This is a genomic window from Alteraurantiacibacter palmitatis, from assembly GCF_037154115.1.
Classification (GTDB): domain Bacteria; phylum Pseudomonadota; class Alphaproteobacteria; order Sphingomonadales; family Sphingomonadaceae; genus Alteraurantiacibacter; species Alteraurantiacibacter palmitatis.
Map to the genome: position 1 here is coordinate 342045 of NZ_JBANRO010000001.1, position 57671 is coordinate 399715.

Genomic DNA, 57671 nt, shown 5'->3' on the forward strand with positions numbered 1-57671 from the left:
TGCGGAAGGTGCCGCTGCCCGCCTTGAACCCGCGCATCCGGCGGCGGAAATCATCGGGCAGATCAGCGGGGGCCATCAGCCGGTCATAGAGCAGTTTCGGCCCGACATTGGCGGCAACAATGGTCCCAGCAATTTCCTCGCCGCTCGCCAGCTTGACGCCCACGGCCTTTTTGCCATCGACCAGCACCTGCGCCACCGGGCTTTCCAGGCTGATATCCACGCCCAGCTTTGCGCAAGCCTTGGCCATGGCCTGCGTGATCGCGCCCATGCCGCCCACCGCGTGGCCCCATGCGCCCTTCTTGCCGTTCACCTCGCCAAAGACGTGGTGCAGCAGGACATAGGCGCTGCCCGGCGTATCGGGGCTGGCGTAATTGCCGACCACCGCGTCAAAGCCGAAAGCGGCTTTCACCGCTTCGCTTTCAAACCACTGGTCGAGCATCCCGCGCGCCGATTTGGCGAACATATCGAGCAGGTCGCGCTTGGCTTCCAGCGGCAGGCTGGCGAGCGGGCGGCCTTGTGCCGCGGCGGCAATCAGCGTGCGCAGGCCTTCGCCCGCATTGGGCGGCGCCTTGAGTGCAAGGCTGCGCAGAATGTCGGCAATGCGATCCAGCGCGTCGTAATAGGCGGGCAGCGCTTCGGCATCGGCAGCGGAGAATTTCCGGAATTCCTCCTGCGTTTTCAGCAAACCTCCACCTAGCTTGAGGTAGCGCCCGTCCTCCTGCGGCAGGAAATTGCTGATCGGGCGTTCGATAACGCGGTAGCCGTAATCGGCCAGCCGCATATCCGCGATGACCTTGGGTTGCAGCAGGCTGACCGTGTAGCTTGCGGTGGAATTGCGGAAGCCGGGTGCGAACTCCTCGGTCACCGCCGCGCCGCCGACCACGCTGCGCGCCTCCAGCACGCGCACTGACAAACCGGCGCGGGCAAGGTAGAAGGCGCAAGTGAGGCCGTTATGGCCGCCGCCGATAATCAGGGCATCGTAAGTCTTGGTCATAATCGGCGGCGATCCTTGCTTGTTTTACACTCGTAAGACAGTAGGCTGCGGCAAGCAAGGCTGTGCATCAAGGAGATCGGGCGATGAAGCGGATTTTGGCGGCGGTTGCGGCTTTTGCCGGTCTGCTGGGTGCTCCGCTAGTGCAGGCCCAGACCATCTATGTCCATGCCGGGCGGTTGGTCGATGTGCAGAAAGGGCGCGTGCTGGCCGATCAGCGCGTCACGATCGAGGGGGAGCGGATCGCGGCGGTGGAGCCGTGGCGCGTGCCGCCGGAAGGCGCCACCGTGATCGACTGGTCTCGGCTCACCGTTCTGCCCGGCCTGATTGACGCGCATACGCATCTGGCCGATTGGGGGCAGACCGACAATGTGGCCGAACCGCTGCTGCACAGCCCGCAGGAAATCGCGCTGATCGGCGCACATCACGCGCGTCTCACGCTGGAGGCGGGCTTTACCAGCGTGCGCGATGTCGGCACCTTCCGCGCCTTTGGCGATGTGGCCTTGCGCGATGCGATTGCGCGCGGCTGGGTGCCGGGGCCGCGGATGTGGGTGGCCAGCGCCTATCTCACCGTGCCGGGCGGCGGGGGCGAAGTGACCGGCTTTGCCCATGGCGTCACCGTGCCCGAAGATATGCGCGTGGGCGTGGTGCGCAATGCCGATGAGATGCGCGTGGCGGCGCGGTATCTGTTCCAGCAGCGCGTCGATTTCCTCAAACTGATCGCCACCGGCGCCGTGCTGGCCGAAGGGACGGAACCCGGCGCGATGGAGCTGACCGAGGCCGAAATGCGCGCCGCGGTGGAGGTGGCGCGCGGCTATGGCAGCTATGCCACCGCGCACGCCCACGGGGCCGAAGGGATCAAGGCCGCTATCCGCGCGGGTGTGCGCAGTATCGAACACGCCAGCCTGATCGACGACGAAGGCATCCGCATGGCGCGCGATGCGGGCGTATGGCTGGTGATGGATGTCTATAACGGCGATTTCATCGACGAGGTGGGCACGCGCGACGGCTGGCCTGCCGATATGCTGCGCAAGAACCGCGAGACGACCGACGAACAGCGCGCCGGGTTTCGCCGCGCCGTGGCGGCGGGCGTGCGCATTGCCTTTGGCACCGATGCAGGCGTGTTCCCGCACGGAGAGAACGCCCGCCAGTTCGCCTATATGGTGGCCCACGGGATGACGCCGATGCAGGCGATCCAGAGCGCCACCATCAGCGTCGCCGACATGATGATGACGCAGGAAGTGGGCGCAATCGCGCCGGGCCGTTTTGCTGACATGGTCGCCGTGGCCGAAGATCCGCTGGCCGATATCACCGCGCTGGAACGCATCACCCATGTGATGAGGGGCGGCGCCCTGGTGCGCTGAGTCGCTGCACCTGCTTGCGGCGAAAATGCGGCGGCCGAAGATCGGTTCACCGCAGCGAAGCCTCCTGCCGACCTCGCTTTCGGCTGATGTATCCAAAGTGTTCATCTGCCAGACAGGTTGATGGCGAAAAGTCGGCTCAACCGACACAATTGGATACATTTCGATCCTTGTGAGTTGAGATCACCTGCATGGCAGGTTTTGCTTTGTCCCCCAGGCTATGGTGCTTGCGGGATTGGGATATTTGTTGCTTGGGCGGGATTGAATTGGAAGGATTTCTTTATGAATAGTCGATCTGGCATCAAGTATGCGGGCTTTCTTGTTTCAGTGACTGCATTTGCCCTGTCGGGCACGGCATTGGCGCAGCAGGCCGGCGCGGGTTGGGATGAAAACAGCATTACCGTGCAGGGCAGCGCGCCCGCCGATCTGGAAGGGCTGGCCGCAGGGCCGGAGATCGAAGGGCTGATTTCCGCGCGCGGGTTTGAAACGCTGCAGGTTACCGGCACCGATGGCACCGCCACCACGGTGTATATCAGCGATGCAACGCAGGTGCGCGGACGCGGCGGGTTTCTGGGCCTTGGCCGAACCGAGGCGAGCGCTGCGGCGCTGATGAACGGCCTGCCGGTAACGGTTCAGACGGTGCAATGGAATGGCGGCCTTGTCGCCAGCCGCATCCGTTACCGCGATGCCGATAGGCAGACCGCGGCGATGATCCAGACGGGCACCGCGCAGCGTTTTGGCGAGAACGAGATGGCGATCCAGCAGAACGCCGCCGCGACAGAAGCTCTGCGCGGGCGTGTGGGAAGTATCGACCAGTATAATATCAAGGACACCACCAATGTTTATTTCGACACCGGCCGCTGGCAGATCAGCCCGGCCGCGCAGGCGCAATTGTGCGGGGCCGCGCGGCAGGCCGAGGCGATGGACAACGCGCTGCTGCTGGTGGTCGGCTATACCGATGCAGTGGGCGATGCGGAGTTCAACCAGCAATTGAGCGAGCGGCGCGCAGGCCGTGTGGTCAACCATTTGCAGCAGCAATGCGGCTGGGCGCCGTGGCGGATGCTGACGCCCACCGGGATGGCCGAGTCTGATCCGCTGGCGGATAATTCCACCCCTGCGGGCCGTGCGCAGAACCGGCGTGTGGCGGTCAACATCCTCGTCAGCAAGGCGGTAGACGGGATTTAAGCATTCAGGCCGGGGTGACAGCGGACAGCCACACCCCGGCTTGCCCCTTACTCTGCGCCGATGCCGCGCAGATAGCGGTCATACCAGCCAAGGCTGCGTTCGATCCGGTCTTTCAGGTAACTGGGCACGGTCAGCCCGTGGTTCTGCCCCGGATAGACGACCAGCGCGGTGGGCACCTCGTTCGTCAGCAACGCCTGATACATGGCCAGCGATCCTTCGCACGGCACGTTCCAGTCTTGCTCCGCACACATATACAGCGTGGGCGCGGTGATCTGGCCGGCGCGGAAGAAGGGGTAGGATATTTCCAGCCAGCGCTCCACATTCTCCCACGGCTTGCCCAGTTCGAGCACATAATCGCGGCCATATTGGTCAACGCCGAAGCCGCCGATGAAATTGGCCATGCCTGCGCCCGATACCGCGGCGGATACGCGCGGATCGCTGGCGATCATGTAATTGGACAGAATGCCGCCATAGCTCCACCCGCCAACGCCAATGCGCGACGGGTCAGCGATGCCGTTGTCGATCGCCCAGCTGATCCCGGCGCTGATATCGGCGGCATCCGGGCCGCCCCAGCGGGCCATCTGCGCCTGCGCGAAACCCGCGCCGCGCCCCGATGATCCGCGCGGATTGATGCCCAGCACGGCGTATCCACGCGCCGCGAACACCTGCCAATCGGCCATGAATTCGTGGCTGAACTGGTAGACCGGCCCCCCGTGCAACCGCACAATCAGGGGCAGATTGCGTGCGTTCTCCTGCCCCGGCGGCAGGAGGAGCATCGCATGGATTTCGACCCCGTCGCTGATGAAGCTGACATCGCGCGTTGCCGCCAGTTGCCGCGTGGCGACCCAGCCATTGTGCGGCGACAGGGTGCGCGGGGCGGCCTCCACCGTGTGCAGCGCCGTGGGGGTCATCACATCGCCATCCAGCACCGCGATGCGCGATCCATCCGGGCTTTGCGCAAAGCCATAGGCGAAACGCTGGCCATGGGTGAGATAGTCCACGCTGTCGCTGGCGGGATCGATGCGGGCCAGCCAGGTATCGCGGTCGCCTTCCACCAGCGCCAGAATGTGCCGCCCATCGGCGGTGAAGCGCGGGAAATAGAACCAGCGGTCAATCTGCGCCGGCAGGGTTTCGCGGCCCGTGGCAAGATCGGCCACCACCAATTGCAGCGGGTTATACCACGTCTCCTCCGGCGGGCCGCTGCGCAGCCAGACCAGCCGCGTGCCATCGGGCGACCATTGCGGGCCGCCGCCTTCATTGCCTGGATCGGCATCCTCGCCCTCAAAGGTGCTGATGCGCCGCGAGGCACCGCCATGTGCAGGCATCACATATACGTCCGAACAGCGCAGGCGGCCCACCGGATCGCATTGGCGGCTGACATAGGCGATCTGCGCGCCATCGGGCGAGAAGGCGGGCAGATCGACATCGAAATCGCCGCTGGTGATCTGTGTGGCTACACCGCTGGCAATGTCGATGCGGAACAAGTGCGTGCGCCGGTCGTCCACCCAGCCGCGGTAATCCTCGCGCGCGGCGAAGCGGGTGATGACGATGGGCGCGGGAATCGCGGGCGGGGTGGCGGAGATGTTTGCGCCCACTTCGGACACGGCAATCGCGCTGCGCCCATCGGGGGCGAGGGTGTAGCGGCTGACGCCTGCCGGCAGGTCGCTCACCTTGCGCGGCGGTGCGCCGCCTTCGCTCACCCACAATTGCGTCGCCTCGCCTGCTGCACCGCTGCGCAGGAAGGCGAGCACGCTTCCATCCGCGCTCCAGGCGGGGCTCGATTCATCGCGGTCGAGCGTGGGGAACAGCGGGGCCGCGCCGCTGCCATCCCAGCGCGCCTGCCACAGATCGGACTGGAAGGCATCGCCATCGCCGGGGCCGGTGAGGACATAGGTGATGGCGCTGCCATCGGCGGTAAAGACCGGTTGCGACAATTCCTCGATCCGCAGCATATCGTCGCTGGTAAACGGCGTCTGCGCGGCCAGCGGGCTCGCCATCAGCCCAACACCCAGCGCCAGAACGGATATAAAGGCGGCCTTCCTCATAGAGTCCCCGGATTTGCGATTTGTGGTGGACTTGGCTGCGCCATTCGGCAGATTGTTGCAAGTGTGACGAGTGAAAGCTGCGCCATTTTTGGCAGCCGCCGGGGGAGTTTGCCGATGAGAATCCGCCTTTGTGCATCGCTTGGGGCGCTTTGTGTCGCCTTGGGTGCCATGCCGCTTCCGGCCCAGGCCGCGCCCGATCAGGCGCTGGCGCGGCAGCTTCTGGATGACCTCATCGCCAGCAATACCGCGCCCAGCGGCGGGCCGGACACGCGCCACGCGGTGGGCCTGCTGGTCGATGCCCTGCGCGCCGAAGGCTTCCCCGAAAGCGACATCCATGTGGTTGGCATTTCCGAAGAATTGCCCAGCCTCGTCGTCCGCTACCGTTCGCCCGATCCCAAGGCGGGCGCGGTGCTGATGATGGCGCATATCGACGTGGTGGAGGGGCTGGAAAGCGACTGGTCCTATCCCCCCTATCAGGCGACCGAGGAGGACGGCTGGATTTACGGGCGCGGCTCCACCGACAACAAGGCAGGTGTTGCCATGCTGGTCGCCAATTTCATTGCGCTTCACCGCGAAGGCTTCGCGCCTGACCGCGACCTGATCCTGATGCTGACGGCGGACGAGGAAACGAACGGCCTTTCCGCCAATATGCTCGGCACCACGCACCGCGATCTAATTGCGGCCGATTTTGCGCTCAACACCGATGGCGGCGGGGTGATTGCGGGCGAGGATGGCGCGCCGCTCGCCTTCGTGATGCAGACGGCGGAGAAGGTCTATGTCACCTATGCCTTCACCGCCAGCGATCCGGGCGGCCATTCCAGCCTGCCCAAGCCGGACAGCCCGATTTCCGCCGTGTCGCGCGCGTTGGTGGCGCTGGAGGATTACCACTTTCCCATCAATCTCAACGAAATATCGCGCGGCTTTTTCAGCAATTGGAGCGTGGTCGCCCCGCCCGAAGACCGCGCGCTGCTTGGCGCAATGGCGGCATACCAGCCGGGCGATACGGAGCCGGAGGGGCTGGCGGCCAACCCTTATTACAACTCGCTGGCGCGCACCACCTGCGTCGCCACGCAGATCGCCGGGGGCCATGCCGAAAACGCCCTGCCGCAAACCGCGCGCGCGGTGGTGAATTGCCGCGTGCTGCCGCAGGAAAGCGCCGAAAGCGTGGAGCAGCGCCTTGCCGCGCTGGCCGCGCCGCACGGGGTGCAGGTGGAAACGGTTTTCCCCTATATGGCCAGCCCGCCCAGCCTGCCGCGCGAGGATGTCACTGGCCCTGTCACCGCGCTGGCACAACGGCATTTCGGCAATATTCCGGTCATCCCGGAACTCAGCACCGGGGCCACGGACGGGGCGTTTATCCGCAATGCCGGCATACCGGTTTACGGGATCAGCGCCATTCTGGAAGACCCGGCCGATATCCGCGCGCACGGCATGGACGAACGGATTGCGATCAGCGCCTATCAGCGGTCGGTCGCCTATTGGTATGATCTGGCAAAGGCGGTTTCGACCCTCGATTGAAAGCCTGTTTTACATCTGTTAAACAAGCCGCCGGTCACATAGGGAAAGGCTTTGGCATCTGCCGCGCATTACGATGCCGTCGTGATCGGCGGCGGGCATAACGGCCTGACCTGCGCCTTTTATCTGGCGCGGGCGGGCAAGCGCGTCTGTGTGCTGGAGCGGCGCCACATCGTGGGCGGCGCAGCGGTGACCGAGGAATTTCACCCCGGCTTCCGCAATTCCACCGCCAGCTATTCGGTCAGCCTGCTCAGCCCCCAGGTGATTGCCGACATGGATCTGGCCCGCCACGGCCTGACGGTGAAATTGCGCGAGGCGGGCTATTTCGTGCCGTTGGGGGATAGCGATTATCTCCTGCTGCCCAAGGAGCCTGCGGAAAAGCTCGCCGCCATTGCCGCGCGATCGCCGCGCGATGCCGCCGCATGGCCTGAATACAACCGCAGGCTGGATGCACTGGCGGCCTTGCTGCGCGCAAGCCTGCACGAAACGCCGCCCAATCTGGGCGGTGGTCTCTCGCAGCTTCCGCCCGCGCTGACATTGGGCAACCGGCTGCGGAAACTGGGGCTGGAAGGGCAGGGCGATCTGATCGACCTGTTTGGCAAGAGTGCGGGCGAAATCCTTGATTCCTGGTTTGAAGATGGCGCGCTGAAAGGGATACTGGCTTTCGACGCGCTGACGGGCAATCACGCCAGCCCCTATACCCCCGGCACGGCCTATGTTCTGCTGCACCATGTGTTCGGGCAGGTGAACGGAGTGGACGGTGCCTGGGGCCACGCCATGGGCGGCATGGGCGCGATCACGCAGGCCATGGCGCGGGCGTGCGAAGAAGCGGGCGTCACCATCCGCACCGATGTGCCGGTGGCACAGGTTTTGCGCGAAGAGGGCGCGGCGGCAGGCGTAAGGCTGGAAAGCGGTGAGGAAATCGTCGCTCCGGTGGTTGCGGCCAATGTGAACCCCAAGCTGCTGTTCGGCCAGATGCTGCCTGATGCGGCCGTGCCGCCCGCCTTCGCCCGGCGGATGCGTGATTGGCGCTGCGCCAGCGGCACCTTGCGCATGAATGTGGCGCTGTCTGAATTGCCGCGCTTCACCTGCCTGCCTTCGCAAGGCGAGGGGCGGCACCACCGCGCCAGCATTCTTATCACGCCCTCGCTCGGCTATCTGGAACGCGCCTTTGACGATGCCCGCCAGTTGGGCTGGGCGCGCGAACCGGCGATCGAGATGCATATCCCCAGCACGATCGACCCCTCGCTCGCCCCGCCGGGGTGCCATGTCGCCAGCTTGTTCTGTCAGGGCTTTTCTCCTGTTTTGCCCGACGGGCGAAGCTGGACTGACCAAGGCGAGGCAGCGGCCGATACGGTGATTGACACGATCACGCGCTACGCCCCCAATTTCCGCGCCAGCGTGCTTGGGCGCATGGTGCTGACCCCGCTGGATCTGGAACAGAAGCTGGGCCTTGTCGGCGGCGATATCTTCCACGGTTCGCTGCGGCTTGATCAATTGTTCAGCGCGCGGCCCGCAGTGGGCCATGCCGATTACCGTATGCCGGTGCCGGGCCTCTATCTGTGCGGATCGGGCGCGCATCCCGGTGGCGGCGTGACGGGTATTCCCGGCCACAACGCCGCGCGCGAAATCCTGAAAGACATGAAATCCCGCGCCCCTTTGCGTTTGGGGCGGCGCAAGCAATTGACCGGAGCACACCCATGAATCTGATGACCACGCCGCCGCGCCCGTTCAGCGCTGACCAGTCCGGCTGGAGCCTGCCCGCATGGACATATTATGACGAGGATTTCCAGAAGCTGGAGAGGAAGCATATCTTCATGCCCGCCTGGCATCTGGTCTGCCATGTGTCCGATCTGCCGCGTGCCGGCGATTACCGCACTTTCTCCATGATGGGCGAGCGCGCACTGGTCCTGCGAGGGCGTGACGGGCAGTTGCGCGCCTTCCACAATGTCTGCCCGCACCGCGCGGCGCGGCTGGTGGATGGCGACGCGTTTGGCGATGGCGGCGGGAATTGCGGCGGGCGGATGACCTGCCCCTATCACGCGTGGAGCTTTGCGCTGGACGGCAAGCTGCTGGCCGTGCCGTTCATCGAGGAATACGAGAATTTCGACAAGGCCGATTTCGGCCTGTTCCCGCTGGAACACGGGGTAAGCCACGGTTTCGTCTATGTCCGCTTCGGCTCCGGAACGCAGACGCTGGAGGAATATCTTGGCCCCATTGCCGAGGAAATGGGCCTCTACCGATTTGCCGAAATGGAGCCGATCGGCCCCATCCGCAGCCGCATTCGAGAGGTGAACTGGAAGAATGCCTGCGACAATTATGTCGATGCGCTCCATGTGCGCGTGGCGCATCCGGGGCTCAGCAGCCTGGTGCGCGATACCTACCGCCTCTCCGTCGATCGCGGGGTGGACAAGATCTTCGCCGATGCAGGCGCGGGCAAAAGCGCCCATGCCAGCGTTACGGCTTACCGTGCCATGCTGCCGCGCGTCGATTACTTGCCGGAAGAACGGCAGAATATGTGGACATACTTCCGCCTGTTTCCCGGCCTGATGTTCGATGTCTATCCCGATCAGATCGACTTCATGCAGTTCATCCCCATCAGCCCCACGCGCTGCATCCTGCGCGACGGGGCCTATGCCTTGCCGGACAGCCGGCGTGAAATGCGTGCGGCGCGCTATCTCAACCAGCGCATCAACCGCGATGTGAATGCCGAGGACAAGACGCTGATCGAGCGGGTGCAGGACGGGATGGGCACGACGCCTTTCAAGACGGGGCCGCTGGGCAAGAACGAGATCTGCCTGCGCGCCTTTGCCCAGCGGATGCGCGCCACCATCCCGATCGCGGCGGAGGTGGAACATCCGGGGCGTGAAGCCTTGCAGGCGGCGCTGGACGCGGCATAATGAGGCAATGAGCCACCGCATCTATGCCATGACTTTCGCCCGTATCCATGCGGCACTGCTGGCAAAGGTGGAGCGCAAAGGGCGCAACCGGGCCGAACTGGACGCGGTGATCGGCTGGCTGACCGGCTATGACGCCACCGGAATTGCGCAGGCGGTGGAGGACGGTCGCGATATGGGGGCCTTCTTTGCCAGCGCGCCCGCGCCCAACCCTGCCCGCATGGATGTGACCGGCGTGGTTTGCGGGGTGCGGGTGGAAAATGTCGAAGAACCGCTGATGCGCGACATCCGCGTGCTCGACAAGCTGGTGGATGAGCTGGCAAAGGGCCGCCCGCTGGCCAAGATTCTGCGCCAGCAATGACCGCATCGGACACGATCGCCCGCCTCGAAGCGCAGGTCGCGCGCGATCCGCAATCGGCCGATGGGTGGCGCGCGCTGGGCGATGCGTGGACGGCGCGCGGAAACATGGCCGCTGCCGATGCCGCCTATGCGCAAAGCATCCGCGCCGCCACCCGCGACCCTGAACTGCTGCAAGCGGCCAATGCGCTGGTGGCGGGCGAGCTGGCGGTGGCCGAGCCCATCCTGCGCGCGCGGTTGAAACGTGCCCCCACCGATGTGGCGGCGATCCGGATGCTGGCCGAACTTGCCAGCCGCCTTGGCCGCTATGGCGATGCGGAAAAGCTGCTCGCCCGCGTGCTGCAACTGGCACCCGGTTTCCGCGCCGCGCGGCATAATTATGCGCTGGTGCTCCACCGGCAGAACCGCGCGGGCGATGCGCTGGCGCAGATCGACATTCTGGCGGCGGAAGAGCCGGACAATCCAGCGCTCGCCAATCTGAAAGCCGCGGTGCTGGGCCGGATCGGCGAGTATGAGGACGCGCTGGATCTGTATGCCCGCGTGCTGGAACGCCAGCCGGCGCAGCCCAAGGTGTGGATGAGTTACGGCCATGCACTCAAAACCGTGGGGCGGCAGGGCGATGCGGTGGAGGCCTATCGCCGCGCCATCGCGCTGGAACCCGGCATGGGGGAGGTGTGGTGGAGCCTCGCCAATCTGAAGCGCGTGACCTTCGATGCCGCCGATATCGCGGCCATGCAGGGCGCGCTGGAACAGGACGACCTGTCAGCCGACGACCGCTTCCACCTGCATTTCGCGCTGGGAAAGGCGCTGGAAGATGCGGGCGACTACGCCGCATCCTTCGCCCATTACGCCCAAGGCAATGCGCAGCGCCGCGCAATGGTGCGGTATGATCCAGACGAGATTGCCACCCATGTCACCCGCAGCGCCGCGCTGTTCACACCCGCCTTCTTCGCCGCGCGGCAGGGTTACGGCTGCCCCACGCCCGATCCGATCTTCATCCTGGGGATGCCGCGCGCCGGCTCCACGCTGATCGAGCAGATCCTTGCCAGCCATTCGCTTGTCGAAGGCACGATGGAACTGCCCGACCTGCCGCAGATCGCCGCGCGGCTGGGCGGGCGCAAATTGCGCAGCCAGGACAGCGCCTATCCCGAAATCCTCGCTGATCTGTCGGCGCAGGAATGTGCGGCATTGGGCGAGGAATATCTGGAACGCACCCGCATCCAGCGCAAGACCGATGCGCCCTTTTTCATCGACAAGATGCCCAACAATTTCCTGCATATCGGCCTCATTCGGCTGATCCTGCCCAAGGCGAAGATCATCGATGCGCGGCGGCACCCGCTGGCCTGCTGCTTTTCCAATTTCAAACAGCATTTCGCGCGCGGGCAGGCGTTCAGTTACGATCTGGCCGAACTGGGCGGCTATTGCCTTGGCTACACGCAGGCGATGGCCCATTTCGACGCCGTCCAGCCCGGCGCGGTGCACCGCGTGTTTTACGAGGCGGTGGTGGATGATCTGGAAGGCGAAGTGCGCCGCCTGCTCGGCTTTCTGGGCCTGCCGTTCGAGGAAGCCTGCCTCAACTATCACGCCAGCGAGCGGGCGGTGCGCACCGCCAGTTCCGAACAGGTGCGCCAGCCGATCTTCCGCGAAGGGCTGAACCAGTGGCGACATTACCAGGAATGGCTGGGGCCGCTCAAAGCCGCGCTGGGTCCGGCGCTGGTGGATTACCCGTTTGCCACCTGATCGCTGCGGCGCAGTGTGATGCAATTGCCATAGCAGGCCGGCATTGCGAACCGGTTTCGCCCGGAACTTGACAGCCCGCTGAATTACAGTTCTCTTACAGTTGTTCAACAAGCGAAGCCTGCCGCAAGGCAGGGACTTCCGCGCCATTCCAGGGGGGAATGCGTTACGACGACCAACCGACATTCGCGGGCAGCCTGCAAGGCACAGAAGTGGCCTCGGCCCCGCGCATTCGGCAATGAGGGATCACGACATGGGTAGCAAGTTTTCCGCACATCGCTGCATTCGCGCCCGCCGCTTGGCTACGGCTGTTCTGCTGGGCTCCACCATATTGGCAAGCGGAAGCGCCGCCGCGCAGGAGGAGGTGTCCGAAACGGCGTCGGTTGACCCCAATGTCATCCTCGTCACATCGCAACGGCGCGTCGAAAACCTCCAGGATGTGCCGCTCAGCGTGCAGGTGCTGGGGCAGGAGCAGCTCGACAATCTGTAGGTCACCAGCCTGGAAGATTACGTCAAGTTCCTCCCCTCGGTCACCACGCAGAACCTGGGCGGGCCGTTCAGCCAGCTGGTATATATGCGCGGTGTGGCGAGCGGCGGGGACGGCAACCATTCCGGCCCACTGCCGTCGGTGGGCACCTATCTGGACGAACAGCCGATCACCACGGCGCAGGGCAATCTCAACGTCCACCTTTATGACATCGCCCGCGTCGAGGCGCTGGCCGGGCCGCAGGGCACCTTGTTCGGCGCATCGAGCCAGGCGGGCACGATCCGCCTGATCACCAACCGTCCCGATGCATCCGGTTTTGCGATGAGCGCGGATGCCGAGGTGAACTGGATCGACGGCGGGGAGCCGGGCGGTTCGCTGGAAGGCATGGTCAACCTGCCGCTGTCCGACCGGGCAGCGCTGCGCGTGGTGGGCTGGTACATCAGCGATGGCGGCTATATCGACAATGTGCGCGGCGTGCGCACCTTCCCTTCCAGCGGCGAGACCGACGACAATCAGGCGCTGGTGGAAGACGATTTCAACGATGTCGAAACCTATGGCGCGCGCATCGCGCTGGGGATCGAGCTGGACGACAACTGGACCGTCACCCCGGCCGTCATGGCGCAGCGGCAGAACACCGACGGCGCCTTCTCGTTCAACCCGGCGGTGGGCGATCTGCAGACGCAGGTTTACCGCGACAATTTTGCCGATGACGAGTGGTATCAGGCATCGCTGCTGATCGAAGGGCGGATCGGCAATTTCGATCTGGTCTATTCGGGCGCCTATCTGGACCGGTCGATCGATGCGCTGACCGATTATGCGGATTACGCCTATTTCTACGACGTGCTGTATGGCTATGGCGCCTATTTCGTGGGCGATTGCCCGGCGCAGGATTTCAGCTGCCCGATGGTGAACCCGTCGCAATATTTCGCCAGCAAGGATCGGTTCACCAAGCTGAGCCAGGAATTGCGCATCTCCACCGATATCGGTGACCGGATCCAGTTCCAGACCGGCGTATTCTACCAGCGGCAGACGCATGATATCCAGCAGCAATATATCATTGACGATATTGCCGATTTCATCTCCGTTCCCGGCTGGAACGACACGATCTGGCTGACCAAGCAGGACCGCGTGGACCGCGACTTTGCCGTGTTCGGGCAGGCGACCGTGGCGCTGACCGACGAGCTGTCGCTCACCGGCGGCCTGCGCTACTTCCGCTATAACAACACGCTCATCGGCTTCTTCGGCTATTCGGACGGGTTCAGCGGATCGACCGGGGTGGCCGCCTGTTTCGGCCCGGCCAGCACCGACGGCGCGCCCTGCACCAATCTGGGCGTGCCGGTTGCGGGCGGCGGGGTTGCGCCGCGCCGGTCAAAGGATGATGGCCTGATCCACCGCCTGAATCTGGATTGGAAGTTCACGCCCGACAACATGGTCTATGCCACCTGGTCGCGCGGTTTCCGCCCCGGCGGCACCAACCGGCGCGGCGGTCTGTTCGGCTATCAGGCGGACTATCTGACCAATTACGAGCTGGGCATGAAGCACACTTTCATGGACGGCGCGCTGCGCTGGAACACGGCGCTGTTCCAGCTCGACTGGAACAACTTCCAGTTCGCCATCCTTGGCCCCAACGGCCTGACCGAAATCCGCAACGCGGCGCAGGCGCGCATTCGCGGGCTGGAATCGGACCTGACGCTGCGCCCGGATGACAATCTGTCGATCGGGGCAGGGGTGACATTCCTCGATGCCAAGCTGCGCGAGAATTACTGCGGCTTCACCGATGCCAATGGCGATCCGGTGACGGTGTGCCCCAATCCGCAGGCTCCGGCGGGAACGCGGCTTCCGGCTTCGCCCGATTTCAAGGGCAATCTGACCGTGCGGTATGAGTGGGACATGGACAGCGATCTGCGTGCCCATGTGCAGTTTGCCGGCGTGTACCAGACTGAAATCCGCGCCGAACTGCGCGATGCCGATGATGCACTGATCGGGCGGCAGGATCCCTATGGCACGATCGATCTGGCCTTCGGGATTACCAATGGCAATTCGGGCTGGCGGGCGGAAGCCTATGTCACCAATGTCACCGACACGCGGGGCGAGGCGTATCTGTCCACCCAGTGCGGCACATCGGTCTGCGCCAATCCGGTGAATGGCATCGTCTACCAGGTGCCCAACCAGCCGCGCACTCTCGGCTTGAGGGTGGGGTATCGCTATTAAGGTGATCGGCCAGCGCGAGGTGCGGGCATGGTCTTGCCATTGAGCGAAGCCATGCCCGTGGCTGCCCGCACCACGGCAGGCAAGATGGGCCGCTGGATGGCGGTCTCTCTTGTGGTGGGCAATATGATCGGATCGGGCATTTTTCTGTTGCCCGCCGCGCTCGCCCCGCTGGGCTGGAACTCCGCCTTGGGCTGGGTGCTGACCATTGCGGGCGGGCTGTGCCTTGCCGCAACCTTTGCCTGGCTGGCCCGCGCGATGCCGGTGGCGGGTGGCCCCTATGCCTATAGCGCCGCCGCTTTCGGCCCGCTCACGGCGTTTCTGGTGACATGGAGCTACTGGATCAGCCTGTGGATCGGCAATGCCGCGATTGCGGTGGCGGGCGTCAGCTATCTGGGTGCTTTCGTGCCGGGGCTTGCGGCGATGCAGGGCGGGGACGCGCTGGCGGCAGTGGTGATGATCTGGGCGCTGACGCTGCTCAATCTGCGCGGCGCGCGTTCGGCGGGCGGGTTCCAGCTGGTCACAACGCTGATCAAGATCGTGCCGCTGGTGCTGGTGCTGGCGCTGGCGGGCATGGCGCTGGGATCGGGCGAAGCAAGCCTGCCGCCGCTGCCCGGATTGGGTGAGGCAGGCGGATTGCAAGCCGGGCTGGTGACTGCCGCCGCCACGCTGACGCTGTGGGCCTTGCTGGGGCTGGAATCGGCCACGGTTCCCGCCGACAGCATTGCCGATCCGGAACGCAATGTGCCCTTTGCCACATTGGTGGGCACCGCGATCACGGGCCTGCTCTATCTGGTCACCTGTTCGGCCATCATCCTGCTGATGCCGGTGGAGGTGGTTGCGAACTCTGCGGCGCCCTTTGCGGACTTTGTGGCTCGGTTCTGGGCGCCTGGCCCTGCCCTGGCGATTGCCGGCTTTGCCGCGATCAGTTGCATCGGTGCGCTCAACGGCTGGATTCTGGTGCAGGCCGAACTGCCCTGGGCCATGGCGCGCGACGGCACTTTTCCGCGCTGGTTCGCCGCCACCAACAGCGCCGGGGTTCCCGCGCGCGCACTGGTGGTGTCGAGCGCGCTGATGACCGTGGTGATGCTGCTCAATTTTCAAAGCAGCGCGGCGGAAATCTTCGGCTTCCTGCTGCTGATCGCCACCTGCACCAGCCTGTTCATGTATCTGGTGTGCATGGCAGCAGCTCTGGTGCTGCGGTTCAACGGATCGCTTGCCTCGCGCAGATGGCTGCCGCCCGTGGCGGCGCTGGCGGTGCTCTATTCCGCCTGGACGATCTATGGCGCAGGCGGCGAGGCGGTGGCCTGGGGGCTGGTGCTGCTGGCGCTGGGCCTGCCTGCCTTTTACCTGTTCGCCGCCCTAGCGCGGGGTGCGGCCGATCCACGCTGACAGGCCGGGAAGCGCCGCGCTGCTGCCGCCGTTGATGGACGCAAGCATCGCCATCCCGCCCGCCATCGGCGGCATGGCCGCGTCATCCGCACCCAGATTGAAGGCGCACAGCACCGCGCTTCCCGGCAGGGTGCGGCGGAAGATCAGGACATGGCGGTTCGCCTGCACCAGTTCGAACCGGCCCAGCCGCAGTTCGGCATTCCCCTGCCTTAAGGCGATCAGCCGGCGCGTGGCCTTGAGCAGCGAATGGGGCGCAGCCTCCTGAACCTGCGCGGCGCGTGCGCGGTTCGCATCGGACAGCGGCAGCCATGGCGTGCCGGTGGTGAAGCCGCCCTGCGGCTCGTCAGTCCAGGGAAAAGGCGTGCGCGCGCCGTCGCGGGAAAGGGTGAGCGGCCAGTTGGCAATCGCTTCGGGGTCTTGCAGCAATTCGAAGGGGATATCGTCCTGCACCAAGCCCAGCTCCTCGCCCTGATACAGGATCGGATTGCCGCGCAGGCACAGCAGCAGCGCCATTTTGAGCGGGGCATAAAGTTCGCGGTCTCCCTCGGCGCACCAGCGGGACAGCGCGCGCGGCGCATCGTGGTTTTCAAACGCCCAGCTGGGCCAGCCTTCGCCGGCCTCGCCCGGCCATTCGGCCATGGCTTTGGCTACCAGCGCAGGGGTCATCTGCGGCTCGTAAAGGAAGTCGAAGCCATAGGCGCTGTTCAGCCGGTGATCGCCCAGCGTAAAGGCCTTCATCTCCTCCAGCGGATTGCTGCCGCCGATTTCGGCCATGGTGAAAATTGCCCCATATTCGTCCGCCACACCGCGCAGCCTTTCGGTGAAATAGACCATTTCAGGCTGCGACTGGCTGTAGATCTTGTCCTGAAAATCGAAGGGGCGCGTGCGCACCTTGCCCGGCACCGGGGCGGCGGGCGGATTGTCGCGCAGCGCCGGATCAACCATTGCGTGGTTCAGCGCGTCAAGCCGGAACCCGTCCACGCCGCGATCCAGCCAGAACCGCGCCACATCCAGCAGCGCATCCTGCACTGCCGTGTTATGCAGGTTGAGCTGCGGCTGCTCTTTCAGGAAAGTATGCAGGTAGTATTGGCCGCGCCGTGCATCCCACGTCCATGCCGGGCCGCCAAATACCGATTGCCAGTTGCTGGGCGGGGTGCCGTCTGCCTTTGGGTCGGCCCAGACATACCAGTCCGCCATCTCCCCCACCCGCGCGGCGCGGCTGGCAGCGAACCAGGCGTGCTGATCGGATGTGTGGGCATAGACCTGATCGATCAGCACTTTCAGCCCCAGCTGGTGCGCGCGCGCGACCAGTGCATCGAAATCGGCCAGCGTGCCGAATATGGGATCGACCGCACAATAATCGGCAATGTCGTATCCGAAATCCTTCATCGGCGAGGCGAAGAAGGGTGATATCCAGATTGCATCCGCGCCCAGATCGGCCACGTGCGGCAGGCGCGCGGTGATGCCCGGCAGATCGCCCACGCCGTCGCCATTGCTGTCCTGAAAGCTGCGCGGATAGATCTGGTAGATCACCGCTCCGCGCCACCACGGCGCGGATGTCCTATTCTGGTCGGCCGTATCGTGCAACATGGCGCGTCCCCCCGGGAAAATCGCTAAGCCGTTCTTATCATGAAAGCACCGCAGACACAGCAGTTTTGCTGCATTGCAACAATGTTGCGGTTGGTTGCATGGAAAGCCTTGTCGATCTGCAACTTGCGTCCTACGACTTGGCCGAGGCGCGCGGTCCGGCAGGCGCGCTGGCGTTTCGGGGGATGGCGGAACCGCCCGCCGGATCAGCAGACAAGACCGGTCGCCCGTGGGAGAGAACCGCAACCGCCGCTGCGGTATGGCAGCGCGCAATTGGTGAGGAAATGCTCATGCCCCGCAATGCCCAGCCCAGCAGCGCCCCTATTGAGGAGCTTATCATTGATGTCCTGCGCCACCGGGTGGGCAAGGATGAACGCGCGGCCAAATCGCATGACTGGTATACCGCCACCGTCCTGACCCTGCGCGACAAGATTATCGACCGCTGGATGGAATCCACCCGGCGCACTTATGATGCGGGCAGCAAGCGGGTCTATTACCTCAGCCTCGAATTCCTGATCGGCAGGTTGCTGCGCGATGCGCTGAACAATATGGACCTGACGCAGGAAATGGACCGGGTGCTGAAGGAAAACGGCCTCGATCTGGCGGTGCTGGAAGATCTGGAGCCTGACGCAGCGCTGGGCAATGGCGGGCTGGGGCGGCTGGCGGCGTGCTTCATGGAAAGCCTCGCCAGCCTGGACATCCCGGCTTACGGCTACGGCATCCGCTATGTGAACGGGATGTTCCGCCAGCGGATTGACGATGGCTGGCAGGTGGAATTGCCCGAAACCTGGCTCAGCCATGGCAATCCGTGGGAATTTGACCGCCGCGAAAGCGCCTATCGCATCGGTTTTGGTGGCGAGGTGGTGGCATCAGCCGATGGCGGGGTGGAATGGCGCCCGGCCGAGGTGATCGAGGCGAGCGCGGTGGACACGCCCGTGGTAGGCTGGCGCGGCAAACGCGTGAACACGTTGCGCTTGTGGACCGCGCACGCGCTCGATCCCATCCGGCTCGACGCGTTCAACGCAGGCGACCATGTGGGCGCATTGGAAAACGAAGCGCGCGCAGCCAGCCTGGTGCGCGTGCTTTATCCCGCTGACAGCACGCCTGCGGGTCAGGAATTGCGGCTGCGGCAGGAGTTCTTCTTCTCCAGCGCCAGCATTCAGGACATCGTGCGCCGCCATGTCCAGTATGAGAAGGACATTCGCACCCTGCCCGACAAGGTGGCGATCCAGCTCAATGATACGCATCCGGCGGTGGCCGTGGCGGAACTGATGCGCCTGCTGGTGGACGATCACCAGATGGAATTTGACGAGGCGTGGGAGCTGACGAAGAAGACGGTCGCCTATACCAACCACACCCTGCTGCCCGAAGCGCTGGAAAGCTGGCCGCTGCCCTTGTTCGAACGGCTGCTGCCGCGCCATATGCAGATCGTCTATGCCATCAACAGCCGCGTGCTGCGCGAAGCGGGCAAGGCGGGCCTAGGCGAGGAAGCGATTGCCGCGATCAGCCTGATCGACGAGGGCGGCGAGAGGCGCGTGCGCATGGCGAACCTTGCCTTTGCCGGGGCGCACAGCGTCAACGGGGTGGCTGCGTTGCATACCGATCTGATGAAGCAGACGGTGTTTGCGCATCTCCACCGCCTCTACCCCACGCGCATCAACAACAAGACCAACGGCGTCACCCCGCGCCGCTGGCTGATGCAGTGCAATCCGCAGCTCACCCGCGTGATCCGCGATGCGATTGGCGATGGCTTTCTGGATGATGCGGAAAAGCTGGCCGATCTGAACGCGCTGGCCGCCGATCCGCTGCTGGGCGAGCGCGTGGCCGAAGTAAAACGGGCGAACAAGATTGCGCTGGCGGATTACCTCAAAAGCGAGATGGGCCTGCGCCTCAACCCCGATGCGCTGTTCGATGTGCAGATCAAGCGCATCCACGAATACAAGCGGCAATTGCTCAACCTGCTGGAGGCGGTGGCGCTGTATGACCAGATCCGCAGCCACCCCGAACGCGACTGGGTGCCGCGCGTCAAGATTTTCGCAGGGAAAGCCGCGCCCAGCTATCACAATGCCAAACTGATCATCAAACTGGCGAACGACATTGCGCGGCGGATCAATTCCGACCCCTCGGTCGGCGGGCTGCTCAAGGTCGTGTTCGTCCCCAATTACAATGTCAGCCTGGCCGAACGGATCATTCCGGCGGCGGATTTGTCCGAACAGATTTCCACCGCCGGGATGGAGGCATCCGGCACGGGCAATATGAAGTTCGCGCTCAACGGCGCGCTCACCATCGGTACGCTGGACGGGGCGAATGTGGAAATCATGGAGCGGGTGGGCGCGGACAACATCTTCATCTTCGGCCTCTCGGCCGATGAAGTGGCGGAAAAGCGCGCGAACGGTTACGATCCGCGGTCGATTATCGAAAGCTCGCCCGAACTGGCGCAGGCGGTGCACGCGATTGCCAACGGCGTGTTCTCGCCCGATGATCCCGCCCGCTACCGCGACCTGATGGAAGGGCTGCTGAACAGCGACTGGTTCATGCTGGCAGCCGATTTTGACAGCTATTGCGCTGCCCAGCGCAAGGTGGACCTGCTATGGCAGGATCAGAGATTGTGGCGCGAAAAGGCCATCCGCAATATCGCCAATGTCGGCTGGTTTTCATCCGACCGCACGATTGGCGAATATGCGCGGGATATCTGGGGAGTTTAGGACCTGTCATTGCAACCACCCGCATCGGCGATAGAGGCGCTGCTGAATGGCACCCATGCCGATCCGTTCTCGCTTTTGGGAACCCATGCGGGGCCGGTGGGCACCTTTGCCCGCGCGATCCTTCCGGGGGCGGAAAGGGCGAGCGCCTTCAGCCTGAAGGGCGGGTTTCTGGGCCATCTGGAACGGGTGGATGATCGCGGCCTGTTCGAAGGGCTGGTCAAGGGCAAGCCGCGCCCCGTCAAATACAAATGCACATCGGGCACGCACAGCTGGTGGGTGAGCGATGCCTATTCCTTTGGCCCGGTGCTGGGGCCGCTCGATGATCTGCTGATCGCGCAAGGCACGCATTTCCGCCTGTTCGACAAGATGGGCGCGCATCTGATCGAGCATGAGGGCGCGAGCGGTGTGCATTTTGCCGTCTGGGCGCCCAATGCCGCCCATGTCAGCGTGGTGGGCGATTTTAACGGCTGGGATGCCGCGCGCCACCAGATGCGCCGCCGCACCGATATTGGCGTGTGGGAGATTTTCGTCCCCGATATCGGCGAGTGGGAAGCCTACAAATACCGCATCATTGGCCCCGATGGCACGGTTCTGCCGTTGAAGGCCGATCCCTTTGCCTTTGCCAGCGAACTACGGCCCAAGACCGCCTCGCTCACCGCGCGGCCCGCAAAACCCGATTGGGGCGATGCCGCTCACCGGGCGCATTGGGCCAGCGTCGATCCCCGGCGCGAGGCGATTTCGATTTACGAAGTCCACCCCGGTTCATGGCAACGCGACGAAAACGGCTGGTTCCTGACCTGGGACGAAATGGCCGCACGGCTGATCCCCTATGCGGTGGAGATGGGATTTACCCATATCCAGTTTCTGCCCGTGTCCGAACATCCCTATGACCCCAGCTGGGGGTATCAGACCACCGGCCTGTATGCCCCGTCGGCCCGCTTTGGCGCCCCCGATGGCTTTGCCCGCTTTGTCGATGGGGCGCACCGGGCAGGGATTGGCGTGCTGATCGACTGGGTGCCCGCGCATTTCCCGGTGGACGAACACGGCCTTGCCCGGTTCGATGGCACGGCGCTGTATGAACATGAAGACCCGCGGCTGGGTTTCCACCCGGACTGGAACACCGCGATCTACAATTTCGGCCGGCGCGAGGTTGCGAGTTTTCTGGTCAACAATGCGTTGTTCTGGGCCGAACAATACCATGTCGACGGCCTGCGCGTGGATGCGGTCGCCTCGATGCTTTACCGCGATTACAGCCGCGCAGCAGACGAATGGATCCCCAACGAGGCGGGCGGGCGCGAGAACTGGGAAGCGGTGGATTTCCTGCGCGCGGTCAACCGCGCGGTCTATTCCAGCCATCCCGGTTTCCTGACCATTGCCGAGGAATCGACCGCCTGGCCAGGCGTAACTTTGCCCGCTTACGAGGACGGCCCGCGCGAAAGCCTTGGCTTCGGCTTCAAGTGGAACATGGGTTTCATGCACGACACGCTGAAATACATGGCGCGCGATCCCGTCCACCGGAAGTTTCACCACGACGACATCACCTTTGGCCTGATGTACGCCTTTGCCGAGAATTTCGTGCTGCCGCTGAGCCATGACGAGGTGGTGCATGGCAAAGGCAGCCTGCTCACCAAGATGAGCGGCGATGAATGGCAGAAATTCGCCAATCTGCGCAGCCTTTACGGCCTCATGTGGGGCTATCCCGGCAAGAAGCTGCTGTTCATGGGGCAGGAATTTGCGCAGAGCCGCGAATGGGCGGAGGACCGCGCCCTCGACTGGCACCATCTGGACGATCCCGCCCATGCCGGCGTGCGCGCATTGGTGCGCGATCTGAACCATGCCTACCGCCAATACCCCGCGCTCCACGCGCGCGACTGCGAGGGCGAGGGGTTCGAATGGCTGGTGGTGGATGATGCGGCGGCCAGCGTGTTTGCCTGGGTGCGACGCGCGCCCGGCCATCCGCCGGTGGTGGTGGTGAGCAACATGACGCCTGCGCTGCACTCGCATTACCGTCTGCGTTTGCCGATGGATGGCGTGTGGGCGGAAATCATCAATTCCGATGCCTCAATCTATGGCGGCAGCGGGCAGGGCAATCTGGGCGCGGTGACGGCGCATCACGGCGCGGCGGATGTAATTCTGCCGCCGCTTTCCACGCTGATGTTCGTGCATCAAGGTTGAGTTTGGGGCAGACTGAGAAAGATAAACAGGAGCGGGCCGAATGAGAGATTCCAGCACCCAGCCATTGGCGCGCGATGCCATGGCCTATGTCCTTGCCGGCGGGCGGGGCAGCAGGTTGAAGGAGCTGACCGACAACCGCGCCAAGCCCGCGGTCTATTTCGGCGGCGTGTCGCGCATCATCGACTTTGCCCTGTCCAACGCGATCAATTCAGGGATTCGCCGCATCGGCGTGGCAACGCAATACAAGGCGCACAGCCTGATCCGCCATATGCAGCGCGCGTGGAACTTCATGCGGCCTGAAAGGAACGAAAGCTTTGACATCCTGCCCGCCAGCCAGCGCGTGAGCGAAAGCCAGTGGTACGAAGGCACCGCCGATGCGGTGTTCCAGAATATCGACATTATCGCCGCGCACGCGCCCAAATACATGGTCATTCTGGCGGGCGACCATGTCTACAAGATGGATTACGAGCTGATGCTGCGCCAGCACGTGGACAGCGGCGCGGATGTGACGGTGGGCTGTCTGGTCGTGCCGCGCGCAGAGGCGACCGGCTTTGGCGTGATGCACGTGGATGAAAGCGATGCGATCACCGCTTTTGTCGAAAAGCCCGCCGATCCCCCCGGCATCCCCGATCAGCCCGACATGGCGCTGGCCAGCATGGGCATCTATGTGTTCGAGACCGCCTTCCTGTTCGACCAGTTGCGCCGCGATGCCGCCGATCCCGCATCGGGGCGCGATTTTGGCGGGGACATCATCCCCTACATCGTCAAGCACGGAAAGGCGCAGGCGCATCGCTTCACCGCCAGCTGCATCCGCGCGGCGGACGAGATCGAGGAATACTGGCGCGATGTCGGCACGCTGGACGCCTATTTCGAAGCCAATCTTGACCTCACCGATGTGGTGCCCAAGCTGAACCTGTATGACCGTGACTGGCCGATCTGGACTGACCAGATCGTGGCCGCGCCCGCCAAATTCGTGCATGACGAGGACGGGCGGCGCGGCCATGCCATATCCTCGCTCATTTCGCAGGATTGCATCGTATCGGGCGCTCTGGCGCGCAACAGCCTGCTGTTTACCGGCGTGAAAATGGGCAGCTATTCCAACGTGGAGCGCGGCGTGATCCTGCCCTATTGCAATATCGGGCGCGGCGCGCGGCTGACCAATGTCATTCTCGATAGCGGGGTGCGGATACCCGAAGGGCTGGTGGTGGGCGAAGACCCGGTGCTGGATGCGGCGCGCTTCCGGCGCACCGAAAAGGGCGTGTGCCTGATTACCAAGGACATGATTGCAAAGCTGGGGTGACCGGGTGGCCGCGTTGAAAGTCCTCTCCGTCGCCTCCGAAGCGGTGCCGCTCATCAAGACCGGCGGTCTTGCCGATGTGGTGGGCGCCTTGCCGGCCGCGCTGGCGGGGCAGGGGGTGGAGATGACCACGCTGCTGCCCGGTTTTCCGGCGGTGCTGGATGCGATCCGCAAGCCGCGCAAGGTGCCGGGTATCGAAAATCTGCTGGGCGAACCGGCGCGCATTCTGTCGGCCCGGCTGGACGATGGACGCCGCCTGCTGGTGCTTGATGCGCCCAATTATTTCGCGCGGGCAGGCGGCCCCTATGGCGACACAAACGGGGCAGACTGGCACGACAACTGGCGCCGCTTTGCCGCGCTGGGGCTGGCGGCGCAGGAAGTGTCGGCCAAGTTCGATCTGGTGCACGCGCATGATTGGCAGGCGGCGATGGCGCCCGTCTATATGCGCTATCGGGGCAGCCAGGCCGCGTCCGTTCTCACCATCCACAACATAGCGTTTCAAGGTTTTTTCGGCGGAGAGGTGTTCGCGCGCCTTGCCTTGCCCGATGCCGCGTGGAGCCTTGACGGGGTGGAGTTTCACGGCGGCGTCGGGATGCTGAAGGGCGGCATGGTCTGCGCCGATGCGATCACCACGGTCAGCCCCACCTATGCGCGCGAGATTCACACGGGCCGTTTCGGCATGGGGCTGGACGGCGTGGTGCGCGCGCGCAGCCATCTGGTGCATGGCATCCTCAACGGGATCGACCGCGCCGAATGGAACCCCGCCGTCGATCCGCATCTGGCCGCGCCCTTCGATGCCAAGCACCTTGCCCGCCGCAAGGCCAACAAGCGCGCGGTGGAGGCCGCTTTCGGGCTGGAGGAGGGCGAGGGGCCGCTGTTTGTCGTCATCAGCCGGTTGACCTGGCAAAAGGGCATTGATGTGCTGCTGGAAGTGATCGACCATCTGGTTGGCCTTGGCGGCAGGCTGGCACTGCTGGGCGCGGGCGACCTGGCGCTGGAGGCTGGGCTGGTTGAGGCGGCGCAGCGCCATCCGCAGCGTGTGGGGCTGAAATTCGGCTATGACGAGCCGCTGGCCCATCTGATGCAGGGCGGCGGCGATGCGATCCTGATCCCCAGCCGGTTCGAACCCTGCGGCCTCACGCAGCTTTACGGGCTTGCCTATGGCTGCGTCCCCATCGTCACCCGCACCGGCGGGCTGGCCGATACGGTGATCGATGCCAACCCCGCCGCTCTCGCTGCGCGCACCGCCACCGGCGTGGTGCTGAACGAGGCGAATTACGACGAACTCTCGCTCGCCATCACCCGCGCGATCCGGCTTTACGAGGACAAGGCCGGCTGGGCGCGCATCCAGAAAACCGGGATGGCGGCGGATTTCGGCTGGGACGCCAGCGCCGCGCAATATGCCGCGCTCTACCGGCAATTGGTGCGCGCGTGAATATCACCCCCGGCGTGACCGTCACGCCCGACGGCACGACCTTTGCCGTGCGCGCGCCGCAAGCCCGTGCGGTGGCGCTGGTGCTGGACGATGCGCCCATCGTGATGGAGCGGGCAGGTGATCTGTGGGTGGCACAGCTGCCGCGCGATTGCACCGGCGCACAATATGGCTACCGCGCCGATGGCGAATGGGCGCCGGAACGCGGGCTGTGGTTCGACCCGGCCAAATTGCTGGTCGATCCCTATGCGGTGGAACTGGACAGGCGGTTTCGCCAGCATCCCTCGCTTGGCCAATATGGCGCAGATACCGCGCCCATCGTGCCGCGCGCCCGCGTGACAGGGCCATTGCCTGAAGTCCCGCAGATGGCGCCTGTGTTTCAGCGCGGCGGCCTGATCTACGAAGTGAATGTGCGCGGTTTCACCATGCAGCATCCCGATGTGCCGAAAGCCATGCGCGGCACGGTGGCGGCGCTGGCGCATCCGGCGGTGATCGCTCATCTGAGGATGCTGCACGTCAGCGCGGTGGAATTGATGCCGATCGTGGCCTGGATTGACGAGCGGCATTTGCCGCCGCTGGGCCTTAGCAATGCCTGGGGTTACAACCCTGTGGCGATGATGGCGCTCGATCCGGGCCTTTGCCCCGGCGGCGTGGCCGAACTGCGCGGCGCGGTCGCTGCGCTGCACGAAGCAGGCATTGGGGTGATCCTCGACATCGTGCTCAACCACAGCGGTGAAAGCGATCGGCATGGCGGCGTGCTGTCCCTGCGCGGGCTGGATGACAGCCACTATGCCAAGGAACCGGACGGGCAATTGTGCAATGTCACCGGCTGCGGCAACACACTGGATTTCGGGCAGCCGCATATGCGCGCGCTGGCACTCGCTACCTTGCGCCATTTCGTGCGCCATGCCGGCGTGGACGGGTTCCGGTTCGACCTTGCCCCCGTGCTGGCCAGAGGATCAAACGAGGCACCGGATTTTGACCCCGCCGCGCCGATCTTTGCCGAGATCGCCGCCGATCCGCTGCTGGCCGACCGAGTGCTGATTGCCGAGCCATGGGATATCGGGCCCGGCGGCTATGCCCTGGGCCGGTTTCCTGACAACTGGCTCGAATGGAACGACCGTTTCCGCGACGATGTGCGCCGCTTCTGGCGCGGCGATGCGACCATCGGCACGCTGGCGACGCGGTTGGCGGGATCGTCCGATGTGTTCGGCACCGGGCCGAGCCGCAGCGTCAATTTCCTTGCCGCGCATGACGGTTTCACGCTCGCCGATTGCGTCACCTATGCGCACCGCCACAACCTTGCCAATGGCGAGGAGAACCGCGACGGGCACGGCGGCGAAGTCAGCTGGAACCACGGGGTCGAGGGGCCAGGCGATGATCCGCGCATCAAGGCCGCGCGCAAGGCCGATGTAGAGGCGATGCTGGGCACGCTGTTCGCCTCCACCGGCACACTGCTGCTGACAGCGGGGGACGAGTTTGGCCGCACGCAGGGCGGCAACAACAACGCCTATGCGCAGGACAATCCGACAAGCTGGCTCGATTGGGAAAACCGCGACCGCGAGTTGGAGGCCCATGTCGCGCGGCTGGCGGCGTGGCGGGCGGGCCGTCTGGAAGTGTTCCAGCGCTTTCCCGTTGACGGGCACTGGCGCGGGGCGGGAGGGGCGGAATTGACGGCGCAAGAGTGGCAATCAGGCGAAAGCCACGCGCTGTCCTTTCGTCTTGGATCGGTGCGGGTCAGCATTGACCGGAAAGCACGTGAAGTGCGGGTCCAGGGCTGAAGGCAAAAGGCAACTGCTACCCCGTCTTGCGCAGCCCCTTGCCCGCAATCCTTTCCAGCGCCTCGGCTTCGATCTGCCTGAGTTCCGCCATCGTTTCCTCCAGCGCGGCGCGTTGCTGCATCAGGCTGTCCAGCCTTTCGCGCACACGGGTCAGCAGATGCTCCATCTGTTCGCGGTGGCTGGGATCGGTATCGTACAGATCCAGAAACTCGCGAATTTCGCGGATGGTGAAGCCCAGCCGCTTGCCGCGCAGGATCAGCTGCATCCGCCCCACATCGCGGCGCGAGTAGATGCGCGTGCTGCCCACACGCTGCGGGCTGATCAGGCCGTTATCCTCGTAAAAGCGCAAGGTGCGCGGCGTTATGCCCAGTTCGCGCGCGACATCCTGAATGCCGCGATGGTCCCCGTTCCCCGTGATGATGCCCGCATCGGCAAGCGTGCCGGCATCCATCCCCCGATTGTCATCCACGTTTGATGCGCTCCTCTTCCACCAGTTCCTTCTTTGACAGCTTGCCGATCATCGTCTTGGGCAAGGTGTCGCGGATTTCGATTTCCACCGGCATTTCCAGCTTGTTTATCAGCGTGGCCAGATGCTCTGCCAGCGCGTCTGCCGTCAGCGTGGAGCCGGGAACCAGCGCCACGAACAGCTTGGGCACCTGGCCCAGATAATCGTCAGGGATGCCGATTGCGATCGCCTCTTTCACTTCCGGATGGTGATAGGCGGCATCCTCGATAACGCGGGGATAGACATTGTAACCTCCGCGCAGGATCAGATCCTTGATGCGGTCGACCAGGAACAGATAGCCGTCCTCGTCCAGAAAGCCGATATCGCCCGTGCGCAGCGCACCCTCGTAAAAGGTCGCTTCGGTTTCGGCAGGCTTCTGCCAGTATCCCTTCATCAGCTGCGGGCCGCGCGCCATGACTTCGCCGCGCTCGCCCTGCGGCATCAGCCGTGCCGGGTTTTCGGGATCGCGGATTTCGATGATCGTGCCGGGAAAAGCCGGGCCGCAGCTGTTGTCCTTCACCAGACCGAACAGCGGGTTGCAGGTGATGATGGGGCTGGCTTCGGACAGGCCATAGCCTTCGACCACGCGCGCGCCGGTGCGTTCCTCGAACGTCTGGCGGATTTCCAGCGGCAGCGGCGCGCCGCCCGAAATGCAGCAGATGACGCGGGAAAGATCAGGGATCTTGCTGTCGGGCAATTGGTTGATGGCGTTGAACATGGTGGGCACGCCGAAGAATTGTGTGGGCGGCTTGCGCCTGATGCTGGCCAGCAGCTTGTCCATTTCAAAACGCGGCAGCAGCACCAGCTCGGAACCGGTGTCGATCGAATAATTGAGCACGCAGGTCAGCGCAAAGACATGGAACATGGGCAGCACGCCCAACGTGCGCTGCTGCGTGGCCATGTAACCCCCTGCATGGGCGATCATCTGCGCGCTGTTGGCGGCAAGGCTGGCATGGGTCAGCATGGCACCCTTGGGCAGGCCGGTGGTGCCGCCGGTATATTGCAGCACCGCCACATCATCAGGCTGGCGCGCGACGGGCGCGGGATTGCCCGCATTGGCCAGCAGGTCAGTCAGTTCCAGATGCAGCGCCTTGTCGGTGATACGGATATGATCCGCGCGGCGCAGCAGGCGGAAACCGATATTGAGCGCGAAGGGCAGGATTTCCTTCATCCGGCACAGCAGCAGGCGTTCCACGCCCGACTGGCGGGCGACTTCCTGAAACTTCTCATGCACAAAGCGCACTTCGGGCACGGCGACCATGCGCACGCCGGCATCCTTCAGCAGATGTTCCAGCTCTGATGGGGTGTAAAGCGGGTTGAGGTTGACCACCACCAGCCCGGCTTTCAGCGCCGCGAAATACAGGACAATGTGATAGGGCGAATTGCCGGTGCACAGGCCAAAGCGGTCGCCCGGCTTCAGCCCGGCATCCTGCAGCCCGCGCGCTGCCCGATCCACCAGCGCGCCGATTTCGCGGTAAGTCCAGCAGCGCCCGAAATAATCGACCGCGATGCGATCGGGCCAATGCGTCACTGCTTTTTCGATCAGGTCGGTAAGCAGGCGCTTTGGGAAGACCTGCTGCCCGTCGGCATCGGCGTGATAGGGCAGCGGCGGGCCTTCCGCTGCCGGTATCAGCGTGTCAGGAGGCGATACCATCATGCCGCCAATCCTTTCCCGCCTTTCAGGCTGCCGCCCTTGCGCCGCAACGCTGTCATCTCTCCATCTCCCAACGTGGCTATCCGGGGTCTTTGCAGTGCCCCTTGGCGAATCGCATTCTGCACATTTTTTGGTTGACGCATAGGGAAATCGGTTCACCATTAGGGTATAGAAATGGCCGGGGTTGATTCCCGGCGCGATTTGGAGAGGCTGATCGATGCGCGACGTCGTCATTGCGGGCTATGCCCGGTCCCCGTTTCACCTTGCCGGCAAGGGCGCGCTGGCGCGTGTCCGCCCCGATGACATGGCCGCCGCCGTGGTGCGCGGCCTGGTCGATCGCACAGGCGTGAACCCCGCCGATATCGAGGACCTGCTGATGGGCTGCGCCTTCCCCGAAGGCGAGCAGGGCTTCAACATTGCGCGCCTTGTCGGGCTGCTGGCCGATTTGCCGCTCACCGTGGGCGGGATGACGATCAACCGCTTCTGCGGCTCGTCGATGAGCGGGATCCACTACGCCGCCGGGCAAATCCAACTGGGCGCGGGCGAGGTGTTCATCTGCGCCGGCGTCGAATCGATGAGCCGGGTGCCGATGATGGGCTTCAACCCCATGCCCAACCCCGCGCTGGCGAAGGCCAGTCAGGCCTATATCGGCATGGGTGACACGGCGGAAAATGTGGCGAAAGCCTATGGCCTGTCCCGTGCGGAGCAGGAGGAATTCGCCGTGCTGAGCCAGCAGAAGGCACGCGATGCGATTGCTGCGGGCAAGCTTGCGGACGAGATCGTGCCGGTGGCGGGCGTGGAGGCCGATGGCACCCCGCGCCCCGATACCACGGCCGAGGCGCTGGCGGGCCTGAAGCCTGCCTTCAGCGCCGATGGCACGGTAACCGCAGGCACATCCAGCCCGCTGACCGATGGTGCGGCGGCTGTGCTGGTGGCCAGCGCAGACTATGCCGCCAAGCACAATCTGCCGGTGCTGGCGCGCATCAGATCGGTCGCCATTTCGGGCTGCGCGCCCGAAATCATGGGCATTGGCCCCGTCGCATCCAGCCAGAAGGCGCTGGCCCGCGCGGGCATTACCGTGTCCGATCTGGACGTGGTGGAACTGAACGAAGCCTTTGCCAGCCAGTCCATCGCGGTGATCCGCGATCTGGGGCTCGACATGGCCACGGTGAATATTGACGGCGGCGCAATTGCCATCGGCCACCCGCTGGGCGCGACCGGCGCGCGCATCGTGGGCAAGGCGGCGGCGCTGCTGAAGCGCGAGGGCGGCAAATATGCGCTCGCCACGCAGTGCATTGGCGGGGGGCAGGGGATTGCCACCGTGCTGGAGGCGATCTGATGGCGCACGACAGTATCAAGAAGGTCTGCGTGATCGGCGCGGGCACGATGGGCGCTGGCATCGCGGCGCAGGTCGCCAATGCCGGCGTGCCCGTGCTGCTGCTCGACATCGTGCGCGATCCCGCAGATCGCAACAGCGTGGCGCGCGGCGCGGTGGAGCGGATGCTCAAGACCGATCCCGCCCCCTTCATGGGCAAGCGCGCGGCGAATCTGGTCGAAGTCGGCAATATCGAGGACGATCTGGCCAAGGTTGCGGATTGCGACTGGGTGGTGGAAGCCATCATTGAAAGGCTGGATCTGAAGCAGGATCTTTACGCAAAGCTGGACGCGGTGCGAAAGCCCGGCACGGCGGTATCCTCCAACACCTCTACCATCCCGCTGGCGCAGTTGACCCACGGGCGCAGCGATGCGTTCAAGCGCGATTTCCTGATCACGCATTTCTTCAATCCGCCGCGCTATATGCGGCTGATCGAAATTGTGGCCGGCCCGCACAGCGATGCCGCCACCGTTGCCCGGATACGCGATTTTACTGACCGCGTGTTGGGCAAGACGCCGGTCGATGCCGAGGACAGCCCCGGCTTCATCGCCAACCGCATCGGCACTTTCTGGATTCAGGCGGCGGTCAATGCCGCCTTCGACATGGGCGTTTCGGTGGAAATGGCCGATGCCATTGCAGGCAGGCCCATGGGCGTGCCCAAGACGGGCATTTTCGGGCTGATCGACCTGATCGGCCTCGACTTGATGCCCTATCTGCAAAAGAGCCTGACGAGCACCTTGCCGGCCAGCGATCCCTATCAGGCGATTGCCCGCAGCGAGCCCTTGATCGAAAAGCTGATTGCCGAAGGCTATACCGGCCGCAAGGGCAAGGGCGGCTTCTACCGCATCAACAAAGAAGGCGGCGGGAAGGTCAAGGAAGCGATCGACCTAGCGACCGGCGAATATGCGCCAGCTGGCCGCGCGCCCGAGATTTCCGGCCCGGCGGGCAAGGGCGATCTGGCTGCGCTGATCGCGGCAAAGGGCACGGTGGGCGCCTATGCCTGGGCGATCCTTGGCCCGACGCTGTCCTATGCTGCCTCCATCGTTCCCGAAGCCACCAAGACCATCGTCGGAGTCGATGACGCGATGAAGCTGGGCTATAACTGGAAGGCTGGCCCCTTCGAGATGATCGACAAGATCGGGCCTTCCGCCTTGCGCGCAAAGCTGGGCGAAAGCGGTCTGCCCGTGCCGCCGCTGCTGGAGGCGGTGGGGGATGGCACCTTCTACCGCGTGGAAGGCGGCAAGCGGCAGTTCTTCGGCACTGATGGCCAGTATCACGATGTGGTGCGGGCCGATGGCGTGCTGCTGCTGGCCGATATCAAGCTGGCGAGCCAGCCCATCCTCAAGAACGGTTCGGCTGCGCTGTGGGATGTGGGCGACGGGGTCGCCTGCCTTGAGTTTACCGGCAAGATGAACGCGCTCGACAACGAAGTGATGAAGCTGATCGGCGAGGCGATCCCGCTGGTGGCGGAGAAATTCAAGGCGCTGGTGATCTATAACGAAGGCACGCATTTTTCCGCGGGGGCCAATCTGGGCCTTGCCCTGTTTGCGGTGAACATTGCCGCCTGGGGCGAGATCGAGAAGCTGGTGAGCGGCGGGCAAGCGGCGTTCAAGGCGCTGAAATATGCCCCCTTCCCGGTGGTTGCCGCGCCTTCGGGCATGGCGCTGGGGGGAGGGTGCGAAACCGTGCTCAATTCCGACAGCGTGCAGGCCCATGCCGAAACCTATATCGGCCTTGTCGAAACCGGCGTGGGGCTGATCCCCGGCTGGGGCGGCTGCGGCGAGATGCTGGAGCGCTGGCGCGATATGCCCGGAATGCCCAAGGGGCCGATGCCGGCGGTATCCAAAGTGTTCGAAATCGTCTCCACCGCCACGGTGGCCAAATCGGCGGCAGAGGCGAAGGAGCTGGGTTTCCTGCGCGCTTCGGACGGCATCACCATGAACCGCGACCGGCTGCTGGCCGATGCCAAGGCACGCGCGCTGAAACTGGCCGAAGGCTATGCTCCGCCCGCGCCGCCCGAATTCCGCCTGCCCGGCCCCAGCGGCAAGACGGCGCTCGATCTGGCGGTGCAGAGCTTCCGCGCGCGCGGCATTGCCACGCCTTATGACGAAGTGGTCGCAGGCAAATTGGCGCGCGTGCTGACCGGCGGGGATACCGACCCGACCCAGACCGTTACCGAAGAGCAATTGCTGGCGCTGGAACTGGCCGAGTTCATGGAACTGGTGCACGAACCGCGCAGCATGGACCGGATCGAGCATATGCTGGCCACCGGCAAGCCCCTGAGAAACTAAGCGCGGAATTGAGAAGATAAGCGAGAGAGGACACGAGCAATGCAGGTCTATGACGCTCCCTTGCGCGATATGCGTTTCGTGCTGGACGAATTGTGGGTGGACGATGGCTTTGGCGATCTGCCCGGCCTGTCCGAGTTCGACAGCGAACTGACGGGTGCCATTCTGGAGGAAGCCGCGCGGTTCAGCCGCGAAGTGCTGCTGCCGCTCAACCAGCCGGGCGATCTGGAAGGGTGCCACCTGGAAAACGGCGTGGTGCGCACGCCCAAGGGGTTCAAGGACGCCTACAGGCAGTTCACCGAAAGCGGCTGGTCTGCGCTTGCCGCCAGCCCCGAATGGGGCGGGCAGGGCTTGCCCGAACGGGTGAACAAGCTGGTGGAGGAAATGACCTGCTCAACCAATCTGTCCTTCGGCCTTTATCCGGGCCTGACGCATGGCGGCGCGCTGGCGCTGGAAGCGCACGGCACCGACGAATTGAAGCAGCGTTACCTGCCCAAGATGACCAGTGGCCAATGGTCGGGCACGATGTGCCTGACCGAGGCGCATTGCGGCACCGATCTGGGGATGCTGCGCACCAAGGCCGAGCCGCAGGACGACGGCACCTACAAGATCACTGGCGCGAAGATTTTCATTTCCGCAGGCGACCATGACCTGACCGAGAATATCGTGCATCTGGTGCTGGCCCGCCTGCCCGATGCGCCTGCCGGAACGCGCGGCATTTCGATGTTTCTGGTGCCCAAATTCCTGCCGAAGGAAGATGGCACGCCCGGCCCATCCAACGGCGTGCTTTGCACGGCGCTGGAACACAAGATGGGGCTGAAAGCCTCCGCCACCTGCCAGATGCAGTTCGAAAATTCCACCGGCTGGCTGGTGGGGGAGGTGAACAAGGGCATGGCCGCGATGTTCACCATGATGAATGCGGAACGGCTTTCGGTCGGCATTCAGGGCCTCGGCATTGGCGAGGCGGCGTATCAGTCCGCTGCATGGTATGCGAAGGACCGCTTGCAGGGCCGCGCGCTATCGGGCGCGAAATATCCGGACAAGGCGGCCGATCCGATCATCGTCCACCCCGATGTGCGGCGGATGCTGATGATCATGCGCGCCAACAACGAAGGCTGCCGCGCGCTGGGCGCATGGGTTGCCCGCGCTCTGGACGCCGAACGCTTGAGCGAAGAACCCGAAGTGCGTGCACGGGCCGAGGATTTCGTGGCGCTGATGACACCCATCGTGAAGGCGCTGTTCACCGATCTGGGGCATGAGAATGCCAATCTGGCGGTGCAGGTCTATGGCGGGCACGGCTACATCTGGGACAGCGGCGTGGAGCAATATGCCCGCGATGCGCGCATTGCCATGATCTATGAAGGCACCAACGGCATTCAGGCGCTGGATCTGGTGGGCCGCAAGCTGGGGGCCAATACCGGCCGCCTGCTGCGCAGCTTCTTCCACCCCGTTTCCGCCTTTATCGAAGCGAATAAGGGTGATGGCCCGATGAAGCCGATGATCGAGGGCCTCGAAAAGGCGTTTGGGGCATTGCAATTGTCCACCGCCACCATTGCCCAGCGTGGCCTTGCCGATCCGGAGGAAGCGGGCGCGGCGGCGAGTGAATATCTGCGCCTGTTTGGCCTTGTCGCCATGGGATACTGCTTTGCCCGCAGCGCCCAGATCGCCGGGCTTCGCCTTGCCTTCGGCAGCGAGGACAAGGACTTCTACAAGGCCAAGATCACCACCGCGACCTTCTTCTTCGAACGGCTGCTGCCGCAGGTGTCGGCCCACTTCCTGTCGATCAAGGCCGGCAAGAAGAGCATGATGGCGCTGGCGGAGGAGGCGTTCTGAGCGCCAAGGCCGCCGATTTTGCCGCGCGGCTGGCGGTGCCTGCCATCGCCGCGCCGATGTTCCTGGTATCGGGCCCTGACCTTGTGGTCGCGTGCTCGACCTCCGGGCTTTGCGGCACCTTCCCGACGCTGAACGCGCGCACGACCGATACGCTCGACCAGTGGCTGGGCGAGATGGGCGAGCGGCTGGGGGATAAGCCTTTTGGCGCGAACCTGATCGTGCACAAGAGCAATCCGCGCGTGAGCGAAGACCTCGCATTGCTGGTCAAGCACAAGGTGCCGCTTGTCATCACCTCGCTCGGCGCGGTGCCCGATGTGGTCGAGGCGGTGCACAGCTATGACGGGATGGTGCTGCACGATGTGATTTCGGTGCGCCATGCGCAAAAGGCGATCGGCGCGGGGGCGGATGGCCTGATTGCCGTATGTGCGGGCGCGGGCGGCCATGCCGGTACGCTCAGCCCCTTTGCGCTCACGGCAGAAATTCGCGCCTTTTTTGATGGCCCGCTTGCGCTGGCAGGTGCGATCACGCATGGCCGCCACATTGCGGCGGCGCGGATGATGGGGGCGGATTTCGCCTATATCGGATCGCATTTCATCGCCGCGGAGGAGAGCATGGCAAGCGCGGCACAGAAGGCGATGATGGCAGAGGCGAAGGCCGCTGACATCGCCTATACCGACACGGTAACAGGCGTGGGCGCAAACTTCCTGAAGCCCAGCCTCGATGCTGCCAGCCTGCCCGGCACCGGCCACGGCGAACTTGCCCTGTCGGACGAGGCGAAGGCATGGAAAACCATCTGGTCCGCCGGGCACGGCGTGGGCGCAACCCAGGGCGTGCGGCCTGCCGCCGCCATCTGCGCCGATCTTATCAACCAATACCATGAAGCCCAAAAGGGATTGCAGCCATGAAGATACTGGTGCCTGTCAAGCGGGTGATCGATTACAATCTGAAGCCGCGCATCAAGGCGGACGGGTCAGGCGTTGATCTTGCCAACGTCAAGATGAGCATGAACCCGTTTGACGAGATCGCGGTCGAAGAAGCCATTCGCCTGAAGGAAAAGGGCGCGGCGACCGAAATCGTGGCCGTGTCCATCGGCCCCGCCAAGGCACAGGAAACGCTGCGCACCGCGCTCGCCATGGGGGCTGACCGCGCTATCCTGATCGAAACCGATGCCGAGGTTGAGCCGCTGGCAGTTGCCAAGCTGCTGAAAGCCATCGTGGACGAAGAGGCGCCGGGTCTTGTCGTGATGGGCAAGCAGGCGATTGACGATGACAGCAACCAGACCGGGCAGATGCTCGCCGCGCTGTGGGGCCGGGGGCAGGGCACCTTTGCCAGTGCGGTCGCCATCGAAGGCGATCACGTGGCCGTCACGCGCGAAGTCGATGGCGGTCTCGAAACGGTGAAGCTGGCCCTGCCCGCCGTGGTAACCACCGATCTCAGGCTGAACGAGCCGCGTTATGCCAGTCTGCCCAATATCATGAAGGCCAAGTCCAAGCCGCTCGCGGTGAAGAAGCCGGAAGATTACGGCGTCGATATCACCCCGCGCCTTGCCACGTTGAAGGTGGTGGAGCCGCCCGTGCGGCAGGCGGGCGAGATGGTGGCATCGGTGGATGAACTGGTGGCGAAGCTGAAGGCAAAGGGAGTTGTGGCATGAACGCGCTGGTTCTGGCGGAACACAATGACGGCAAGCTCAGCCCCGCAACGCTGGCAGCGGTGACGGCGGCGGTGCAATTGGGCGGTGATGTGCACCTGCTGGTCGCAGGCGGCAGCGATGCTGTGGCCGCCGAGGCGGCGAAGGTGGCCGGCGTTGCCAAGGTGCTGCACGCCGCCGATGCGGCGCTCAGCCATCAATTGCCGGAAAATGTCGCGCCGCTGGTGGCGCGCCTGATGGCGAATTACGACGCCTTTCTCGCCCCTTCCACCAGCACGGGCAAGAACATCGCCCCGCGCGTGGCCGCGCTGCTCGATGTGATGCAGGTGTCCGATATCCTTTCGGTCGAAGGGCCAAAGACTTTTACGCGGCCCATTTATGCGGGCAACGCCATTGCCACAGTGGAATCGAGCGACGCCAAGCTGGTCATCACCGTGCGCACCACCGCCTTTGAAAAGGCGGCAGCCGAGGGTGGTTCGGCGGCGGTCGAGGCGGTTGGCGGGGCTGCGGATGCCGGCCTCTCCAGCTTCGTCGGCCTTGAAGCCACCAAGAGCGAGCGGCCCGAACTGACCAGCGCGCGCGTGGTCGTGTCCGGGGGGCGGGCGCTGAAGGATGCCGATACCTTTGCCGCGCTGGTCACGCCTTTGGCCGACAGATTGGGCGCGGCCATCGGCGCGAGCCGCGCGGCTGTGGATGCGGGCTTTATCGGCAACGATCACCAGGTGGGGCAGACGGGCAAGATCGTCGCGCCCGAACTCTATATTGCGCTGGGTATTTCCGGCGCGATCCAGCATCTGGCGGGGATGAAGGATTCCAAGGTGATCGTGGCGATCAACAAGGATCCCGATGCGCCGATTTTCCAGGTGGCGGATTATGGCCTTGTGGCCGATCTTTTCACCGCGGTACCGGAACTCACTCAGAAGCTGTGAAGCTGGCGGCGACCTGCGCGGGATTTTCCGCGCAGGTGGTGACCACCAGATCGCGGGCGATCACCGTTCCTTGCACGGGCACTTGCAGCATTTGCGGGCTGGCAAGGCAAATGCCCAGCCGTTCCGCCTGCGCCGGATCGATCATCAACGCATAGGGGCCGGGGCGCACCTGTTCGAAAAAGTAATAGCCGCCGCGTTCGGTGCGCGCGGTGTGCGCCACTTCGCCCGCCGGATCGCGCAAGTGCAGCCGCAGGCCCGACACGCCGCGATTGCCTTCCCCGCCGACAAAGCTGACTGTGCCTTCCACCTCGCTCAACTCCACCACCGGAAAGGCGGCGACATGGATGCGCCCGGCGCGCGGCACGATCTCTATGCCCCGCCGTGCCGGAGCCATGGCGATATCGGGCAGGGTGGCAGGGTCGATCTGCACGCTCACCCGCTGGCCGTGGCCCAGATCGGTCAGCCGCGCCGTGCCGTTTGCGTCGGTCGTGGCCGCAGCGTTGAACACCGCGAAATCGACACCGGGCAAAGCCATGTCGCCGTGGGAAAACACGCCATCGCCATCGCGGTCGTGAAAGGCCTGCACCGCCACCCCGCCTGATGTGGCAAGGCCAGGCCGGTCGACAAAGAATTCCCGCCGCAAGGGATCGCGCCCGAAGCTGAGGCCAAGCCGCAGCGCCACGGCATAGCTGCGCTGGCGAAACGCGTATTGACCGTCCAGCGACAGGCTGAACCTGTCGAATGATCGCGCGGCGGACAGGCCCAGCGCAAGATCCTTTGCCTCGATCGCATAGGCCGCCGTCGCGCTCAGCAGCGTGCGCGGGTCAAGCCGGTGCGCCAGATTGCCGCCCACCTGCACCAGCGCCGCATCGGGCAGCAGGCGATAGCCCAGCGATCCGCGCAGCTGGGTGTCGCCGCGCCCGATGCTGGCGAGATCGAAATTGCCGACCAGTTGCGAAAAGCCGATTCCGCCCGGCGCGGCATTGCGCAGGTAATCGAGCGTGCTGGACAGGAGCAGCCCGTTCAGCCGTGCCGATCCGCGCACACCTGCGGCAAGGCGCGTGCGGCCATCGGCATATTCGGCCCTGCGCAGCCGCGCGGACAGCGGCAGCAGCACACCGGTCTCTGCGCTGCCCAGTTGCAGGGCGGTGTTGAAATCGACCTCGCTGGCGCGGCGCATGGCGGCGGTGTCGAGGCTGTGCACCTCGTCCACAAAGCCGCCGCCATATTCGAAATGCGTCAGCGCAAAGGAACCGCCCAAGAGCGGGCCGCCCATTCCCATGCCCAGCGCGTGCGCCATGCCGCTGGCCGCGCCGCCCGAAAGCCCCGCATCGCCCCGGATCGCCAGCGCGCCGATCCCGCTTCGCAGGCCGGTGGAGGCGAGCCAGCGCTGATCCAGCCCGTCTTGATACCACGCAGCGCTGGCCACGGCGGTGAAATCGGAATTGAGACCATAGGCCAGCTCGCCCGTTGCCTGCCAATCGCCATAGCGCAGGCCGGGGCGAAAATCCGGCCCCTCCACCCCCAGCAGATTGGTGCCGCGCTGCACCATGCCGAAACTGTACGTCAGCTGGCCGGCGGACAGACGCCCGTCACCCACGCTGATGCGGCGGACTTCCTCGCGCCGCTGGCCCTGCGGGCCGTAAAACACGAGGCGGAAGATGTTGAGGCCGTAATCCACCGGAATCTCAAGGAATTCGTATTGCCCGTTGACGGCCCGCGCGGTGGAGCCGAGCAGAATGTCGTTGCGGTAGAGTTCCACTTCGAACCCGTCCGGCAAGACCCCGCGCAGATCGATCCGGTCAAACACCGATGCCTGTTCCAGCGGCAGATTGGTGACGAAGCCGCCGCGCCCTGCCGTGCCGCGCAGGCCCAGCGGCAGGGAGGGCGTGGCGACATCGCCCAATTGAAACTCGGTTGCGCCAAGCGGCCCCAGAAGATCGCCATCGGCATCGCGGCGGCCCAGTTCCACCAGCGCCGCCACTAGCCCGTCGCGCGTGGTCGCGCCCAGGAACACCTGCCCGGTCATGAAGGCGACATCGCCCGCCAGCCACAGATCGCCTTCGGCGCGGGTGCCCTTGCCGGAATCGGACACGCCGCGCAGTTCCATGCTCGCCATCGGCACCGACAATGCGCGCCAGGGCGTCTCCTCGCGCGGGAAGGTGTCGGCATGGGTGCCGTTGCCGCCGCGCTGGCCCAATTGCGCGCGCAGCGCCTCGCGCCGCATCCGCTCTTCAAAGGGGAAAGGCTCGCGCGTGGTCAGCAGCACCGCCTGCGCGCGCAAATCGGGCGCAATATCGATCGGCAGCAGGCTGGCAAGGAAATCGCTGCGCAGATACAGATCGCCTTCGAACGCCTGCGCCATGCCGGGGGGCAAGCGCACTGTTCCCGCGGCCGTCGTCAATGTACCTTGCCTGAGGTCAATCTCGATCACCCGGTCTTCGGCCAGGAACCATCCCCCGGCAAATTGCCCCCCGTCGCTGACCCGGATTGCCAGATCGAGGATTTGCGCCAGTTCCCCCAGCGGCAGGTAGAGGCCCGCGCGCGTGCCATAGGCGATGATCGTATCGCTCGCCTGCACGCCTGCCACGCGCAGTTGCAGGATCAGTTCGTCCTGCGCACTGAACAGCGGCGCGCCCTCGGCTGCGGGAAAGACCGGCTGGCCAGGCGCAAGGCCGCGCGGCGGGGTGCGGGTGGCCGCCAATGTCGGGGCCATCGCGGGGGCAGAGGATGCCGCACGCGGCGCTGGCGGGGCCGCTGCGCTGGCATCGGGCAGCTGGGCCGGCAGCGCGGCCAGCGCGGTTACGGCTTCGCTGGCCGCGGGAATGGGGGCTTGTGCCGGTTGCGAGGCGGGCGCAGGCGGCGGCGGTAAGGGGGTAACCACGAGAGGCCGCGCCTGGGCGAGCGGCTGGGCCAATGGCGCCGATGGAGCCGGAACGGCAAGCTCCCCTGCCTGTGCCGGCGACGCGCCGATCACCGCCAGCTCCGCCGCGCTGAGAGGCTGCATGGCGGGTTCTCTGGTCAGCGCAGCATTCGGCGGCGCAGCTTGCGCGGGCGCTGCAAGCGGCGGTTCGGCCGCCACGGGCAAGGCTGCCATCGCGGATGCAGGCGACGGGAGATCGGCTTCATCGGGCCGGGCAAGCGCCGGTGCATCGCCTGCCAGCAGCGGCGCGGCCGCGGCGCGCAGATCGGCTTCCTTCGCCAGTGCCGCGCCAAGAATACCGGCTTGCCCGCGCGCGAGGGCGAGATCGCTGGCGCTGTGTGCAAGCCCTGCCTTGACCCGCCGCGACGGGGAAGCGGCTGGCACCGGCGCCTCGCCCGGTTCCGGCGGTGCAGCGATGACGGGTGCTGGGTTCGGCTGGGCCCGCCGCGCCAGCACCTCACGGCCCAAAGCGGCCACGTCCTCGCCGTCCGGGCCGGTCCATTCGCGTAATGGCGGGGGGGTGTCGGCCGTGCCCAGCCACAGCAGCGATCCGCCCACCAGCACCGCGCCGCCGGCCAGCGCCGACCCGATGGCAAGGGGGCCAAACCGGCGGAGCCTGCGGCCCGTTGTCACGGCACGGTGAATTCCTGCCGCGCCAGCACGGTGCCGGGCGCAAAGTCATCATCGGTATAGGTGAGCGTCAACCGCGTGCCGGGGCGCAGCAGCGCCCGGTCGAACGCCGGGTTGAGTGCCAGCAGCACAGGCCGCGCGTCGATTTCGGGATAGATCCCGATGCCGCGTGCCATTGCCACCGGCACATCGCTGCCCGGCACCGTGACCACGATATCGCCAAAGGCCGAACGCGTGCCGCTGCGCGTGATGGTCGCGGAAATGGCGGGGCCATCGGCCGTCTGCACGAGGCCAAGGTCTGTCAGCCCCACCTCCAGCGTGGTCTCACCCACCCGCATGATGACGGGAATGGCGATGCCGAAACGCGGGCGGATGGTGACGCCGATATTGCTCGGCCCGCCGCTTCCGCCACTCACCGCCTCCTCGATGCTGAAGCCCTGATCGACATCGGCGGGAATGGATACGGCCATGAAATGCGCACGGTATTCGCCATCGGGCAGATCGGCGGGCGGGCGGGCCATGATGCGCACCGTCTGCGCCTCGTTCCCCTGCAAGACCACGCGGCGCGGCGACCAGCGCAGCATCGCGCTGGCCGATGCAAGCCTTTCAACAGAGACGCCGGGCGGCAGATTGTCGAGCTGGTGCACCGATCCATCGGACGCCATGACCATGTCGACAATGCTGATCTCGTATTCGCCGGCATTGATCGTGCGGTTGTAGACGCCCACGCTGGCGGTGCGGCTGCGATCGGCCATCACCACGCGGCGGGGATAGAGGTTGATGTCGCCCATCCCGCCAACCGCCCCTTCGGGCGCAGCGGCAAGCGCGGGCGGGGCGGGCATTTCCAGCTCATCCGCATCCTGCGCCAGCGCGGGAAGTGCCAGCAGTGCCGGCGCGAGCGCAGCCGCCATCCGGCGCAAACGCATGGCAGCGCGCCTTTGGTTAACAAACACGGTAAACATCCCCTTACAAACCCGCCTTTCTATGTGGAAATGCGTAGGTTCTCGCAAGAGGAGGCTATTGGAAAATCACAGTTACCTGAAAATCGCCCGAATATTCGCCGGGCGCCTGATTGGCCGCGACCTGCAAGGTGCCGCCCACCCACAGCATGAAGATGCCGCTGGCGTCGAAACGGTTGGAGCCGTTGCGCATATTGGTGGTGATGTTGCGCACCTGCATCGTGGCCGACCCGTTCGAGATCGTGATCCGGTTCGGCAGAATGGCCACGAAGGCGCGGTTGGCTGTCCCGTCAAGCCGGAACAGTGCCGGGCCACGCCCGTCGGGTGGCTGCGGGATGGTCATCCCGGCTGCGATCTGGCCGGTTCCGGTGGCGGTGCCATCCGGCGCGATCACTAGTGTGCCCGCCGCCGTGGGCTGCATGAATGCACCAAAACGCAGGTCACGCAGATGCGCCAACCGGCCAAGTTCGGGCACTTCGGCTTGCGCGCTGCCCGTTGCGGTAGCGCTGTCGCCCGGCTGGGCGCAGACGGCGGCCGGGATCAGCGCAAGCGCAAGTCCAAAGCCCCGCCTAAGGTGGCGCAGGTCAGGCATGGATCAACCCCCAGGCGTAGGATGGGGGCGCGGCTATGTTATCCCCAAGAACCGCGCCCCCAAACGGGCTTAGTTGTAGGTGACGGTTACCGAATAGCTGCCGGTATACACGCCGGCCGGCTGGTTCGCGCCCACGGTCAGCGTGCCGCCCACATTGAAGCTGGCTGCACCGCTGCTGTCCAGCGTGTGGTTGGCGCGTGCATCGGTGGTGAAGGCCATGCTGTTGCTGCCCGACGACACAGTGCCGGCACCGGTTACGATGGAGAAGCGGCGGCCCGCATCACCGGCCACGCTGAAGCTGTCGGCGGCTTCGACCGAACCCGGCATCAGCGTCACATCGCCGCCGGCGGTGCCGTTGCCCGCACGCGAAACGGTGACGGAGCCGCCCACGGTGCCGGGCACGAAAGTGCCGAAGTTGAGCGTGGCGCCCGCATCATGCGTCAGCGTCAGCGGAGCGACGACTTCGGCGGTGGCGGCGCCATCAGCGGTGGACTGGTTGCCCGGAGCGGCGAGAGCCGGAACGGAAAGCACGGCAGCCGAGGCGGCGGCAAAAATTGCGATCTTCTTCATGATTATCCCCTGGTCTCTTTGTCTTTTCCCGCAAGAACGGGCCCGGACCGCAAGGCATGGTTAAGCCCCGCCTTCGGTCAGCCTGCGTATTATCCCGCAGTCGTTAATGAAAAGCTGATGCTGGAGGAAAAAAGTCGCGTTGCCCCATACTCTTAGGGCCGTGTCCTCAATCGTATGTCACGGTCACCGGCACGGTGGCATGGTAAATATCGGGTGAAGCGTGCCGGACGACAGTCAGTGTGCCGCCTACCGAAAAGGCACCTTCTCCCTCGGCGTCGAGCAGGGCAGTGCCCTCTCCGGCGCTCGCCAGGCTGTGCAGGGTAAGCGCGTGCACCGTCAGCCGGGCGGCGCTGCGCTGGCCGTGCGCTTCCACTGTTTCGGGCAATATGACACGGTAGCTGCGGCCCGGTTCCCCGCTCACCGCAAAGCGCGCGGCGTGCGGCTGGCAGCCCGGCTCGGCACCGCAAGCTGGCTGCACGCCTCCGCTATAGGATCCCGGCCCCCCGCGCGGATCGATCGTGACCATGCCGCCCGCTGCGCCGCCACCGGCCAGCGCTATCCGGCCAAAGGACAGGTCGGCCACGCTTGCGGCGCGGATCGGGCGGATCACCTGCGCGCGTGCCGTGCCGGAGGCGTTGGCATCCTGAGCGAAGACGGCGGGCGGGCCACCCGCACACAGGCCCAGCGCAAGCGCTGCCGCTATGCCCCGCGCCGGTCGATCGCGATGACGCTGACATCCACCGGGATGGGCAGGACAAGCTGCGCGCCGCCGAAATGGCGCGTTACGTCGAGTCTCCCTCCCACCTGAAAAGTGCGGCTGCATATGCGTGTCCGGCAATCGCTTATGATTAGCCGGAACGGGCGCCCCGGCGTAATACGCATTGCCCCTGGAAGATCGGTTTCAAACGCGGACAGGCGCGCCTCCACGCCTCCCATGCGGGCTTGAGGAGGAACGCTGATCACGACTTCGAGTTCCAGTTCCATCGCGTTGCGGCTCTGATTGCCGCGGTCATAGCTGATGGTGAAGCGCGCGGGCCCGGTCGGCCGCCCTTCCAAAGCGATGATCCCTACATCGCTCAGCGCCCCGGTGGCGCTGACGGTGCGGCTGCCGCTGCCAAACACCATGAAGGTGCCAAAGCTTAATTCGCGTTCGGGCAGGATGGAGACCTGCGGCGTGTTGGCAAGCGGCATCGAACCGGGAAGGCCCAGCCCGGCCAGCAGTCCCAGCAGGGTGAGAAGGCGTCCAGGTGGACGGGGGCAGCTTGCTCCTGCCTTACCCGCTTCCACCGCCCCGATCAGGCCCACTGCCGTCCCCTGAAATTGCCTAGCCGCCACCTTCCTGCATCAGGTCGCGCAGCTTGACCAGTGCCTGCGTCTTTAACTGGTGGACGCGCGGCACGCTGACCTCCAGCACTTCGGCGATTTCGGTAAGGTTCAGTTCTTCCACGAAATAGAGCTGCAGCACCAGTTGCAGCCTTTCGGGCAATTCGTGCATGGCTCGTGTGAGCCGGGTCGCATCCTCCAGTTCGCACAAGACGGCAAAGGGATCGGGCAGATCGGTGGCGAAGGCGGCGGAATGGTCGTCATAGGCCTCGTCCAGCGGGGCGAGGTGGACTTGCATGGCATCCGCCGCCGCCAGATCGGCGGGCGAGATGTCGAGATGCGCAGCCAGCTCTGCATCGCCCGGCTCGCGCCCCAATTGCTGGCGCAGCAAAGTGCGCGCCGCGTCGATTTCGCGGCGCCGGCGAATGGCGGCGCGGCTGCTGGGCAATTGCCTGCGCACCAGATCAAACATCGCCCCGCGCACGCGGATCTTGGCATAGGCGGCAAAGCCATCCTCGGTCGGGCCGGTGTGGTTGCGCGCACATTCGGTGAGCGCGATATAGCCTGCCTGCACCAGATCCTCGATTTCCAGCCCCTCGCGGCCGGTGCCGTGGATATGCCAGGCGGCCTTCTTCACCATCGGCACGAACCGGCGGATGCGGTCGGCCACGATATCCTGCGCGCCATAGGCAGCGGAAACGGAGCCGGTCCTGCCGGCAAAGGGGGAATGGTCGTGCTTCATGCGGCTATCGCTTGCGTGTCATTGGTGTCGGGAAGAGCGTGCGGGGCCTGTTGTTGCCCGCCGATAACCGCCACCACGTCCACCGGCTGGGTGGGGGGCAGTTCGGCAATGGACAGCACCAGGCAATGGGGCGCGCGCTGGCGCAGCAGGCTGGCGAGCGCGCGGCGGGCGGGCGGCTGCACGATCAGCGCCAGCGCGCGGCCATCGGCCTGCGCGGCCAGCGCGGCGTTCACGCGTTCGGCAATCATCCGGGCGCAATCGGGCTCGATCACCGGCTGCCCGGTGCCCGGATCGCGCATTCCGCCAATGATCGCGCTTTCCAGTGCAGCGTCGAGGGTGAGCACGCCCAGCACCTGATCCGGCGGGCAGATCTGCCCCACGAGCCAGCCGCCCAGATCGGCGCGGATATGGTCGATCAGCGGATCGAAATCGCGCGTGGTTTGCAGGCCGATGGCGAGGCTGGACAGGATCGGCAGCGGATGGGCCAGACTGATCCCGTCGGCCAGCAAGTGCCGCAGCAGGCGGGTCAGCGCCGCCAGCGACAGCGGATCGGGATGCACCGCCTCCACCAATCCGGGCGACTTTTCGCGCAAGCCGTCGAGCAGGCTGCGCACTTCTTCCGGCCCCAAAAGCTGATCGGCGCGGGCCAGCAGCAATTGGTTGAGATGGGTGGCGATCACCGTGGCGGCGTCCACCGTCAGGAACCCTTCGGCAATGGCATGGTCGCGTTCGGCCAGCGGCAGCCACAAGGCGGGGCAGCCAAAGCTGGGATCGCGCGTGGCATCGCCCATCAGGCTGTGGCCGGGGCGCACTTCGCCGGTGTCGATCGCCAGAATGCAATCGGGCCGCGCCTCGGCCCGCGCCAGTTCGACGCCCCCCACCACGATGCGGTAGGCATTGGCGGGCAATTCCAGCGAATCCCGGATGCGGAACTGCGGCACGACAAAGCCGAAGGTTTGCGACAATTGCTTGCGCACCCCGGTGATCCGGGTGACGAGGGGGGAGCCCTTGGCCTCCTCCACCAGATGCACCAGGCCAAAGCCCACCTCCAGCGTGACCAGTGTCTGGTCGCTGACATCGGAAATGTCGATGCGTTGCGCATCGACCGGCTCCACCGGTTCGGCATCAACCACCGGGGCCGTGTCCAGATGTTTTTTGAGCACGCGGTAGAGCCAGAAGGCAAGCCCCGCGGCGGGCAGGAAGATCATCTGCGGCATGGCGGGCACCAGCCCGATGGCGCCCAGAACCAGCGCCACCGGCAACCAGCTGCCGGGGGCAGAGAATTGCCGCGAAATCTGCCCCACCAGATCGCTCTGGTCGTTCACGCGGGTCACAATCGCCGCAGCGGCAATCGACAGCAGCAGCGCGGGCACCTGCGCCACCAGCGCATCGCCCACGGCCAGTGTGACATAGACCTGCGCGGCCTCACCTGCGGACAGGCCGTGGGTAATCATGCCCAGCGCAAATCCGGCAATGATGTTGACGCCCAGGATCAGCAGCGCGGCAATCGCATCACCCTTCACGAATTTGGAGGAACCATCCATCGCGCCGTAGAAATCGGCCTCGGTCGCCACTTCGGCGCGGCGGGCGCGGGCTTCTTCGGCGGTCATCAGCCCGGCGGCGATATCGGCATCGATCGCCATCTGCTTGCCGGGCAGGGCATCCAGCGTGAAGCGCGCCGACACTTCGGACACCCGGCCCGCGCCCTTGGTAATCACCACCATGTTGATGATCATCAGGATGACGAACACGAACAGGCCGACGGCAAAATTCCCGCACACAAGGAAGGCGGCAAAGGCCTCGATCACCTGCCCGGCTGCCGCCTCGCCTTCATGCCCGTTGACCAGCACTACGCGGGTGGAGGCGACGTTCAGCGCCAGCCGCAGCAAGGTGGCGAACAGGAGGACGGTGGGAAAGACCGAGAAATCGAGCGGCTTCTTGGCGTTCAGCGCCGCCATCAGAATGCCGATCGACAGCGCGATGTTGAACACGAAAAACGCATCCAGCATCAGCGTGGGGATGGGCAGCACCATCATGGCGATCAAGGTCATGATGCCGACAGGCAGGGCCAGCGCGGAGGGGGCGAAGGGCAGTTTCATAAAGGCGCGCTCGCTCGCTTAGAGACCAAAGGCCGAGAGGCGGGCATAGGCCCGGCGGATATGGGCAAGGCCTGCGGGAGCTTGGCCGCTTGCGTCCGACAGGCCGAAGCTCTTTTCCAGCGTCGCTGCCATGGAGGGGCGCGGCGGCGCTGTCGGCACCGGGGCATTGGGCAGGCTGGCCGAGGCCCATTGCCCTGTCAGCGCGCCACCGCTGGCATAGCCTTCCGGCATTGCCCCGCCTTGCGCCATCGCCCGGTCAACCTTGTCGCGCACCACATCCATCACGCCCGATACCGATCGGGGCGCGCCGGATTGCTCGAAGAAAATTGCGCGGTTGGCGCGCGCGGCCTGTGGCAGGATGGCGGCGGCGGGGGTGTCGGGGCTGTGGCCCAGTGTGGAGAGGAGGCGGGCGGAACCTTCGGCCCCAAGGAAATGCGCTAGATAAAGCTCGGCATGGTCCGGTTCGCGCCCCAGCACCGGCAACAGCGCTTCGCGGTTGTCCCCCGCCAGCGCGCCCGCCATCAGGCTGGCGATTTCCGGATCGTTGCGCAGCGCCAGGATCTGCCCGCGCAAGGCCGGATCATCCACCCGCGCACGGCCTCCCGAAGTGGAGATAGCATCGGCCAGATGCCCCAGGCCCAGCCGTTCCCCGTGCCGGTCCAGCGTGGAAAGCCAGGTCTGGTCGATGAACTGGAAAAGTCCGGTTGCGCTCGATGTGCGCGCGCGGGCCTGCGGATCGAGGCCCGATTCCACGCGTGCCTGTGCCAGGAGGTAGGAAAAATCGACGCCCGTTGCGCGCGCGGCGCGGGCAATTGCGGCCTGCGTATTGCCAGTCCCTGCAGGTCTGGCCGCTGGCACGCTCTGCAATGTTGTGGCCGGATCGCTCATCCGTTGCACCTTCTTGCCGGTTTGGTTCTCCCGAAACTCAGCAAGATGCGTGCCATTTTGCGGCGGCAGGCCGCTTCAATGTCAGGCGATGCGCGCTTGCGGTGCGCGATACAGGCCCGGCTGGCGGGTCAGCGCGTCGAGCCGTGCCGCAACATTGGCGGCCAGAAGGTTGCGGATCTTGCGATTCACCTCGTTCTGGTGGCGCGCGGCTTCCAGCAGGCTGCGGCATTCGGCATCAATGGCAGGCGGCCGGCAATCTTCCAGTTCGCTCAGCAAAGCCGATTTGGAACCGCTGCACAGCACCAGCGCATCCACATCCATCGCGGCAAGCGCCTGCCGTTCGGTTTCCAGAACGGCAAGCATTTGCCGCAGCGATTCCGCCAGCGAAGGGGGTGCCGAAGAAGTGGTGGCGCTCATCAGTTCGTGCTCAGCATCAGGCGGGCGGCAATGATCGCATCGGAAATGCGGGTGGGCACCAGCGGGTAATTGCCATCGCGCAGCGCGGCGCGGATCTCGGCCACGCGGTCTTTGTCGACCGGCGCGCTGCCGGCGGTGACGCGGCCTGCGGTTTCCACCGCCACGCCCTTGTCCACGGGTGCAGGGGAGGCGGCAATGGCAGGCTTGGCTTCGGGCTTCTCGCCCGCAAGGTCGCGCGCCACGCTGCGCACAGCGCCGGGGCCGTTGAGGCGGTTGATGTCATAGAGGGCCATAAGCTCGCTCCTATATTCCTTTCCCTGCCAAGGACGGTTCTGCGCAGGGGTGTTTAAGGGTTGCCTTAAGGATTTTTCTCATCCCACCGGAATCACGGCGCGGCCCGGATGGGTAATCCGGGCGCGGATCGGTTCGCGGTTGGTGGCGGGACGGGCGCTGCCGTTTGCGGCGCGCTGCGCATCGGGGCGCACGCGGATCCAGTCGCCAATCGCGCCGGCTTCCAGTGCTTCGGCCTGCTGCGATACCGAAAAACCGCGCCCTTCTACCGCGACTGTCAGGATTTGACCGCGTTCCACCACCGGGGCAGGGCGGGCGGCTGCATGGGCTGCGGCAGCAGGCGCGGAGTTGACCGGCACGAATATCTGCCACCCGGCAATTGCGGGACATTCCACCCGCACCATGTCCGCGCGGCGCCCGTGCCAGGCGAGGGCGAGCGGCTGCGGGCAGGCGGCCATGCGCAGGCGGCGGTCTACCGGATGGCGTGCACCGCCGGGGCTGCCCGCCGGCGCACCGGTAAAGGCGGCAATCTCGGCGTCGATTGCGCCGGGATCGGCAAAGCCGCCCGCTTGCGCCGCGAGCGCGGAGGGCAGTGCGGCGAGGGCCAGGGCCGGCAACAGGGCAAGACACGGCTTCATGGGCGAAGACTCCTTTGGCAAACGGATGTTCTTTGTTCCGTTTGAAGCAAGGGCTGTGCCAGTTAGGGTGCGGGCGGATCGGCATCATGCGCGATGACCGCCCGCAAGGTGGATCGGGCAGAGCCAGCCGGCGCGGCTTGCAATATCACGCGCGGTTCCACCCCGGCGGCGATGGCTTGTGCGGCCAGTTCATGTGCCCGCGCATCCACCTGCGCCCGCTCTCCTGCGGCATAACGCGCCTCCAGCGTCAGCAATTCGCCGGGGCCGGGCGGGCGCACGGCGAGCCATTCGGCCAGCGCAGGGCCGCCCGGCGCATCGACGAATACCGCCATGGCCGCGCCTTGGGCAAAGCCGCCTTCGCGCATATGTTCCTGCAGCGGCGCAGGGTTCTGCGCGCTGAGCGCGGCAGCGGTGATGATGAACAGGATCATCGACAGATCGGCCAGCGGCACCAGCCAGGCGCTGCCCATGTCGCGCAACACGGGATGCGCGGTCATTACACGACCCGTTCCAGCCGGGCGCGGGCACGCGGCGGTGGCGATGCGTGTTCGCCCTGACGCGCGGCGGCGGGCGGCACCGCGCCCGACAATTGCCGCGTCATCCAGTCGATCAGCAATTGCCGTTCCTCCTCTTCGGCCGCGCCGCGCCGGGCGATCAGGCTGGCGAGCGGATGCAGCACCAGATGCGCCAGCATCAGGCCATACAGCGTGGTGACGATGGCAATCCCGATCCCGTCCAGCATCAGCCCGCCGCCGGCCGGATCATGGTTCATCTGGGACAGTGCGAACAAGGTGCCTGCCATGCCGAAAACCGGGGCCATTTCCGCGGCCAGCCGGATGGGACGCAGCGCCAGCGCGCGCAGCCTTGTGCGCTGCGTGCGGAACCGTTCATGCGCGGCGATGAGCGAGGAGAGCGAACGGTCGTGGATCATGGCGCGCGTGGCGGTGGCGATCTCGTTGTCCGAGCTGTGAAAGGGGCCGGAGCGCAGCACCCCGTCCATGCGCAATTGCTCCACATCGCGGGCGATTTCGGCGCGGGCGGTTTCAAAGCGGAACGGGCGGGTAAACAATTGCCCTGCGCAGCGAAGAGCCGCCGCCAGTTCGCGCCGCCCGCTGCCCACGCAGGTCGCCAGCAGCGTGCCGCCCAGCACGATCACCGCGCCGGTGGTGTCGAACAGGGCCGTCAAATCCATCGCCAGAAACTCCTTCGCCAGCGGGCAGAACGGCCAGCCGCAGGGCGGGATTAAGGGGCGGCACAAATTTGCCGGATGCGCGGCAGGCGCTTGCCGGTTTGCGGGCCTGCAAGGCGTAAACCGGGCCGCGGTGCGCAATTGGCACGCTGCTTGCTGACTATCGGCCCAGGAACCCCTTGTGTGGAGGCAGGTATGAGCGAAAGGCTGTTCGGCATTCACGGTGCGGCGCTGGAATTGCGCTCGCACCGCATGGGCCTGATCGCAGGCAATATCGCCAATGCGGCAACGCCCGGATACAAGGCGCGCGACATTGATTTTGCCGCTGCGCTGGAAGCGCGCACCAACGGCGCCGCCCGCGATGCGGCGTTCGAAACCGCCACCCGTTACCGCATCCCCACCATGCCCAGCCTGGATGGCAATACGGTGGAACTGGCGAACGAGCAGATGGCCTTTGCCGAAAACGCGGTCGCCTATTCGGCCACGCTCTCCTTCCTCACCGGCCGGGTGGAAACCATCACCCGCGCGCTGAAAGGCGAATAATCATGTCCTCAAGTAGCGAAGCGATAGGACAACCCAAATGAGCGGGCAAATGACCTTGTTCGGCATGGTTCAGCGCGGGATGTCCGCGCAGATGGTGCGCATGAATGCGGCGGCGAGCAATATCGCCAATGCCGGATCGGTCGCATCGAGCGAACAGGCCGCCTACCGCCCGATGCGCGCGGTGTTCCAGCAGGAACTCGACAGCGCCAGCGGCCTTTCCAGCGTGCGCGTATCCGAAGTGCGCCGCGCCGATGTGGCACCCACCCGCCGCCACGATCCCGATCACCCGCTGGCCGATGCCAATGGCGATGTGTGGGAAGCGCCCGTCGATGAAACCGCCGAGATGGTCGAGATCATGGAGAGCGCCCGCCAATACCAGAACCTGGTCGAAGCCATGAACACTGCCAAGCAGCTCATGCTCGAAACCCTGAGGAGCAAGTGATGACCACGATTACCGGTAATTCCGGGCTGACCGACAGCCTGAAGGCGATCAATTCCGGCCCTGCCGTCAACCCGTCGGCGCGCGCCAAATCGGGCTTCGCCACGCTGGATCAGGGCGATTTCCTGAAGCTGCTGGTGACGCAATTGCAGCAGCAGGATCCGCTCGCCCCGGTCGATAACAAGGAAATGCTGGCGCAGATGGCCCAGTTTTCCACGCTGGCGGGGTCTACTGAAACCAACGCCACGCTGGCTGACATTTCCGGCAAGCTCGACGCGCTGATCCAGGTGCAGAAAGCTGCTGCCAATCCCGTAACCACTCCCGCCAATTGAGGAGCAATTCGCCATGACCTCTTTCTACACCTCGCTGAACGGCCTGAAGAATTCACAAACTGACCTGTCCACCATCGCGCACAACATCGCCAATGCGGAAACCACCGGTTTCAAGAAGAGCAATGTGGAATTCGCCGATATCGTGGCCAATGGCTCTGCCGCCAATCCGCGCATGACGCAGGGTCTGGGCGCCACGGTTGCCGGGATCAACCAGAACTTCGGCCTCGGCGCGATCGAACAGACCGGGCGCAGCCTCGATATCGCCATCGATGGCGACGGCTTCTTTGCCACGCGCAATACCGAAAGCAATCAGGTGCTCTTCACCCGCAACGGCAATTTCCAGATCGACGCCGCCGGGGCCGTGACCGATTTCTCCTTCAAGCGCCTGCAGATGTTCGAAGTGGATGCCACCGGTGCCGTGGTCAATCCGGGCACCACGGTGGATGCCATCATCCCGACGACAAATGGCGTCGGGTCCGAGCTCGCCAGCATTTCGATTGAGAAGAACGGGCTGATCAATGCCGCCTATGCCGATGGATCAACCTTGCCGGTCGGGCGCGTGGCGCTGGCTACCTTCGTTGCGCCGACGGGCCTGCGCCCCGTCGGTTCGACCAATTGGGAAGCGACCGGATTTTCGGGCACGGCCAGTTACGAACTGCCCGGCAATGGCCGCAACGGGCAATTGCTGGCGGGCGCGCTGGAGCGGTCGAATGTCGATCTGGCCGAGGAAATGGTGGGTCTGATCACCGCGCAGCGCAATTTCCAGGCCAATGCCAAGGCCATCGATACCGCCACCCAGTTCTCGCAGACGATCATCAACCTGCGCAGCTGATCCGGCATCTAGCGAGGGATAAGCCATGGACCGCCTGATCTATACCGCGCTGACCGGCGTCGATGCCGCGATGAACCGACAGCGGGCAGTGGCGAACAACCTCGCCAATGCCAGCACGCCGGGTTTTCGCGCCGAAACCTTCAGCACCGCCAATCTGCGCCTGCGCAGCGAAAGCCTCGACGTGCGCGGCCTGGCGCAGGGGGCAGTGCGCGGGGCGGATATGTCGGCGGGCACGGTGATGCAGACCGGGCGGGCGCTCGACGTGGCGCTGGGCGGCGATGCGCTGATCGCGTTGCAGGCCGCCGATGGCAGCGAAGTCTATTCGCGGCGCGGCGACCTTTCTGTCGATGTGACCGGGCGGCTGACCAATGGCGATGGCCTTGCCGTCATGGGTGAGGCGGGGCCGCTGGTGGTGCCGCCGGGCTGGAACATTTCGATCGCGCAGGATGGCGGCGTCTATGCCGCCGATCCCGGCGCGCCCGATGTGCCCGCCGAACTGGTCGGCCGGATCAAGCTCGCCAACCCCGCCGGCAGCCCGCTGGTGAAGGGGCTGGACAATCTGCTGCGCGTGCCCGGCGGCGGCATCCTGCCAGCCGATCCTACCGCCACGCTGGTGACTGGTGCGCTGGAAGGCAGCAATGTCGATACAGCCGCCACGCTGGTCGACATGATCGAGGCGCAGCGCGGATTTGAACGGCGCACCAAGGTCATTTCCACCGCCGAACAGCTCGACCAGTCGAGCACGCGCCTGATGTCGCTCTCCTGATAGAGCGCAAGAGAAAGGAACCCTCCCATGCCCATTTCCGCCCTCCAGATCGCCCGCACCGGCCTTGAAGCACAGGATACGCGGATGCGCGTTATCGCGCATAACCTTGCCAATATCGGCACCACCGGCTTCAAGCGCGACCGCGCCGATTTCCAGACGCTCGCCTATGACGATGCGCGCGTGGCGGGCCAGCGTTCGAACGGTGACAATGCCTATGCCATCGGCCTGAACCTTGGCACCGGCGTTTCGGTGCAGGGCACCACGCGCATCCAGACGCAGGGCTCGCTCAACACCACGGGCAATTCGCTCGACATGGCACTTGATGGCGATGGCTATTTTCAGGTGGAGCTGCCCGGCGGGCAGACCGCCTATACCCGCGCGGGCAATTTCAGTATGTCCGCCGAAGGCACGCTGGTGACGGCACAGGGCTACCCCCTCGTGCCCGCGATCCAGATCCCGCAGGGCGCACAGTCGATCAGCGTGGGGGCAGATGGCACCGTGACCGCGGTTGTCGATGGCGAAGCCGCGCCCGCCGAACTGGGGCAGATCACCATTGCCAGCTTCATCAACCCCGCCGGGCTTCAGGCACGCGGCGACAATCTGCTGCTCGAAACCGCCGCCAGCGGCGCGGCCGATGTCGGCGTGCCGGGCGAAAACGGGCGCGGGCAGATCCGGCAGGGGATGCTGGAAGCGTCCAATGTGAACGTGGTGGAGGAACTGGTCGACATGATCGCCACCCAGCGCGCCTACGAAATCAATTCCAAGATGATCAGCGCGGTCGATGAAATGCTGCGCAACGCCAACCAGACGTTGTGAGGGTGAAACCGATGTCCCTGCGCATAGCAGCTATTGCCGCCCTGTGTCTTGCCACCGCCGCCTGCGGCATGGAAGGCGGCACCCGCCGCGCCGGGTTCGATCCCGCGCTGCCGCCGCCGCCTGCGCCCGGCTTTTCCGCGCCCGCAAACGGCGCGATCTTTCAGGCAGCGAATGGCTATTCGGGCCTGCATGAAGGCACCCGCGCGCGCCGCGTGGGCGATCTGGTTACCGTGATGCTGGTGGAAAGCCTTGGCGCATCCAAGAGCACAGCCGCGCGCACCAACCGCGCGGGCGAGGCGGGGATCGAGCCGCCCACGGCGGGTCTCCTTTCCTTCCTCAATCCCGATGCCCTTAATGCCGGCGCGCAGGCGTCGTTCAATGGGCAGGGCAATGCTTCGCAGCGCAGCACGCTCAACGGCTCCATCGCGGTCACTATCGCGGAAGTCCGTTCGAACGGCACCGCGCTGGTGGTTGGAGAACGGCAGATGCAATTGAGCCAGGGCGATGAATGGGTGCAGTTTTCCGGAATCCTGCGGCTGGCCGATGTGGATGTGAACAACCGCGTCCTCTCCACCCAGATTGCCGATGCGCAGATCATCTATGGCGGACGCGGCGCGATCCAGCAGGCCAGCCGTCCCGGCTGGCTGAGCCGCTTTTTCAACATTGTGAGCCCGTTCTGATGCGCCGCCTGCTTTTCAGCTTCGCCTTTGCGCTTTTGGCCGCCCTTATCGTGGCGCAGCCCGCCCATGCCCAGAACCAGCGCGTGCGCGATCTGGGCGCGTTCGATGGCGTGCGCCCCAACCAGCTGACCGGATACGGCATCGTGGTGGGCCTCGATGGCACAGGCGATGACAATTTCGAATATCTCACGCAGGCCATGCGCGGCGTATCGGGGCGGCTGGGGTTGACCCTGCCACCGGGCGTATCGCCGGGGCTGAAGAACGCCGCTGCGGTCATCATCACTGCCGAACTGCCTGCCTTTGCCAAGCCGGGGCAGACGATCGACGTGACCGTGTCCACCATTGGTCGTGCGCGATCTTTGCGTGGCGGCACGCTGATCATGGCCCCGCTGACGGGCGCAGACGGGCAGATTTACGCGATGGCGCAGGGGAACCTCGCCGTGGGTGGCCTCGGCGTGTCGGGCCGTGATGGCAGCCAGGTGACGGTGAATGTCCCCACGGTGGGCCGCATTGCCGATGGCGCCACGGTGGAACGCGAAGTGGCGACCGGCTTCGATCAGGCGGGCGAGCTGCGCTTTCACCTCCATAATGCCGATTTCCAGACCGCGTCGCGGATGCGCGATGCGATCAACACCCGCTTTCCCGGCGCGGCGCGGGTGGTGGATGCGGTGACGCTGTCGATCGTCATGCCCTATGGCGGCGATGCGCGGGCCGAGATGATCTCGCAGATCGAAATGCTCGATGTGACCCCGGCACAGACCCCGGCGCGGGTGATCGTGAACAGCCGCACGGGCACAGTCGTCATCAATTCGGCGGTGCGCCTTGCGCCTGCCGCGATCAGCCACGGGCGGCTGGTGGTGCGGATCGAGGAAGAGCCGCGCATCATCCAGCCCGAACCTTTCAGCCGCGGCGTGACCGCGCTGGAGGAAGCCAGCACCGTCGATGTGGCAGAACGCGATGTGCGCTTGGCCGCAATGCCGGGCGGGGCGAACCTGTCCGAAGTGGTCGATGCGCTCAATATGCTGGGCGTGGGTGCGTCTGACCTTGTGGTGATCCTGGAAGCGCTCAAGCAGGCAGGCGCGCTTCAGGCAGAAATGGTGGTGCTGTGACAATTCCCGCCTCCTTTGGCCCTGTCTCCTCCGGTGTCACAGCCCCCGGTGCCCGGCCTGCGCCCCCTGCCTCCGGCAATTCCGCTTCGGCGGAGGAGCTGCGGCAGGCGGCGCAGGCTTTCGAGGCGATCTTCATCCGCCAGATGCTGTCTGCCGCGCGCAGCGCCGATTTCGGCGGCGAAGAGGCGCTGCTGGGCGGGCCAGGCCTCGAACAGTTCACCGCCATGCGCGACGACCATTTTGCCGAAATTGCATCGCAGCGCGGCACATTCGGCATGGCCGCGATGATCGAACGGCAATTGTCCGCGCAGATCGCGTCCCCGGCCCGGCACGGGGGGGAATAAGCCGTGTCGAGCAACCTTCTCCTGATCGGCAAGAGCGGCGCGATGGCCGCGCGCAGCGGGCTGGAACTGACCGCGCAGAACATCGCCAATTCCAGCAACCCCACCTATGCTCGCCGCACGCTTTCGATGGCCGAAGTGGCGGCCAAGGGCGGTATCGCGATGGAGCCGGGCGCGACGCTGTCAGGCGTGCGGCCCGATCAGATCCTGCGCACCAATTCGCTGTTCCTCCAGAACGAGGCGCGTCGCACCGGCGGCGATGTGGCCCGCGCCGAGGCGGAACTGCGCGGCCTGACCAATGCCGAAGCGGCGGTGGAGCAGGCGGGTATTTTCCCCGCGCTGGTCGATTTCGAGGCGAGCCTCGCCCGTCTTGCCTCCGATCCGCTTGATGGTTCGCTGCGCACCGCGGTGCTGGAAGATGGCCGGCGGCTGGCGCAGACCTTCCAGATCGCCACCAATGCGCTGGATGTGGCAGAGGCCGATATCGTCTTTGGCGCGGATGCAGGCGTGGAGCAGGTCAATTTGCTGGCGGGCGAACTGGCGCGCACCAATGCCGCCATTGCCCGCGCTGGCCCCGGCACCACCAATATGGCGGTGCTGCACGATCAACGCGACGCCTTGCTCAAAGGCATGGCGGATATTGCCGGGATTGCCGCCACGTTCGACACGCTGGGCCGCGCCACGGTGCGGCTGGGCGGCGAAGTGCTGGTGAGCGGGGTCGATTCCTTCACCCTCACGCGCAGCAGCAATCCCGATGGCAGCTTTGCCTTTGCCGTAGCGGGCCAGCCCGCCGCACTGACATCGGGCAGCCTGCTGGGCGGATCGCAGGCCATGCGGGCGATTGGCGAATTGCGCACCGAACTGGACGATATCGCCGCCTTGCTCATCACCCGCGTCAACACCGCGCAGGGCAATGGCGCGGCGCCCGATGGATCGGTGGGGCAGCCCTTCTTCAGCGGCAGCGGGGCGGCGGATATCGCTCTGGCGCTGACCAGCGGCAGCCAGATCGCCACCGCGCCGGCCGGTTCGCCGCCGGGCAGCCGTGAGACGGGCAACCTTCAGGCCCTGCGCGATGCGTTGGCCAATGGCGGCCCCTCCAGCGCCGCGGATGCGATGTTGTTCAAGCTGTCGAGCGGGATTGCCGCACGCACCGTAACGCGCGACGGAT

At 65.2% G+C, this 57671-nt stretch carries 50 protein-coding genes (2 of these 50 cut by a window edge); 31 read left to right on the plus strand and 19 right to left on the minus strand.

Annotated elements, in window-relative coordinates; translation table 11 throughout:
• Nucleotides 1-994 carry the 5' portion of a phytoene desaturase family protein gene (locus WFP44_RS01390; RefSeq protein WP_336924546.1) on the minus strand. 614 nt of this gene lie to the left of the window's left edge, so 994 of the gene's 1608 nt are visible here — the first part of the coding sequence; the start codon lies at nt 992-994; the stop codon falls past the left edge of the window.
• Nucleotides 995-1077: 83 nt separating this feature from the next.
• Here WFP44_RS01390 and WFP44_RS01395 point away from each other — a divergent pair, with 83 nt between their 5' ends.
• Together WFP44_RS01395 and WFP44_RS01400 are read left to right on the plus strand one after the other, a co-directional pair.
• Complete coding sequence (locus WFP44_RS01395; protein ID WP_336924547.1) at nt 1078-2355, plus strand: Xaa-Pro dipeptidase; 1278 nt, start codon at nt 1078-1080, stop codon at nt 2353-2355.
• Nucleotides 2356-2634: 279 nt separating this feature from the next.
• A complete protein-coding gene (locus WFP44_RS01400) occupies nt 2635-3537 on the plus strand; it encodes an OmpA family protein (protein ID WP_377923115.1) in 903 nt (300 codons plus the stop codon).
• A 47-nt stretch (nt 3538-3584) separates the two neighbouring features.
• On the opposite strand, the gene WFP44_RS01405 is transcribed toward WFP44_RS01400, so the two are convergent.
• Nucleotides 3585-5534, minus strand: coding sequence for a S9 family peptidase (locus tag WFP44_RS01405; protein ID WP_336924549.1), 1950 nt, complete (start codon nt 5532-5534; stop codon nt 3585-3587).
• Nucleotides 5535-5750: 216 nt separating this feature from the next.
• Here WFP44_RS01405 and WFP44_RS01410 point away from each other — a divergent pair, with 216 nt between their 5' ends.
• From WFP44_RS01410 to WFP44_RS01445, 8 genes are all read left to right on the plus strand, one after another.
• On the plus strand, nt 5751-7100 hold the full coding sequence (locus WFP44_RS01410) for a M20/M25/M40 family metallo-hydrolase (RefSeq protein WP_336924550.1): 1350 nt from the start codon (nt 5751-5753) through the stop codon (nt 7098-7100).
• Between the two features lie 51 nt (nt 7101-7151).
• A complete protein-coding gene (locus WFP44_RS01415) occupies nt 7152-8801 on the plus strand; it encodes a phytoene desaturase family protein (RefSeq protein ID WP_336924551.1) in 1650 nt (549 codons plus the stop codon).
• The gene (locus WFP44_RS01420; protein ID WP_336924552.1) at nt 8798-9997 is read left to right on the plus strand and encodes an aromatic ring-hydroxylating oxygenase subunit alpha; all 1200 of its coding nucleotides are present in this window, start codon (nt 8798-8800) and stop codon (nt 9995-9997) included. The genes WFP44_RS01415 and WFP44_RS01420 overlap by 4 nt, the downstream gene beginning before the upstream one ends.
• Nucleotides 9998-10004: 7 nt before the next feature.
• Entirely contained in the window at nt 10005-10355 is a 351-nt protein-coding gene (locus WFP44_RS01425; protein WP_336924553.1) for a DUF2200 domain-containing protein, read from the plus strand.
• Nucleotides 10352-12091: a tetratricopeptide repeat-containing sulfotransferase family protein gene (locus WFP44_RS01430; protein WP_336924554.1), complete on the plus strand. Its 1740-nt coding sequence runs from the start codon at nt 10352-10354 to the stop codon at nt 12089-12091. The genes WFP44_RS01425 and WFP44_RS01430 overlap by 4 nt, the downstream gene beginning before the upstream one ends.
• 295 nt (nt 12092-12386) lie before the next feature.
• Entirely contained in the window at nt 12387-12578 is a 192-nt protein-coding gene (locus WFP44_RS01435; RefSeq protein ID WP_336924555.1) for a hypothetical protein, read from the plus strand.
• 9 nt (nt 12579-12587) lie between these two features.
• Nucleotides 12588-14786: a TonB-dependent receptor gene (locus WFP44_RS01440; RefSeq protein WP_336924678.1), complete on the plus strand. Its 2199-nt coding sequence runs from the start codon at nt 12588-12590 to the stop codon at nt 14784-14786.
• A 51-nt stretch (nt 14787-14837) separates the two neighbouring features.
• Entirely contained in the window at nt 14838-16175 is a 1338-nt protein-coding gene (locus WFP44_RS01445) for an amino acid permease (protein ID WP_336924556.1), read from the plus strand.
• On the opposite strand, the gene WFP44_RS01450 is transcribed toward WFP44_RS01445, so the two are convergent.
• Entirely contained in the window at nt 16146-17765 is a 1620-nt protein-coding gene (locus WFP44_RS01450) for an alpha-glucosidase (RefSeq protein WP_336924557.1), read from the minus strand. The genes WFP44_RS01445 and WFP44_RS01450 overlap by 30 nt on opposite strands.
• A 287-nt stretch (nt 17766-18052) precedes the next feature.
• On the opposite strand from WFP44_RS01450, the gene WFP44_RS01455 reads away from it, so the two are divergent.
• The 5 genes from WFP44_RS01455 to glgX are packed head-to-tail and all read left to right on the plus strand — an operon-like array spanning nt 18053 to nt 27152.
• Nucleotides 18053-20467, plus strand: a complete 2415-nt coding sequence (locus WFP44_RS01455) for a glycogen/starch/alpha-glucan phosphorylase (RefSeq protein WP_377923125.1) — start codon at nt 18053-18055, stop codon at nt 20465-20467.
• Nucleotides 20468-20476: 9 nt separating this feature from the next.
• Entirely contained in the window at nt 20477-22642 is a 2166-nt protein-coding gene (glgB, locus tag WFP44_RS01460; RefSeq protein ID WP_336924558.1) for a 1,4-alpha-glucan branching protein GlgB, read from the plus strand.
• Nucleotides 22643-22682: 40 nt separating this feature from the next.
• Nucleotides 22683-23942: a glucose-1-phosphate adenylyltransferase gene (gene glgC, locus WFP44_RS01465; RefSeq protein ID WP_336924559.1), complete on the plus strand. Its 1260-nt coding sequence runs from the start codon at nt 22683-22685 to the stop codon at nt 23940-23942.
• The gene (gene glgA / locus WFP44_RS01470) at nt 23926-25374 is read left to right on the plus strand and encodes a glycogen synthase GlgA (RefSeq protein WP_336924560.1); all 1449 of its coding nucleotides are present in this window, start codon (nt 23926-23928) and stop codon (nt 25372-25374) included. Before glgC ends, glgA begins: the two co-directional genes overlap by 17 nt.
• A complete protein-coding gene (gene glgX / locus WFP44_RS01475) occupies nt 25371-27152 on the plus strand; it encodes a glycogen debranching protein GlgX (RefSeq protein ID WP_336924561.1) in 1782 nt (593 codons plus the stop codon). Before glgA ends, glgX begins: the two co-directional genes overlap by 4 nt.
• Nucleotides 27153-27168: 16 nt before the next feature.
• Here glgX and WFP44_RS01480 read toward each other — a convergent pair whose 3' ends face one another.
• Entirely contained in the window at nt 27169-27603 is a 435-nt protein-coding gene (locus WFP44_RS01480; protein ID WP_336924680.1) for a MerR family transcriptional regulator, read from the minus strand.
• A gap of 10 nt (nt 27604-27613) precedes the next feature.
• A complete protein-coding gene (locus tag WFP44_RS01485) occupies nt 27614-29314 on the minus strand; it encodes a long-chain-fatty-acid--CoA ligase (RefSeq protein ID WP_336924562.1) in 1701 nt (566 codons plus the stop codon).
• Nucleotides 29315-29528: 214 nt separating this feature from the next.
• Here WFP44_RS01485 and WFP44_RS01490 point away from each other — a divergent pair, with 214 nt between their 5' ends.
• Genes WFP44_RS01490 through WFP44_RS01515 form a run of 6 tightly spaced genes read left to right on the plus strand, consistent with a single transcriptional unit; the run spans nt 29529 to nt 37384 of the window.
• Nucleotides 29529-30650 (plus strand): thiolase family protein, encoded by a 1122-nt coding sequence (locus WFP44_RS01490; RefSeq protein WP_336924563.1) that lies wholly within the window; start codon nt 29529-29531, stop codon nt 30648-30650.
• Entirely contained in the window at nt 30650-32977 is a 2328-nt protein-coding gene (locus WFP44_RS01495; RefSeq protein ID WP_336924564.1) for a 3-hydroxyacyl-CoA dehydrogenase/enoyl-CoA hydratase family protein, read from the plus strand. The genes WFP44_RS01490 and WFP44_RS01495 overlap by 1 nt, the downstream gene beginning before the upstream one ends.
• A 39-nt stretch (nt 32978-33016) precedes the next feature.
• Entirely contained in the window at nt 33017-34807 is a 1791-nt protein-coding gene (locus WFP44_RS01500; RefSeq protein WP_336924565.1) for an acyl-CoA dehydrogenase C-terminal domain-containing protein, read from the plus strand.
• 56 nt (nt 34808-34863) lie between these two features.
• Nucleotides 34864-35712 carry an NAD(P)H-dependent flavin oxidoreductase gene (locus WFP44_RS01505; RefSeq protein WP_377923112.1) on the plus strand — a complete coding sequence of 283 codons (849 nt, stop codon included), beginning with the start codon at nt 34864-34866 and terminating at the stop codon, nt 35710-35712.
• Nucleotides 35709-36458: an electron transfer flavoprotein subunit beta/FixA family protein gene (locus WFP44_RS01510; RefSeq protein ID WP_336924567.1), complete on the plus strand. Its 750-nt coding sequence runs from the start codon at nt 35709-35711 to the stop codon at nt 36456-36458. Before WFP44_RS01505 ends, WFP44_RS01510 begins: the two co-directional genes overlap by 4 nt.
• A complete protein-coding gene (locus WFP44_RS01515) occupies nt 36455-37384 on the plus strand; it encodes an electron transfer flavoprotein subunit alpha/FixB family protein (protein WP_336924568.1) in 930 nt (309 codons plus the stop codon). Before WFP44_RS01510 ends, WFP44_RS01515 begins: the two co-directional genes overlap by 4 nt.
• Here the strand turns inward: WFP44_RS01515 and WFP44_RS01520 are convergent.
• The 14 genes from WFP44_RS01520 to WFP44_RS01585 all read right to left on the minus strand — a co-directional run bounded on the left by WFP44_RS01520 (nt 37368) and on the right by WFP44_RS01585 (nt 50648).
• On the minus strand, nt 37368-40940 hold the full coding sequence (locus WFP44_RS01520) for a carboxypeptidase-like regulatory domain-containing protein (protein WP_336924569.1): 3573 nt from the start codon (nt 40938-40940) through the stop codon (nt 37368-37370). The two genes, WFP44_RS01515 and WFP44_RS01520, sit on opposite strands and share 17 nt — an antisense overlap.
• Nucleotides 40937-41863, minus strand: coding sequence for a hypothetical protein (locus WFP44_RS01525; protein WP_336924570.1), 927 nt, complete (start codon nt 41861-41863; stop codon nt 40937-40939). Before WFP44_RS01525 ends, WFP44_RS01520 begins: the two co-directional genes overlap by 4 nt.
• 91 nt (nt 41864-41954) lie before the next feature.
• Nucleotides 41955-42488, minus strand: a complete 534-nt coding sequence (locus WFP44_RS01530) for a DUF4402 domain-containing protein (protein ID WP_336924571.1) — start codon at nt 42486-42488, stop codon at nt 41955-41957.
• A gap of 69 nt (nt 42489-42557) precedes the next feature.
• A complete protein-coding gene (locus tag WFP44_RS01535) occupies nt 42558-43058 on the minus strand; it encodes a DUF4402 domain-containing protein (protein WP_336924572.1) in 501 nt (166 codons plus the stop codon).
• A 166-nt stretch (nt 43059-43224) separates the two neighbouring features.
• Nucleotides 43225-43668 carry a DUF4402 domain-containing protein gene (locus WFP44_RS01540; RefSeq protein WP_336924573.1) on the minus strand — a complete coding sequence of 148 codons (444 nt, stop codon included), beginning with the start codon at nt 43666-43668 and terminating at the stop codon, nt 43225-43227.
• An 89-nt stretch (nt 43669-43757) separates the two neighbouring features.
• Nucleotides 43758-44363 (minus strand): DUF4402 domain-containing protein, encoded by a 606-nt coding sequence (locus tag WFP44_RS01545; protein ID WP_336924574.1) that lies wholly within the window; start codon nt 44361-44363, stop codon nt 43758-43760.
• Nucleotides 44364-44382: 19 nt separating this feature from the next.
• Entirely contained in the window at nt 44383-45123 is a 741-nt protein-coding gene (locus WFP44_RS01550; RefSeq protein WP_336924575.1) for a sigma-70 family RNA polymerase sigma factor, read from the minus strand.
• Nucleotides 45120-47222 (minus strand): flagellar biosynthesis protein FlhA, encoded by a 2103-nt coding sequence (locus WFP44_RS01555; protein ID WP_336924576.1) that lies wholly within the window; start codon nt 47220-47222, stop codon nt 45120-45122. Before WFP44_RS01555 ends, WFP44_RS01550 begins: the two co-directional genes overlap by 4 nt.
• 18 nt (nt 47223-47240) lie before the next feature.
• Nucleotides 47241-48110, minus strand: a complete 870-nt coding sequence (locus WFP44_RS01560; protein ID WP_336924577.1) for a transglycosylase SLT domain-containing protein — start codon at nt 48108-48110, stop codon at nt 47241-47243.
• Between the two features lie 81 nt (nt 48111-48191).
• A complete protein-coding gene (locus WFP44_RS01565) occupies nt 48192-48527 on the minus strand; it encodes a flagellar protein FlgN (protein WP_336924578.1) in 336 nt (111 codons plus the stop codon).
• On the minus strand, nt 48527-48820 hold the full coding sequence (locus tag WFP44_RS01570) for a flagellar biosynthesis anti-sigma factor FlgM (RefSeq protein ID WP_336924579.1): 294 nt from the start codon (nt 48818-48820) through the stop codon (nt 48527-48529). Before WFP44_RS01570 ends, WFP44_RS01565 begins: the two co-directional genes overlap by 1 nt.
• Before the next feature lie 78 nt (nt 48821-48898).
• On the minus strand, nt 48899-49456 hold the full coding sequence (locus WFP44_RS01575; protein ID WP_336924580.1) for a flagella basal body P-ring formation protein FlgA: 558 nt from the start codon (nt 49454-49456) through the stop codon (nt 48899-48901).
• A gap of 62 nt (nt 49457-49518) precedes the next feature.
• A complete protein-coding gene (locus tag WFP44_RS01580; protein ID WP_336924581.1) occupies nt 49519-49953 on the minus strand; it encodes a hypothetical protein in 435 nt (144 codons plus the stop codon).
• Nucleotides 49953-50648, minus strand: coding sequence for a MotA/TolQ/ExbB proton channel family protein (locus WFP44_RS01585; RefSeq protein ID WP_336924582.1), 696 nt, complete (start codon nt 50646-50648; stop codon nt 49953-49955). Before WFP44_RS01585 ends, WFP44_RS01580 begins: the two co-directional genes overlap by 1 nt.
• A 192-nt stretch (nt 50649-50840) precedes the next feature.
• Here WFP44_RS01585 and flgB point away from each other — a divergent pair, with 192 nt between their 5' ends.
• The 10 genes in view from flgB to flgK are tightly spaced (at most 37 nt apart) and all read left to right on the plus strand, a layout consistent with a single transcriptional unit that may run on beyond the window.
• Nucleotides 50841-51188, plus strand: a complete 348-nt coding sequence (gene flgB, locus WFP44_RS01590; protein ID WP_336924583.1) for a flagellar basal body rod protein FlgB — start codon at nt 50841-50843, stop codon at nt 51186-51188.
• Between the two features lie 37 nt (nt 51189-51225).
• Nucleotides 51226-51630 (plus strand): flagellar basal body rod protein FlgC, encoded by a 405-nt coding sequence (gene flgC / locus WFP44_RS01595; protein ID WP_336924584.1) that lies wholly within the window; start codon nt 51226-51228, stop codon nt 51628-51630.
• Nucleotides 51630-51959 (plus strand): flagellar hook assembly protein FlgD, encoded by a 330-nt coding sequence (locus WFP44_RS01600; RefSeq protein WP_336924585.1) that lies wholly within the window; start codon nt 51630-51632, stop codon nt 51957-51959. The genes flgC and WFP44_RS01600 overlap by 1 nt, the downstream gene beginning before the upstream one ends.
• 13 nt (nt 51960-51972) lie before the next feature.
• Complete coding sequence (locus WFP44_RS01605; protein WP_336924586.1) at nt 51973-52791, plus strand: flagellar hook-basal body protein; 819 nt, start codon at nt 51973-51975, stop codon at nt 52789-52791.
• Nucleotides 52792-52816: 25 nt separating this feature from the next.
• Nucleotides 52817-53557 (plus strand): flagellar basal body rod protein FlgF, encoded by a 741-nt coding sequence (locus tag WFP44_RS01610; protein ID WP_336924587.1) that lies wholly within the window; start codon nt 52817-52819, stop codon nt 53555-53557.
• A gap of 27 nt (nt 53558-53584) precedes the next feature.
• Nucleotides 53585-54373, plus strand: coding sequence for a flagellar basal-body rod protein FlgG (gene flgG / locus WFP44_RS01615; RefSeq protein WP_336924588.1), 789 nt, complete (start codon nt 53585-53587; stop codon nt 54371-54373).
• Between the two features lie 11 nt (nt 54374-54384).
• Complete coding sequence (locus WFP44_RS01620; RefSeq protein WP_336924589.1) at nt 54385-55053, plus strand: flagellar basal body L-ring protein FlgH; 669 nt, start codon at nt 54385-54387, stop codon at nt 55051-55053.
• Nucleotides 55053-56162 (plus strand): flagellar basal body P-ring protein FlgI, encoded by a 1110-nt coding sequence (locus WFP44_RS01625; protein WP_336924590.1) that lies wholly within the window; start codon nt 55053-55055, stop codon nt 56160-56162. The genes WFP44_RS01620 and WFP44_RS01625 overlap by 1 nt, the downstream gene beginning before the upstream one ends.
• Nucleotides 56159-56506, plus strand: a complete 348-nt coding sequence (locus tag WFP44_RS01630) for a rod-binding protein (RefSeq protein WP_336924591.1) — start codon at nt 56159-56161, stop codon at nt 56504-56506. Before WFP44_RS01625 ends, WFP44_RS01630 begins: the two co-directional genes overlap by 4 nt.
• A 3-nt stretch (nt 56507-56509) precedes the next feature.
• Nucleotides 56510-57671: the 5' portion of a flagellar hook-associated protein FlgK gene (flgK, locus tag WFP44_RS01635; RefSeq protein WP_336924592.1), read on the plus strand. 170 nt of this gene lie beyond the right edge of the window; only the first 1162 of its 1332 coding nucleotides appear in the window; it begins with the start codon at nt 56510-56512; its stop codon lies off the right edge, out of view.

Bases quoted from the DNA above. Each gene is read 5' to 3' on its own strand.
- WFP44_RS01525 (WP_336924570.1), bottom strand. From the start codon at position 41,863: ATGCGTTTGCGCCGGATGGCGGCTGCGCTCGCGCCGGCACTGCTGGCA.
- WFP44_RS01570 (WP_336924579.1), bottom strand. From the start codon at position 48,820: ATGGCCCTCTATGACATCAACCGCCTCAACGGCCCCGGCGCTGTGCGC.
- WFP44_RS01610 (WP_336924587.1), top strand. From the start codon at position 52,817: ATGGACCGCCTGATCTATACCGCGCTGACCGGCGTCGATGCCGCGATG.
- WFP44_RS01530 (WP_336924571.1), bottom strand. From the start codon at position 42,488: ATGCCTGACCTGCGCCACCTTAGGCGGGGCTTTGGACTTGCGCTTGCG.
- WFP44_RS01480 (WP_336924680.1), bottom strand. From the start codon at position 27,603: ATGGATGCCGGCACGCTTGCCGATGCGGGCATCATCACGGGGAACGGG.
- WFP44_RS01410 (WP_336924550.1), top strand. From the start codon at position 5,751: ATGCCGCTTCCGGCCCAGGCCGCGCCCGATCAGGCGCTGGCGCGGCAG.
- flgC (WP_336924584.1), top strand. From the start codon at position 51,226: ATGAGCGGGCAAATGACCTTGTTCGGCATGGTTCAGCGCGGGATGTCC.
- WFP44_RS01425 (WP_336924553.1), top strand. From the start codon at position 10,005: ATGAGCCACCGCATCTATGCCATGACTTTCGCCCGTATCCATGCGGCA.
- WFP44_RS01565 (WP_336924578.1), bottom strand. From the start codon at position 48,527: ATGAGCGCCACCACTTCTTCGGCACCCCCTTCGCTGGCGGAATCGCTG.
- WFP44_RS01515 (WP_336924568.1), top strand. From the start codon at position 36,455: ATGAACGCGCTGGTTCTGGCGGAACACAATGACGGCAAGCTCAGCCCC.
- WFP44_RS01450 (WP_336924557.1), bottom strand. From the start codon at position 17,765: ATGTTGCACGATACGGCCGACCAGAATAGGACATCCGCGCCGTGGTGG.
- WFP44_RS01535 (WP_336924572.1), bottom strand. From the start codon at position 43,058: ATGAAGAAGATCGCAATTTTTGCCGCCGCCTCGGCTGCCGTGCTTTCC.
- WFP44_RS01420 (WP_336924552.1), top strand. From the start codon at position 8,798: ATGAATCTGATGACCACGCCGCCGCGCCCGTTCAGCGCTGACCAGTCC.
- flgB (WP_336924583.1), top strand. From the start codon at position 50,841: ATGAGCGAAAGGCTGTTCGGCATTCACGGTGCGGCGCTGGAATTGCGC.
- WFP44_RS01485 (WP_336924562.1), bottom strand. From the start codon at position 29,314: ATGATGGTATCGCCTCCTGACACGCTGATACCGGCAGCGGAAGGCCCG.
- WFP44_RS01490 (WP_336924563.1), top strand. From the start codon at position 29,529: ATGCGCGACGTCGTCATTGCGGGCTATGCCCGGTCCCCGTTTCACCTT.
- WFP44_RS01495 (WP_336924564.1), top strand. From the start codon at position 30,650: ATGGCGCACGACAGTATCAAGAAGGTCTGCGTGATCGGCGCGGGCACG.
- WFP44_RS01620 (WP_336924589.1), top strand. From the start codon at position 54,385: ATGTCCCTGCGCATAGCAGCTATTGCCGCCCTGTGTCTTGCCACCGCC.
- WFP44_RS01585 (WP_336924582.1), bottom strand. From the start codon at position 50,648: ATGGATTTGACGGCCCTGTTCGACACCACCGGCGCGGTGATCGTGCTG.
- WFP44_RS01505 (WP_377923112.1), top strand. From the start codon at position 34,864: ATGTTCCTGGTATCGGGCCCTGACCTTGTGGTCGCGTGCTCGACCTCC.
- WFP44_RS01400 (WP_377923115.1), top strand. From the start codon at position 2,635: ATGAATAGTCGATCTGGCATCAAGTATGCGGGCTTTCTTGTTTCAGTG.
- WFP44_RS01605 (WP_336924586.1), top strand. From the start codon at position 51,973: ATGACCTCTTTCTACACCTCGCTGAACGGCCTGAAGAATTCACAAACT.
- flgG (WP_336924588.1), top strand. From the start codon at position 53,585: ATGCCCATTTCCGCCCTCCAGATCGCCCGCACCGGCCTTGAAGCACAG.
- WFP44_RS01625 (WP_336924590.1), top strand. From the start codon at position 55,053: ATGCGCCGCCTGCTTTTCAGCTTCGCCTTTGCGCTTTTGGCCGCCCTT.
- WFP44_RS01510 (WP_336924567.1), top strand. From the start codon at position 35,709: ATGAAGATACTGGTGCCTGTCAAGCGGGTGATCGATTACAATCTGAAG.
- WFP44_RS01550 (WP_336924575.1), bottom strand. From the start codon at position 45,123: ATGAAGCACGACCATTCCCCCTTTGCCGGCAGGACCGGCTCCGTTTCC.
- WFP44_RS01500 (WP_336924565.1), top strand. From the start codon at position 33,017: ATGCAGGTCTATGACGCTCCCTTGCGCGATATGCGTTTCGTGCTGGAC.
- WFP44_RS01430 (WP_336924554.1), top strand. From the start codon at position 10,352: ATGACCGCATCGGACACGATCGCCCGCCTCGAAGCGCAGGTCGCGCGC.
- WFP44_RS01405 (WP_336924549.1), bottom strand. From the start codon at position 5,534: ATGGCGAGCCCGCTGGCCGCGCAGACGCCGTTTACCAGCGACGATATG.
- WFP44_RS01455 (WP_377923125.1), top strand. From the start codon at position 18,053: ATGCCCCGCAATGCCCAGCCCAGCAGCGCCCCTATTGAGGAGCTTATC.
- WFP44_RS01600 (WP_336924585.1), top strand. From the start codon at position 51,630: ATGACCACGATTACCGGTAATTCCGGGCTGACCGACAGCCTGAAGGCG.
- WFP44_RS01555 (WP_336924576.1), bottom strand. From the start codon at position 47,222: ATGAAACTGCCCTTCGCCCCCTCCGCGCTGGCCCTGCCTGTCGGCATC.
- WFP44_RS01580 (WP_336924581.1), bottom strand. From the start codon at position 49,953: ATGACCGCGCATCCCGTGTTGCGCGACATGGGCAGCGCCTGGCTGGTG.
- WFP44_RS01395 (WP_336924547.1), top strand. From the start codon at position 1,078: ATGAAGCGGATTTTGGCGGCGGTTGCGGCTTTTGCCGGTCTGCTGGGT.
- WFP44_RS01575 (WP_336924580.1), bottom strand. From the start codon at position 49,456: ATGAAGCCGTGTCTTGCCCTGTTGCCGGCCCTGGCCCTCGCCGCACTG.
- WFP44_RS01560 (WP_336924577.1), bottom strand. From the start codon at position 48,110: ATGAGCGATCCGGCCACAACATTGCAGAGCGTGCCAGCGGCCAGACCT.
- glgC (WP_336924559.1), top strand. From the start codon at position 22,683: ATGAGAGATTCCAGCACCCAGCCATTGGCGCGCGATGCCATGGCCTAT.
- WFP44_RS01445 (WP_336924556.1), top strand. From the start codon at position 14,838: ATGCCCGTGGCTGCCCGCACCACGGCAGGCAAGATGGGCCGCTGGATG.